General features: G+C 61.3%; 51 protein-coding genes and 2 tRNA genes (2 of these 53 only partly in view). 18 read left to right on the top strand and 35 right to left on the bottom strand.

Annotated features, from left to right (window positions below):
- The 15 genes from BMY68_RS25800 to BMY68_RS25870 form a co-directional block, all read right to left on the bottom strand.
- Positions 1-766 carry the 5' portion of a hypothetical protein gene (locus BMY68_RS25800; protein WP_085533435.1) on the bottom strand. 29 nt of this gene lie to the left of the window's left edge, so only the first 766 of its 795 coding nucleotides appear in the window; its start codon is at positions 764-766; its stop codon lies beyond the left edge, outside the window.
- A gap of 13 nt (positions 767-779) precedes the next feature.
- Positions 780-1,607 carry an acid phosphatase gene (locus tag BMY68_RS25805; RefSeq protein ID WP_085533437.1) on the bottom strand — a complete coding sequence of 276 codons (828 nt, stop codon included), beginning with the start codon at positions 1,605-1,607 and terminating at the stop codon, positions 780-782.
- Between the two features lie 47 nt (positions 1,608-1,654).
- Positions 1,655-2,506: a MipA/OmpV family protein gene (locus BMY68_RS25810; protein ID WP_085533439.1), complete on the bottom strand. Its 852-nt coding sequence runs from the start codon at positions 2,504-2,506 to the stop codon at positions 1,655-1,657.
- A gap of 145 nt (positions 2,507-2,651) precedes the next feature.
- A complete protein-coding gene (locus tag BMY68_RS25815; protein ID WP_085533441.1) occupies positions 2,652-3,686 on the bottom strand; it encodes a DUF1254 domain-containing protein in 1,035 nt (344 codons plus the stop codon).
- 334 nt (positions 3,687-4,020) lie between these two features.
- A complete protein-coding gene (locus BMY68_RS25820; protein ID WP_085533443.1) occupies positions 4,021-5,004 on the bottom strand; it encodes a helix-turn-helix domain-containing protein in 984 nt (327 codons plus the stop codon).
- A gap of 226 nt (positions 5,005-5,230) precedes the next feature.
- Positions 5,231-5,306 (bottom strand) — tRNA-Thr (locus BMY68_RS25825).
- A 175-nt stretch (positions 5,307-5,481) separates the two neighbouring features.
- A complete protein-coding gene (locus BMY68_RS25830; protein ID WP_085533445.1) occupies positions 5,482-6,609 on the bottom strand; it encodes a type VI immunity family protein in 1,128 nt (375 codons plus the stop codon).
- Between the two features lie 16 nt (positions 6,610-6,625).
- Positions 6,626-7,339 carry a VRR-NUC domain-containing protein gene (locus BMY68_RS25835; RefSeq protein ID WP_204840080.1) on the bottom strand — a complete coding sequence of 238 codons (714 nt, stop codon included), beginning with the start codon at positions 7,337-7,339 and terminating at the stop codon, positions 6,626-6,628.
- Positions 7,336-7,845, bottom strand: a complete 510-nt coding sequence (locus BMY68_RS25840; protein WP_085533447.1) for a PAAR domain-containing protein — start codon at positions 7,843-7,845, stop codon at positions 7,336-7,338. Before BMY68_RS25840 ends, BMY68_RS25835 begins: the two co-directional genes overlap by 4 nt.
- A 357-nt stretch (positions 7,846-8,202) precedes the next feature.
- Positions 8,203-9,033 (bottom strand): FkbM family methyltransferase, encoded by an 831-nt coding sequence (locus BMY68_RS25845; protein ID WP_085533449.1) that lies wholly within the window; start codon positions 9,031-9,033, stop codon positions 8,203-8,205.
- Between the two features lie 354 nt (positions 9,034-9,387).
- Positions 9,388-10,599, bottom strand: a complete 1,212-nt coding sequence (locus BMY68_RS25850) for a methyltransferase (protein ID WP_085533451.1) — start codon at positions 10,597-10,599, stop codon at positions 9,388-9,390.
- Positions 10,600-10,684: 85 nt separating this feature from the next.
- A complete protein-coding gene (locus BMY68_RS25855; RefSeq protein WP_007922607.1) occupies positions 10,685-11,374 on the bottom strand; it encodes an ABC transporter permease in 690 nt (229 codons plus the stop codon).
- Positions 11,371-12,066: an ABC transporter permease gene (locus BMY68_RS25860; protein ID WP_007922609.1), complete on the bottom strand. Its 696-nt coding sequence runs from the start codon at positions 12,064-12,066 to the stop codon at positions 11,371-11,373. Before BMY68_RS25860 ends, BMY68_RS25855 begins: the two co-directional genes overlap by 4 nt.
- 78 nt (positions 12,067-12,144) lie before the next feature.
- On the bottom strand, positions 12,145-12,900 hold the full coding sequence (locus BMY68_RS25865; protein ID WP_009046513.1) for an ABC transporter substrate-binding protein: 756 nt from the start codon (positions 12,898-12,900) through the stop codon (positions 12,145-12,147).
- A gap of 13 nt (positions 12,901-12,913) precedes the next feature.
- On the bottom strand, positions 12,914-13,687 hold the full coding sequence (locus BMY68_RS25870; RefSeq protein ID WP_007922616.1) for an ABC transporter ATP-binding protein: 774 nt from the start codon (positions 13,685-13,687) through the stop codon (positions 12,914-12,916).
- 554 nt (positions 13,688-14,241) lie between these two features.
- Between BMY68_RS25870 and gabP the strand changes: the two genes are divergently transcribed.
- A complete protein-coding gene (gene gabP / locus BMY68_RS25875; protein WP_062823954.1) occupies positions 14,242-15,639 on the top strand; it encodes a GABA permease in 1,398 nt (465 codons plus the stop codon).
- Between the two features lie 317 nt (positions 15,640-15,956).
- Here the strand turns inward: gabP and BMY68_RS25880 are convergent, their stop codons facing one another.
- Positions 15,957-16,355 (bottom strand): hypothetical protein, encoded by a 399-nt coding sequence (locus tag BMY68_RS25880; protein WP_085533452.1) that lies wholly within the window; start codon positions 16,353-16,355, stop codon positions 15,957-15,959.
- A gap of 104 nt (positions 16,356-16,459) precedes the next feature.
- Entirely contained in the window at positions 16,460-17,428 is a 969-nt protein-coding gene (locus BMY68_RS25885) for an alpha/beta hydrolase family protein (protein ID WP_085533454.1), read from the bottom strand.
- 365 nt (positions 17,429-17,793) lie between these two features.
- Between BMY68_RS25885 and BMY68_RS25890 the strand changes: the two genes are divergently transcribed.
- Positions 17,794-18,252: a hypothetical protein gene (locus BMY68_RS25890; RefSeq protein ID WP_085533456.1), complete on the top strand. Its 459-nt coding sequence runs from the start codon at positions 17,794-17,796 to the stop codon at positions 18,250-18,252.
- 275 nt (positions 18,253-18,527) lie between these two features.
- Here the strand turns inward: BMY68_RS25890 and BMY68_RS25895 are convergent, their stop codons facing one another.
- Positions 18,528-20,282: an anti-phage dCTP deaminase gene (locus BMY68_RS25895; RefSeq protein ID WP_204840081.1), complete on the bottom strand. Its 1,755-nt coding sequence runs from the start codon at positions 20,280-20,282 to the stop codon at positions 18,528-18,530.
- Positions 20,283-20,920: 638 nt separating this feature from the next.
- On the opposite strand from BMY68_RS25895, the gene BMY68_RS25900 reads away from it, so the two are divergent.
- Positions 20,921-21,307, top strand: a complete 387-nt coding sequence (locus BMY68_RS25900) for a hypothetical protein (protein WP_239694135.1) — start codon at positions 20,921-20,923, stop codon at positions 21,305-21,307.
- Positions 21,308-21,384: 77 nt separating this feature from the next.
- Here BMY68_RS25900 and BMY68_RS25905 read toward each other — a convergent pair.
- The 5 genes from BMY68_RS25905 to BMY68_RS25925 all read right to left on the bottom strand — a co-directional run bounded on the left by BMY68_RS25905 (position 21,385) and on the right by BMY68_RS25925 (position 25,604).
- A tRNA-Phe gene (locus tag BMY68_RS25905) sits at positions 21,385-21,460 on the bottom strand.
- A gap of 103 nt (positions 21,461-21,563) precedes the next feature.
- Positions 21,564-21,836: an oxidative damage protection protein gene (locus tag BMY68_RS25910; protein WP_007921798.1), complete on the bottom strand. Its 273-nt coding sequence runs from the start codon at positions 21,834-21,836 to the stop codon at positions 21,564-21,566.
- Positions 21,833-22,900 (bottom strand): A/G-specific adenine glycosylase, encoded by a 1,068-nt coding sequence (gene mutY, locus BMY68_RS25915; protein WP_085533458.1) that lies wholly within the window; start codon positions 22,898-22,900, stop codon positions 21,833-21,835. Before mutY ends, BMY68_RS25910 begins: the two co-directional genes overlap by 4 nt.
- Positions 22,897-25,125: an AsmA family protein gene (locus BMY68_RS25920; RefSeq protein WP_085533460.1), complete on the bottom strand. Its 2,229-nt coding sequence runs from the start codon at positions 25,123-25,125 to the stop codon at positions 22,897-22,899. Before BMY68_RS25920 ends, mutY begins: the two co-directional genes overlap by 4 nt.
- 68 nt (positions 25,126-25,193) lie before the next feature.
- Positions 25,194-25,604 (bottom strand): acetyl-CoA sensor PanZ family protein, encoded by a 411-nt coding sequence (locus BMY68_RS25925; RefSeq protein ID WP_085533461.1) that lies wholly within the window; start codon positions 25,602-25,604, stop codon positions 25,194-25,196.
- Between the two features lie 326 nt (positions 25,605-25,930).
- Here BMY68_RS25925 and BMY68_RS25930 point away from each other — a divergent pair, with 326 nt between their 5' ends.
- The 7 genes from BMY68_RS25930 to BMY68_RS25960 all read left to right on the top strand — a co-directional run bounded on the left by BMY68_RS25930 (position 25,931) and on the right by BMY68_RS25960 (position 31,790).
- Positions 25,931-27,592 carry an OFA family MFS transporter gene (locus tag BMY68_RS25930; protein ID WP_009041755.1) on the top strand — a complete coding sequence of 554 codons (1,662 nt, stop codon included), beginning with the start codon at positions 25,931-25,933 and terminating at the stop codon, positions 27,590-27,592.
- Positions 27,593-27,869: 277 nt separating this feature from the next.
- Entirely contained in the window at positions 27,870-28,463 is a 594-nt protein-coding gene (hisB, locus tag BMY68_RS25935; protein ID WP_007921806.1) for an imidazoleglycerol-phosphate dehydratase HisB, read from the top strand.
- Positions 28,463-29,101 (top strand): imidazole glycerol phosphate synthase subunit HisH, encoded by a 639-nt coding sequence (gene hisH / locus BMY68_RS25940; protein ID WP_085533463.1) that lies wholly within the window; start codon positions 28,463-28,465, stop codon positions 29,099-29,101. The genes hisB and hisH overlap by 1 nt, the downstream gene beginning before the upstream one ends.
- Positions 29,102-29,359: a DUF2164 domain-containing protein gene (locus BMY68_RS25945; RefSeq protein ID WP_007921810.1), complete on the top strand. Its 258-nt coding sequence runs from the start codon at positions 29,102-29,104 to the stop codon at positions 29,357-29,359.
- Positions 29,360-29,453: 94 nt separating this feature from the next.
- Complete coding sequence (gene hisA / locus BMY68_RS25950; protein WP_009041758.1) at positions 29,454-30,191, top strand: 1-(5-phosphoribosyl)-5-[(5-phosphoribosylamino)methylideneamino]imidazole-4-carboxamide isomerase; 738 nt, start codon at positions 29,454-29,456, stop codon at positions 30,189-30,191.
- Positions 30,192-30,200: 9 nt separating this feature from the next.
- Positions 30,201-30,971, top strand: coding sequence for an imidazole glycerol phosphate synthase subunit HisF (gene hisF, locus BMY68_RS25955; RefSeq protein WP_007921812.1), 771 nt, complete (start codon positions 30,201-30,203; stop codon positions 30,969-30,971).
- A 63-nt stretch (positions 30,972-31,034) separates the two neighbouring features.
- Complete coding sequence (locus BMY68_RS25960) at positions 31,035-31,790, top strand: substrate-binding periplasmic protein (RefSeq protein WP_009041759.1); 756 nt, start codon at positions 31,035-31,037, stop codon at positions 31,788-31,790.
- A 152-nt stretch (positions 31,791-31,942) separates the two neighbouring features.
- Here the strand turns inward: BMY68_RS25960 and BMY68_RS25965 are convergent, their stop codons facing one another.
- From BMY68_RS25965 to gpmI, 4 genes are all read right to left on the bottom strand, one after another.
- A complete protein-coding gene (locus BMY68_RS25965; RefSeq protein ID WP_092160564.1) occupies positions 31,943-32,701 on the bottom strand; it encodes a divergent polysaccharide deacetylase family protein in 759 nt (252 codons plus the stop codon).
- Positions 32,702-32,867: 166 nt separating this feature from the next.
- Complete coding sequence (locus BMY68_RS25970; protein ID WP_009041761.1) at positions 32,868-34,178, bottom strand: S41 family peptidase; 1,311 nt, start codon at positions 34,176-34,178, stop codon at positions 32,868-32,870.
- Between the two features lie 31 nt (positions 34,179-34,209).
- Entirely contained in the window at positions 34,210-35,496 is a 1,287-nt protein-coding gene (locus tag BMY68_RS25975) for a murein hydrolase activator EnvC family protein (RefSeq protein ID WP_053259311.1), read from the bottom strand.
- A gap of 136 nt (positions 35,497-35,632) precedes the next feature.
- The gene (gene gpmI / locus BMY68_RS25980; protein WP_007930819.1) at positions 35,633-37,162 is read right to left on the bottom strand and encodes a 2,3-bisphosphoglycerate-independent phosphoglycerate mutase; all 1,530 of its coding nucleotides are present in this window, start codon (positions 37,160-37,162) and stop codon (positions 35,633-35,635) included.
- Between the two features lie 151 nt (positions 37,163-37,313).
- Here gpmI and BMY68_RS25985 point away from each other — a divergent pair, with 151 nt between their 5' ends.
- Genes BMY68_RS25985 through secB form a run of 3 tightly spaced genes read left to right on the top strand, consistent with a single transcriptional unit; the run spans position 37,314 to position 38,522 of the window.
- On the top strand, positions 37,314-37,727 hold the full coding sequence (locus tag BMY68_RS25985; protein WP_007930821.1) for a rhodanese-like domain-containing protein: 414 nt from the start codon (positions 37,314-37,316) through the stop codon (positions 37,725-37,727).
- Position 37,728: 1 nt separating this feature from the next.
- Positions 37,729-37,983 carry a glutaredoxin 3 gene (gene grxC / locus BMY68_RS25990; protein WP_009041764.1) on the top strand — a complete coding sequence of 85 codons (255 nt, stop codon included), beginning with the start codon at positions 37,729-37,731 and terminating at the stop codon, positions 37,981-37,983.
- 56 nt (positions 37,984-38,039) lie between these two features.
- A complete protein-coding gene (gene secB, locus BMY68_RS25995; RefSeq protein ID WP_007930826.1) occupies positions 38,040-38,522 on the top strand; it encodes a protein-export chaperone SecB in 483 nt (160 codons plus the stop codon).
- A gap of 219 nt (positions 38,523-38,741) precedes the next feature.
- On the opposite strand, the gene trmL is transcribed toward secB, so the two are convergent.
- A complete protein-coding gene (gene trmL / locus BMY68_RS26000) occupies positions 38,742-39,197 on the bottom strand; it encodes a tRNA (uridine(34)/cytosine(34)/5-carboxymethylaminomethyluridine(34)-2'-O)-methyltransferase TrmL (RefSeq protein WP_085533467.1) in 456 nt (151 codons plus the stop codon).
- On the opposite strand from trmL, the gene BMY68_RS26005 reads away from it, so the two are divergent.
- Positions 39,196-39,636: a hypothetical protein gene (locus tag BMY68_RS26005; RefSeq protein WP_085533468.1), complete on the top strand. Its 441-nt coding sequence runs from the start codon at positions 39,196-39,198 to the stop codon at positions 39,634-39,636. The genes trmL and BMY68_RS26005 overlap by 2 nt on opposite strands.
- 805 nt (positions 39,637-40,441) lie before the next feature.
- On the opposite strand, the gene ntrC is transcribed toward BMY68_RS26005, so the two are convergent.
- Both ntrC and glnL read right to left on the bottom strand, forming a co-directional pair.
- Positions 40,442-41,878: a nitrogen regulation protein NR(I) gene (ntrC, locus tag BMY68_RS26010; RefSeq protein WP_007929941.1), complete on the bottom strand. Its 1,437-nt coding sequence runs from the start codon at positions 41,876-41,878 to the stop codon at positions 40,442-40,444.
- Positions 41,875-42,960, bottom strand: coding sequence for a nitrogen regulation protein NR(II) (glnL, locus tag BMY68_RS26015; RefSeq protein ID WP_009041766.1), 1,086 nt, complete (start codon positions 42,958-42,960; stop codon positions 41,875-41,877). The genes ntrC and glnL overlap by 4 nt, the downstream gene beginning before the upstream one ends.
- A 475-nt stretch (positions 42,961-43,435) precedes the next feature.
- Here glnL and BMY68_RS26020 point away from each other — a divergent pair, with 475 nt between their 5' ends.
- Positions 43,436-44,551 (top strand): bifunctional transcriptional activator/DNA repair enzyme AdaA, encoded by a 1,116-nt coding sequence (locus BMY68_RS26020; protein WP_085533470.1) that lies wholly within the window; start codon positions 43,436-43,438, stop codon positions 44,549-44,551.
- Here BMY68_RS26020 and BMY68_RS26025 read toward each other — a convergent pair.
- The 4 genes from BMY68_RS26025 to glnA all read right to left on the bottom strand — a co-directional run bounded on the left by BMY68_RS26025 (position 44,523) and on the right by glnA (position 49,366).
- A complete protein-coding gene (locus BMY68_RS26025) occupies positions 44,523-45,038 on the bottom strand; it encodes a DUF4124 domain-containing protein (RefSeq protein WP_085533472.1) in 516 nt (171 codons plus the stop codon). The two genes, BMY68_RS26020 and BMY68_RS26025, sit on opposite strands and share 29 nt — an antisense overlap.
- Before the next feature lie 89 nt (positions 45,039-45,127).
- Positions 45,128-45,670 carry a chorismate mutase gene (locus BMY68_RS26030; protein WP_085533474.1) on the bottom strand — a complete coding sequence of 181 codons (543 nt, stop codon included), beginning with the start codon at positions 45,668-45,670 and terminating at the stop codon, positions 45,128-45,130.
- 86 nt (positions 45,671-45,756) lie between these two features.
- Positions 45,757-47,796 (bottom strand): toxin-antitoxin system YwqK family antitoxin, encoded by a 2,040-nt coding sequence (locus BMY68_RS26035; RefSeq protein ID WP_085533476.1) that lies wholly within the window; start codon positions 47,794-47,796, stop codon positions 45,757-45,759.
- Positions 47,797-47,959: 163 nt separating this feature from the next.
- Complete coding sequence (gene glnA, locus BMY68_RS26040; protein WP_007929953.1) at positions 47,960-49,366, bottom strand: glutamate--ammonia ligase; 1,407 nt, start codon at positions 49,364-49,366, stop codon at positions 47,960-47,962.
- Positions 49,367-49,696: 330 nt separating this feature from the next.
- Between glnA and thiI the strand changes: the two genes are divergently transcribed.
- Entirely contained in the window at positions 49,697-51,151 is a 1,455-nt protein-coding gene (gene thiI / locus BMY68_RS26050; protein WP_062823930.1) for a tRNA uracil 4-sulfurtransferase ThiI, read from the top strand.
- Positions 51,152-51,290: 139 nt separating this feature from the next.
- Positions 51,291-53,111 (top strand): translational GTPase TypA, encoded by a 1,821-nt coding sequence (typA, locus tag BMY68_RS26055; RefSeq protein WP_009046549.1) that lies wholly within the window; start codon positions 51,291-51,293, stop codon positions 53,109-53,111.
- Positions 53,112-53,380: 269 nt separating this feature from the next.
- Here the strand turns inward: typA and BMY68_RS26060 are convergent, their stop codons facing one another.
- Positions 53,381-53,824, bottom strand: coding sequence for a YkgJ family cysteine cluster protein (locus BMY68_RS26060; RefSeq protein ID WP_023970087.1), 444 nt, complete (start codon positions 53,822-53,824; stop codon positions 53,381-53,383).
- Positions 53,825-54,089: 265 nt separating this feature from the next.
- On the opposite strand from BMY68_RS26060, the gene BMY68_RS26065 reads away from it, so the two are divergent.
- On the top strand, positions 54,090-56,371 hold the 5' portion of the coding sequence (locus BMY68_RS26065) for a glycogen/starch/alpha-glucan phosphorylase (RefSeq protein WP_085533480.1). It continues 169 nt past the right edge of the window; the window shows 2,282 of its 2,451 coding nt (coding positions 1-2,282); it begins with the start codon at positions 54,090-54,092; its stop codon lies beyond the right edge, outside the window.

Genomic DNA, 56,371 nt, shown 5'->3' on the forward strand with positions numbered 1-56,371 from the left:
GCCCCTTCTGGACAATGTCGTAGACAAAACCGTCATGGCGATAATTCACCCCCATGGCCCGGTAACCGGCCACCGCCGAAAAGCCCGGCCAGAACTCCCAGCCCGCCAGCGCGGCCAGGTCCCAGTCTTCCCGCGACTGGCCGGCGCCCGCCATGCCCCAGGATGACAACCAGAATCGCTCATTCACGGCATAGTGCCCACGCAGCCCCGCCATGGCGTCGGCCCAGGTGGCCTTGTCGGACCCGGACAGGCCGCCAGCAGGCCCGCCGTGCAGGGTGATGGTGGTGCTGCTGTACCAGACCCGCACGCCGCCCGCGACGTCCAACCGATGATCGTCATCCCCCAACACCTGGTATCCGCCTCCCAGGAATCCCGAGGCCGTCTTGCTTTCCACCTCAAGCTTGGACGCCGGGGCGCCCGCTGGCAGACGGTTGCGGGTGTCGGTGTCGATGTACATCAGGTCGGCGAGTACGCTGTAGGGCCCGCGCCGCGCCTCGCCCATCAGCATCACCGACATATCAACGCTACGCGCGATGTCGGAGAAGTCGGATTTTATAAACTGGGTCCCGGTGCTGCGGTGGCCCACGTGCCCACGGATACCGGCGCCCCACAGGTAAGGCCCGCCGTTGAACTGCCAGCCATCAGCGTCTGCCGCCATGGCCACCATCGGCAGACTGGAGCCCGCGGTCGTCAAGGCGCTGACCAGCAGCGCCAGGCGGGCCTGATTGCACCGCAAAGGCGAGCGTGGGTTGTCACTGTGCATCATGGTGTTTCTCCGATCAGTGCTGGGTCAGCGAGAGCGCCACGCCCTCGGCCGCACAGTCCTCTGTAGGCTTCAGGCCCGCCTTTTGCGCAGCCTTGACCTCCTCCTTCGCGGCCTCCAGGTCCGCCAGGAACGCCGGATTGCCATGCAGGCTCGCCACCGTGGCGGCCCCCATGATGCGGCCTGCATCCACGTCGCTCTGCCAGTGCGCATCGCAGATGACCCGGCTCTGGCCGTATGACAGGCCACGGGTCATCAATTCGGTGGCGCGTGCCGGATTGATCTCAGCCAATACCAGGCTCCAGGCCCAGCCCGCGGCAGAGTGGCCGGACGGCCAGGAGCCATCCGTGCGCAGCAGTGGCTCCATGTCTTTGCGGCACGTGCTTTGGTTATGCACCACGAAAGGACGGGTACGGTTGTAGGCATTCTTCCCGGCGTAGGTGGAGCCGCCCGCATCGGTCAGGGTGCGCTGCATCAAGGTGTAAAGATGCGGTGTACTTTTCTCGGTGATCGGCGTGCCCAATGCACAGGAGAATGTTTTCGCCGGGCCAGGGAATGACAGCGCCGCATCCGCTGCCGCGAGTTTCTCCCGAACGGTGCCACGCAGCGCCAGCGCCGCACGCCGTGCTTCCTCATCCCGCGCCAGCGCCGCGGAGTCTGGTTTGGGCGGGGCACCGAGCAGCGCCAGGCGCACTGGCAGGTCAGCCGGGTCCAGATAGCCTGGAGCCAGCTTGAAGTGAGGGTCCGTGACCTGGGTGGCGGCATCTTCGGCGAGCAGCAGTCCCGAGCCGAATAGGCCGGCCAGGGACACGGTCATCCCCAACTGCTTAGGTAGTTTTTTCATCGATCATTCCCTTATCTGTATCGGATGGCGCCGGTGTTACCGGTTTATCAAAACCGGTATAGAGCGTTCAGATAGGCACCGGCACCGACCTTCTCACCCGTCAGCGGGCTGTCGCGGGCGTCGGCGACCAGGGCGTAGGTCTTGATGCCGCCTTCCAGTGCCAGCTGTGGCTGCCATTGCCAGGTGAGGCCCAGCTTCAAGGTCACGTCGCGCATCCCGCCACCCGGGCGGTATTCATCGAACCGGGTGCGTGCGGCTTGCTGGGCCGTGACGCCGAAGCGCGCCATCATGTCGTTCTCATTGCTCCAGGTGCCGTACAGCGTCGAGTCCAGGGTCAAGGTCGAAGACAGTGGGTATGCCGTGGCGACCCCGGCTTCCAGGTACGCCGTGCGCCCCAGGCTTTCGCCACCGTAATGACGGTTCTGGCTCGATTGCAGGCCGCGCACGAACAGGCGGCCGGCCGGCAGGATCCAGTACGCTTCCGCCCCGACCAGGGCGGTGCTGTCCAGGTTGCCCATGCCCCGCAGGTAGTCATCACGGCCGTCCAGGGTATGAATGCGTTCCTTGCGTCCCGGGTCATAACCGATCAACAAGGCCACTCCGAAAGGAGCCAGCCCCGGCAAGTCCCAACGCAGCCCGTCCGGGAAGGCCGCGGTAAAGGTGCCCCAGTCCTGGGTAGGCAAGAGCGCCTTCAGTTTCAGCGACGGGAACGCGGCGTAGTGTGAAGAGCCTTGGTACAACGGGCCAACGGCAACTCCGCCGCCTACCGTCACGGATGGAGCGCCGTTTGAATCGTCAATGGCTGCATGTGCAGGCAACACCAGCGTCAATGCGAGGGCTGCACCCATGATGAACATCTGCGGGTGTCTAGAAGAATTTGAATGGTCTTTGCTTGTCATTGTTTAGTTCCTTTGGTGTGAACTCTGTAGTGCAGAGCCATCCCTGACTTAATAAGCCATATCAAACTTGGTAATCGTGCGTTTAACGCTACTAAGGCGTCTGCCAATTGATCTAAATAACCAGTCGTTATTTGAATGATTGAACTTATAGAACGACGGGCTGCGGCTGTGGAAAACGCCATTGGCCATTTAGTATTTCGTTGCTCGGCTGATAAAGCCTGACCGTATAGTTCCAGCCAGGCATAACGGGCAGGCAATTAGTGATCTTTGCGTCACAACCACCGAACTGAATGACAATTGAGCCATCATCGCTTTTCTTGGCAGTGAGGTTATTCAACGAGTAAGTGTCATATGGGTTTTTCTGAAAGTATCCCTCTGCGTTGTAAACACTCACAGACCAGAAACTGCGGACCGGAACCTGTCCAACTTTGAGACGGTAAACGGTTTTCCCATCGTTCTGCGGCATCACACCGCCGAGGTAGATGGCGTCCTTGCTCGGATTTCCGCCCCACCCCGTCGCGGTTCCGATCAGGTGCTGGATCGGATCGACGCTACCTTTAGGGCCAAAGGACTGGTTGTAGTTGGGGATTGTCGAACCCAGGACAGCCAGGGCATCACGCATCTTTTTCTGGCTCGCCTGATCCCACTTCGGTACTACGAACTCCCCTGGCTTGGCCTGGCTGACCTGGATTGCGTCCTGCAACTCATGCACCTGCTCAAGGTCTGCGCGATCCGTGGGATCGAAGAAAATGCGCACAGCGACAAACACATAGCGTGTGCCGATATCCTCTTTCGTCAGCGTATGGCGACCGGCACCGTAAATGACGGCGGGTACGTAGTGATCTTCGTTGACCATTTGCATCGACATGAACCGCTCACCGGCCTCAGGCAATGTGATCGTGACTGGACCGGCATCGAGATCGAACACCGCTGATGAGTAGAGGGTGTCCCGATTCATTCGGACGACATTCTGAGCGTCGATAGGAACCGGTTCACGGTTATGAACAAACTGACCAAAGCCTCCACTCGTCACCGTTTTGCCCATGTACAGGTCGGACTCGGCACGAACAAAGTTATCGACACCCACCAGCGTCGCCGCGGCAGGGGATGACTGCGCGTTTGCACTGGCAAAAGTTGCCAGCGTCAGGGCGACGATGCAGGCCGTGGATGAGTAGGACATTTAAACCTCTTGATCTTATAAGAAGTGATTCCCTTCCCCGGCTTCAGGCTTTTCTTGTGCATGGATCGCTTGCTGCAGTGCTTGCTGGGGTTGGCATTACCTTTTAAAACTGTATAAGAACGCCTCGATGGAAACTTGCCATTTGATGCCAAAAGGCCAAGCCATTACTTACCGATCAGCTTGCCGGCGGCGCTCGTACAGAAATGGCTGCTCAGATCAGGACGGCAAGCCCTATCCCGGTAGTTCGAGGCTATTGGAAGGCTTAGCCCGAAGTGGGCCGAAGGGGCGGGTGGGAGAGGGAGCAAGTGGTCAGGCGAAGACGCTGTCTTGAATTTTAATAATCATGTTTCAAGGCCGAGCGGTAGCGCGACGGTGAGTTCCCGGTCCAGCGTTTGAAGGCTCGAGTAAAGTGCGCTTGATCGCTGTAACCCACCATGTAGGCAATTTCGGTCGCGGTGTATTTACCGCTGGCAATGAGTTGAAGTGCTTCGCTGCGACGCGTCTCGTCGCGTAGATCTTCGAAGTCGATGCCGCAATACTTGAGACGGCGCTGCAGCGTTCGAGAAGACAGTCCGATGTTTCTTGAGATAGCGGTAAGTTTGGATTGATCCTGATCCGATATCCGCTCCATAAGTACGCCTGCTGCTTGTGCTGTCGACCTCAAGGCTTCGGTGACTTTCCAGGCGTCATCCCGAACAGGTTGCAGGGGCGTGTCGAGCAGCTCACGGTCGAATTCGATCATGTTGTACTGCGCGTTCATTTCGAGATTCGGCCCCAGGTATTCTTCAAGCGCCTCATCGCCTCTTTCCCTCGGGTTTTGCAGATGCACGCGTATGGCGCCAGGCTCACCGGACATGAGAGGTACTTTTCTAAGCAGCGCAAGCGTGCCGAGAATGACCTGCTTCGGATCAGCCCCGTGCTGCCCGGTAAATTGGTGGATCAGTTTCGTTGTACGGCCTTCGGTGACGATTTCTACCTCTCCTCCTTGATGCAGCAAGTCGGTATAGACCGCCGCCGTTGCGCAAGCCTGAGCGAGATTGGTCGAGCCCAATATCAACTCGCCCCAGGCACCGAGTGAGCGTACTTCGATCAGATGCCCCACACAGGCACCGCCGAAGGGGTCCTGTGCGATAGCCGCCATTTCGTTGGCTATATGAAAACAGGCCGCTCGCGGTACCCAGGCATCAGGGTTTTGAAAAACATGAGGGGAAATGCCGTAACGCCGAAAGAACTCCAGCGGCGACACCCCACGCATGCTCAGGTAGGGGGCTATTTGCCGAAGAGTGCTGAGTTTGATGGATGGCGTGGCATTCGTCATAAGCGTTCGCACCTGTTTTTAAAGGCAATGCACGGGAAAACCGTCTTTGCCCGCAGGGAAACACTAGCGTAAAACTTTTGCCAAAGTCGCGTTATTGACAGCACAGCACAGGTCGATTCAGCGACAGGATTATCGCTTTTGCAGAACCCCAAAACGAAAAAACCCGCCAGAAGGCGGGTTTTTCGGGGGTTCCAGAGATTTTGAAAGCCTTCTCTGCAACCTTGTATGGTGCCGGCACCAGGAGTCGAACCCGGGACCTACTGATTACAAGTCAGTTGCTCTACCAACTGAGCTATACCGGCGTGTGGGCGACGATTATAGCGATTGGCGAGGTTCTGTAAACCCCTGAAATCTGACTATTTTTGCAGATGCTCCGGCTACCTTGGGATCGATGTTCATATGGGGGCTCTTGGAGTGGTCCCTGCGGAAAGTGGTGTAACTCTCATCGGAGTCGCGTTATACCGCCGAACTGGCCGGTCAGGGGGCGCTGCCGGGGCCGCTGCTTGTATAACCTTGAGCACGCAGCCGGTCCTTGAGCGTGTACTGGCTGCTGAGTGCGGGCTGTTCGTTGAGTTTGTGCTGATAGGCGCTTAGCTCGGACAGCGGCACATCAAAGCGTTTCAACCATTGATCCGCCGACCACCCGGTAAGACGAACTTCGCCATCATGAGAGCCACCATGAAGGTCGCCCACTGTTTCGTAGCGCAGTTCCTTGAGCTCATGGTTCAGCAGCACGTAGGCGGGAGGCCGTGGGAAGTCGGCATCGCCTATCACGGCCGGTTCGTTTCCGGCCTGGATGATCACGCCGGCACCGTAGTCATAAAAAGCGAAATGGCTGTCGGGCAGCCTGGCCTGCAGTGGTTTCAAACCTCCTGCGCTTTCCAGGCGTGGCTTGTTGAGTACGGTCAGCCAGCTCACGGTTTTGATTTTGTTCTTCTGGAACTCGGGCCGGTTGGCCAAGAGTGGTGCCAGGCCTGCATCCAGCCCGGGCATGCTTTCGCTCATGTAGGCTTCTGTTGCTTCGTTACCGTCTCTTTTGGTTACGGACAGGTTTAGCGCATAACCTGCATAGCCCTGCTCCGCTTTCAGGCGGGCTGCACAATCGAGGAACAAGCGCAGGAAGTCGAGACGGTGCTTCTCGAAGAAGAGGATCGGGACTGAAAACTCCAGCACGCTGAGGTCATCCCCCATTTTGGCTTCCCAGCCACGCTGGCCGAATAACTCGAAAAACCAGGGACTGGCGTCGACCGCTTCACGGCCCCCGGTGTAGTAGAAACTCAGGTGATCGTTTTCCTTCATGGTGGCCAGCATCTCGGTCAGGGATCTGGCCTTGTTGTAAGGGGTCAATGCTGAACCTTCAGGTGGTTCTTCCCGCCATAGCCATCTCAACTCCGGCTCTGCCAGGCGCTTGTAGTCGTTGAAGCATCGACCCAGTTCTTCGCGTACCGGAATGGTATGGGCATCCTTGAAATACAAGGTGCCTCGGATGCAGAGCGCTGCTCCAATGTAGTCTTGCCGCCCCCCCTTCATCAGCAAATGGCCCGGTATCTCCAGGGCGAAAGGCATTTTTTCCAGCTCGGCGGCTAAGTCGAAAGGCTCACTCATGATCGGTTCCTTTAAATCACATGGCGCCGGCGGGTACCGGGAATCTCGGGGCGGGCGTCTTGCCACGGCTCAGTAGCCACGCAGCGGCGGCGGCAATCGCTGCGGCCCATCCCAGCTCTTCAGACGGAACTTTGGACGTTTGCTCTTCCTGGGTGCAGTCGCACTCTCTGGCATCGAGGGTAACGACCTTATTGCTGCCCCCTGCAATTTTCGCGTATTCAGCAGCCTGTTTCGTGTTTGGAGAATCGGGTGGAAATTTCATTTCCACAACCTGTTTGATGTTGTCCTGGGTCGGGGGTTTTCTTGGGTCATTCACGATGACGACGTCCGGACGGCGAATCATGCCCGTACCTGCTTCGAACGGTGGGTGATCTGGGTCCTGATCCCAGTATTTCTTGATCCAGCCAGGGATCCAGCTATGAGGGTTATCGCCACTCTGACTGTCCATGATCGGAACGGGCGGTTTTTTGGTCATGTCGTAGCTGACTTCCGGCCTCAGCGTGCTTCGCCCCATAAGGAGTTTGTCCAGCCCGTTCAGGCGCGCGGCGACGCACTGCTGTTTCAGGTTTTTACCGTCCACTGCTACGTTAGGTGTCGCCTGGCAGTAACAGGCCGCCGAACAGAGAACTTTTTTGTCTCCAGGGGAGAGCCTGGGTTTTGTCAGGCCTACATCCGTTGTCTGCCCTGGTGCTGACATGCCGCCGGTCGACAAGGGGTTATCACCGCTCATTGATCATCTCCATAGATCAGGTCGAACTTCAGTGTTTCCGGCTGTTCGTTGTTCACCCAGGATGTGTAGCCTTCGGCATCGGTACTTTGTATCGACTCCCCACTGCTGGAGCTGATACGCACTCGTTGGCCTGCGATGGCCTTGCCGGTTTCTCTGTCGAATACCCGGAAGCGGCCCTTGAATGGACTTGTGCTCATGCCCTGGATTGGTGCCATGGGGCTGGGGACGAAGGTATCGCCAATGATGATTGTCCCGGAGCCACCGATCACTACGTTGCCATGGGTGCCGAGGCTATCGACCGTTGCAGCGTTTTTCCCGTTTATGAATACCGTTGCCGAGAGGTTGCCGGACAGCTTTCCTCCACATGCTGAAGGGTCATCCAGGCGAGCGGCCGGTAGTCCGTCGAACAGCACATCGGGGGAGCCTGAGGTGATTGGATTGGTACCGTGGCCGGGTAGTGGGCAGGCGGTAGGGTCGGTAACGCGAGCTGCAGGTTTTCCGCTCATATCGGGCTCCGTGCCAGGTCGGGCAGAAGAGATTGAATACGTGGCAGGCAGGTGTTTGGTCTGCGCGAAGCAGGGAGCGTAGCGAGGAGAGCTGGTGCCTTGGGATGACGCACGCTGTTCAGATGGCGCGATAGACGCCCAACCTGAGGGCCATGCCGCGTTTGTGGGCAAAAAGAAGTCATGGTCGTCTCGTCCTTGTGACCGTGTGTGTCTGATAACACCTCGCTGAAACATATCCCTGTCTGAGCTGAGGTAGTCGGAAATACTCTGTCGTCGGGACTGTTTTTGCAAGTCTGCCGGGAAAGTGCGAGTCAAGCAGTCACAGCGCAGCACGAGGTTATTGCTTGATTGACGCTCTCAGCGACGTCCGCCGCGGACCAGCACTTTCTTGAGTTTTTCGAGGGCGCGCCACGAGCGGCTGTTGCGCAGGGCGTGGAGTGCAGCTTCGGCGCGGTCGGCGCGTTGGCGTTCGGTGATCAGGGCCTGTTCCAGGTCGGTGGCGGGGGCGACGAAGCGGTGGCCGGGGTTGAACTGGAACTCGTCGAGGTTGCATGGCGGGATGTCGAAGGCGCCCTTGAGGTTCAGGTGTTCTTCGGCCAGGTAGAAGGTGTTGATGCCGTCGAACACCACCGGGTGGTAGCCCGCGCCAGTGACCAGGGTTTCCCAGGCCTGGTCGCGGTTCCACGGGGTTTCGATCAGCAGGATCCACGGCCGCCAGCGGTTGAAGTCCATGCTGCGCAGCACGGTTTCTTCGTGGCCTTCGACGTCGATCTTGAGGAAATGGATGGGGCCGCCGACGTGGGCCTCGCAGATGTCGCTCAGGGTGCGTGAGCTGACGATCTGGGTCTGCACCTGCATGCCGGCGTCCTTGTGTTGTTGGGCGATGGCGGGGTCGAGGGTGGACAGGCCAGTGTCGGCAATGCCATAGAAAGTCAGGGCCTCGGCGTTGTCGCCGGCAGCGCATTGCAGGTTGGTGTCCCTGGGGCGCTCCTGGCACAGGGCATGGTAATAGCTCGGCACCGGTTCGACGTTGATGCCGCGCCAGCCGCGATCGTAGAAGGCGCGGGTCACCGAGTCGGCAGTGGGGTGGTTGGCGCCGACGTCGATGTAGAAGCCGTTTTCAACGTGTTTTAGCGCGCGCCACAGGCGGATGTCTTCGAAATTTTGTGCATAAGAAATGAACGTCACTGTCTTTTCCCGTCAATCACAAAGGTTCTGGATCGGACGCGCCCGCGAGCGCCTGCATCTGTATAACAAGCGTCGCCGACCGGCGCAATTTGCCTCTCCCGTGGTGCCGGTTTTCGGCTGTTATGTCCTTTGGCATTGACGCTTATGCACAATCGATGGCTATCGCGCGGCTGTTTTCGCTGATTTTGTGGATCCGTTCTCAACTCGCCGCAACTGGCTGTTTTTTCGCTGATTTATTTTTATGAACAAAAAATGACCAGCTCTGTATTGAGGCTGTAGCAGGCGCTTTCAGTGGCTTTGGCGGGATTTCATCAACAGAGTTATCCACAGGCTGGATAGGATGATGGATCCAACTTATCCACGTTCCGCCAGCAGCATCAGATTGCGTGGGGTGAGCGGTGCCGGGCAGAACAGGCCCAGTTGTACGCGGTAACCCTGTTCCTGCAAAAACAGCCCGCGATCGAGCACCAGCCACAGCTCCAAAGGCCGGCGAAACAGGCCGCGCAGCAGCTCCAGGTTGCGGACCTGGGCCAGGCGCTGCCAGCCGGCGGCTTCCAGCGTCGGCCAGTCCTGCGAACCGACGGTGGGTAAGTCCTTGAGGGCCGCCAGATCGCGGCAGTAGTCGGCGAAGGGTTTGTCCAGCCAGCTGGCGGGCAGCGACGGGGTGGGCAGGTATTCGTCGACCCCCCGCAGCCGGCGTTGCAGCAGGTCGAAGGCCAGGCGGCGGGCCATGGAGCTGTCGCGTTGGCGACGCACACGGGCGCCGGCGGTGACGGTCTCGCTCAGGGGCAGGCCCAGGTCGTCGAGGGACAGTTGCAGCGCCGAGCCCTTGGCCGGGCCGGAGAGCGGCTGGTACTCGGTATGGCTGATGCGGTTGTAGCAGCAGGGTGCGATAGCCAGCTGGCGGCAGCCGCGTTCGCTGGCCAGTTGCATCAGGCGTACATGCAGGTCGCCACAGGCGTGCAGGGCCACCGGGGTGTGTTCGGCGCTCAGGCGGGCAGCGGCGTCGACGGCGAGTACGTCCTGCTGCAGGTGGCTGACCGCTAGCCGATGGTGTTCGCTCAGTTGCCTGCCGCTGGCGACCAGTGCCGGGTCGTATTCCAGGCAAGTCAGCTGTTGCCCGGGTTGCAGCAGTCGACGGCCGAGATGGCCCTTGCCCGAGCACCAGTCCAGCCAGTGGCCGGGTGCCTGGGTGAACTCCAGGCAGGCGGCGAAGGCTTCGATCTGCTGCCATTTGCGCCCGGGCACATCGACATTGAGGCGCTGGCGGGCGGCTGGCACCTCGTGCATCGGCAGCTCGGCCACGGCACCGAGCGCGGCGGCGGTCCGTGCCAGATCGGGGAAGGGCGCGGGAGCATCGAGCCGTTCTGGGTGGTTATGGCTGGCCTCGGCATCGTCCAGGCTGCGCTGGCGCAGCCACTGGGCGAGTTCATGGTGCTGGGCTTCCCAGGGCAGCTGCGGCTCGGTGAAGGGGCGTGGGCGCCAGAGCGGTTGATGGTCCAGCAGGAAGCGGTCCAGGGCCTGGAAGCGGCTGATGAGTTCGGGGCCTTGAAGGATGGAGGGCATGCTGGGCTCGGCGGTGTCTGGGGAGGGCGATCGCGAGCAAGGCTCGCTCCTACAGGTTAGCGGGGCGCCGGTAGGAGCGAACGGTTCAGCGGCCTTGGCACTGCTCGACGCGCAGCCAGCGTTCCAGCAGCTTGAAGCCTTGCACCAGCACATAGGACATCAGCAGGTAGAACACCCCGGCGGCGAAGAAAATCTCCACCGGCAGGTAGGTGCGGGCAATGATGGTGCGGGCCATGCCGGTCAGTTCCAGCAGGGTCACGGTGCTGGCCAGGGCGCTGGCCTTGAGCATCAGGATCACTTCGTTGCTGTAGGCCGGCAGACCGATGCGCGCCGCCCGGGGCAGGATGATGTAGAACAGCGCCTTGGGCTTGGACATGCCCAGCGCCCGCGCCGCTTCGATCTCGCCCGGCGGGATGGCCTGGATCGCCCCGCGCAGGATCTCGGCGATATAGGCCGCGGTGTGCAGGGTCATGGTGGCGGTGGCGCACCAGAACGGATCGCGCAGGTACGGCCACATCGCGCTGTTACGCACTGCGTCGAACTGCGCCAGGCCGTAGTAGACCAGGAACAGCTGCACCAGCAGCGGCGTGCCGCGGAAGAAGAAAATATAGGCATAGGGCAGGGCGCGCACGTACCACAGGCGCGACGAGCGGGCGATGCCCAGCGGAATGGCCAGCAGCAGCCCGGCGATGACCGCGATGGCCACCAGCTCCAGGGTCAGCGTGGCGCCCTGGGCCAGCTTGGGCAGCCACTTGATGATCACTTCCCAGTTCATTGGGCGCTCCTCGCGAAGCCGCGAGCGGCGCGTTTTTCCAGGAAGTGCATGCCGGTCATGGCCAGCACGGTCAGGCCCAGGTACATGAAGGCCGCCACCATATAGAAGGTGAAAGGTTGCTTGGACACGGTCACGGCGATCTGCGAGTGACGCATGATTTCTTCCAGGCCGATCACCGACACCAGCGCGGTGTCCTTCATCAGGATCATGAACAGGTTGCCCAGGCCCGGCAGGGCGATGCGCCACATCTGCGGCATGATCAGCCTGGTGAAGATCCGCCATTTCGACAGGCCCAGGGCCACGCCGGCCTCACGATGGCCCTTGGGAATGGCGAGGATCGCGCCACGGAACACTTCGGTGGCGTAGGCGCCGAAGCACAGGCCGAGGGCGATGACCCCGGCGGCGAAGGCATTGAGTTCCAGCTCCGGGTTGCCGAAGAACTCACCCAGGGCGCGCATCAGGTTGACGGTGCCGAAGTAGATCAGCAGCACCCAGAGCAGTTCGGGAACGCCGCGCACCAGGGTCGAATAGGTGCCGCCAAGCCATTGCAGCGGCTTGTACGGGGAAGTCTTGGCCAAGGCGCCGAGCAGGCCGAGCACCAGCCCCAGGCACAGCGCCGAAAGAGCCAGCTTGACGGTCATCAGCGCGCCAGCGGCGAGCGCCGGGCCGAATCCGTAGAGATCGATATTCATGGATGGTTATTCAAGTCGCGGCAGGCTTTGCTAAGGACCGGCGCCCTCGGGGAAGGGCGCCGGGCAGGCCAGTCAGTATCAGTAGATGCTGAACGGGAAGTACTTGTCGTTGATCTTCTTGTAGGTGCCGTCGGCCACGATTTCCTTCAGGGCGGCGTTGAGCTTCTCGCGGATCGGATCGTTCTTGCGCACGGCGATGCCGATCTTGTCGCTTTCTTCAACCGGGTCGCCCTTGAACTCGTAAGGCTTGCCCGCTTCGCTTTTGAGCCACTCGTAGTTGACGTACTTGTCGGCCAGGATCGCGTCCAGGCGGCCGGACGTCAGGTCGAGGAAGGCGTTTTCCTGGGTGTCGTAGAGCTTGATGGTGATGTCGTCGCCCAGGTTGTCTTCCAGCCAGGTGCCGGCCAGGGTGGCGCGCTGCGCACCGATGATCTTGCCCTTGAGGGAAGCCTTGTCGGTCTTGAAGTCGGCCTTGTCTTTAGGCGCGATGAACTGCAGCTTGTTGGAGTAGTACGGGTCGGTGAAGTCCACCGCCTGCTTGCGCTCGTCGGTGATCGACATCGAGGAGATCAGGAAGTCGAACTTCTTCGCGTTCAGGGCTGGGATGATGCCGTCCCAGTCGGAGGTGACCACTTCGCACTCGACTTTCATCTTGGCGCACAGGGCGTCGCCGATGTCTTTGTCGAAACCGACGACCTGGCCGCTGGCATCCTTGTTGTTGAACGGTGGGTAGGCCGCTTCGATGCCCATCTTCAGTTTGTCGGCGGCCATCGCATTGGCCGAGAACACCAGAGTGGCGGCAGCGGCCAGGAGGAATTTCTTATAGCTCTGCATGCGTGTTGCTCCGTTAGCGGTTGCTGGACATGAATTGTTTGCAGCGTGCCGAAAGCGGGTTCTCGAACACCTGCTGTGGCGATCCTTGCTCTTCCACCAGGCCCTGGTGCAGGAACACCACTTCACTGGAGACCTGACGGGCAAAGCCCATTTCGTGGGTGACCAGCAGCATGGTCCGGCCTTCTTCGGCCAGGGCGCGGATCACGTTGAGCACTTCCTGGACCATTTCCGGGTCCAGTGCCGAGGTCGGCTCGTCGAACAGGATGACTTTGGGCTGCATCGCCAGGGTGCGGGCGATGGCGGCGCGTTGCTGCTGGCCGCCGGAGAGCTGGGCCGGGTAGGCGTGGCGCTTGTCGGCGATGCCGACCTTGGCCAGCAGCGCTTCGGCCACTTCGATGGCTTCGGCCTTGCTCTGGCCGAGCACCCGGCGCGGCGCCTCGATGATGTTGTCGAGCACGCTCATGTGCGGCCAGAGGTTGAAGTTCTGGAACACGAAGCCGATTTCGCTGCGCAGGCGGTTGATCTGCTTGCCGTCGGCGGCAACCAGTTCGCCGTTCTTGGCGGCCTTGAGCTTGAGTTCTTCGCCGGCCACCAGGATCTGGCCCTGGTGCGGGTTTTCCAGAAGGTTGATGCAGCGCAGGAAGGTGGACTTGCCGGAACCGGAGGAACCCAGGATCGAGATCACATCGCCGTCGCGTGCGGTCAGCGAGACACCCTTGAGTACCTCCAGCGAGCCGTACCGTTTGTGCAAGTTGCGGATTTCAAGCGCGGGCGTGGCCTCAGCCATGTGCGGTCCTCATGAGTTCATTGCGCTCCTGCTGGTAGCGGCTTTTCTGGCGAGGCGCCAACCTAGCATAGCGTTCGAATGACAGCCAACAGCGCTTCAGGGTGTAAGCAGACGGCGTGTGACAGGTTGTCGCATCGGCACAGCAGACTGTCGCCCCGTCAACAACCGAACGCCCGTTTGAACCCTGTTCCCAGCGGGTGTCGCGTAAAAAAAGGCGCGATGGTGCCAGCTTTGGCCAGGTGTTGGAAGGGTAAAACGGCCAAAGGTTGCGTATCCGCCCTCTATTTGTGCGCCGCACACTTTTTGTGTGTGTTTCTGGTGCGCTGCTTCGTTCTACAAATGGGTGGTGCGGTAACGTTCTGGCGCAAGGCCATTAATCTCAAGGACTTGCGCTCATCCGTCGGTCGCCTTTGCAGCCCGCGCCCGCTGGGAGCCTGTAACATTTTGGCGCAAATCTTGCGTAAGAAATAAAGAACGCCCTGTTGGATTCTTTTTACGAGAAAGAATATCCAGGCCGGGTGGACGCTTTCGCTTTCTTCGCAAAGGTAGTTTCAATGAGCAGTACGCAGACCTCCAATGACCTCGAACAGGGGCTCAAACCGCGGCATGTCACCATGCTGTCGATCGCCGGGGTAATCGGCGCCGGGCTGTTCGTCGGTTCCGGCCACGCCATCGCCGAAGCCGGCCCTGCCGTGCTGCTGGCCTATGCGGCCGCGGGCACCCTGGTGGTGCTGGTGATGCGCATGCTGGCCGAAATGGCCGTCGCCTCGCCGGACACGGGCTCCTTCTCGACTTATGCCGACCGCGCCATCGGCCACTGGGCCGGTTTCACCATCGGCTGGCTGTACTGGTGGTTCTGGGTGCTGGTGATTCCGCTGGAGGCCAACGCCGCCGCGACCATCCTGCATGCCTGGTTCCCTGATATAGCGATCTGGGCCTTTACCCTGGTCATCACCTTGCTGCTGACCGCGACCAACCTGTTCAGCGTGAAGAACTACGGTGAGTTCGAGTTCTGGTTCGCCCTGATCAAGGTCGTGGCGATCATCGGCTTCGTGGTGCTCGGCCTGCTGGCGATCTTCGGCCTGCTGCCGACCAGCAATGTCAGCGGCGTCTCGCACCTGTTCGATACCCAGGGTTTTTTGCCCAACGGCATGGGCGCGGTACTCGCCGCCATGCTGACCACCATGTTCTCGTTCATGGGCACCGAGATCGTCACCATCGCCGCCGCCGAATCGAAGAACCCGGGCCAGCAGATCAGCAAGGCCACCAACTCGGTGATCTGGCGGATCGGCCTGTTCTACCTGGTATCGATCTTCATCGTCGTGGCCCTGGTGCCATGGAATGACCCGAGCCTGGCCCAGGTCGGTTCCTACCAGACCGTGCTCGACCGCATGGGCATCCCCAACGCCAAGCTGATCGTCGATCTGGTGGTGCTGGTGGCGGTGACCAGCTGCCTGAACTCGGCGCTCTACACCGCCTCGCGCATGCTGTTCTCCCTGGGCAAGCGTGGCGATGCCCCGGCCGCGGCCAAGCGCACCAACACTAGCGGCACGCCTTACTGGGCGGTGATCCTGTCCACCGCGGCCGCCTTCCTCGCGGTATTCGCCAACTACGTGGCACCCGCCGCGGTGTTCGAATTCCTGTTGGCCAGTTCCGGCGCCATCGCCTTGCTGGTGTACCTGGTGATCGCGGTATCGCAGCTGCGCATGCGCCAGAAACGCACAGCGGCCGGCGAGAAGATCGCCTTCCGCATGTGGCTGTTCCCGGGCCTGACCTACGCGGTGATCGTGTTCATCGTCGGGGTGCTGACCATCATGCTGTTCCAGGAAGGGCACCGCATGGAGATCGTCGCCACCGGCCTGCTGAGCATGGTCGTGATCGCGGCGGGCCTGCTGGTTGCGCGTCGGCGCAAGCTGGAGAAGCAGGCGGCCGGTGTATTGAGCCGCGCCTGAGTTTTTCCCGCTAACGAAAAAGGCCGCTGTCAGTGCTGACAGCGGCCTTTTTTATGGCCTGTACCGGCGCTTTCGCGGGCAAGCCTCGCTCCTGCAGATGAAGGTGATCCTTGCTCGCGATGGCGATTGAATATTCAACACGGCAGTGAGGGCCATGCATGACGCGCTGTAGCCGCTGCCGAAGGCTGCGATCGGCCGGGCACCGGCCGCAACCCCGGCAAACGGGTAACGGCTGACCCACCGCAGACGGCTGCTTCGTCGGAGCGCCACCCAAGCTGATCGCAGGCTGCGCCAGCGGCTACAGATCGTGTTGAAGCTTATTTCTGCATCAGTGCTTCCGAAGCGGCCAGGTAGGCGGCCTGGAATTCCGGACTTTCGATCCAGGCCAGGGCGCCGGCCTCGTCGGTCTCGGTGGACCACTGGCGGTACTCGATCAGGGCGGCGAGGATGAAGTCCATGGAGCCTTCCTCGCCTTCCTGCTCGTAGACGATCTCCAGCAGCGGGTCTTCCAGGAACGCCGCGCACATCGCCTGCTGGCTGGTCTTCTCGGCGTCGATCATCTTCTTGAACAGCTCGGTCAGGTCCACCGACTCGAAGTCGATGCGGTCGTCGTTCGGGTCCAGTTCCACTGGCGCGGCGTTGCGCTGGGTGCGGTTCTGCTTGGCCTTGGTTTTCGCCCGCTGGGCTCTTTTGTGTTGCTTGTTCGCAGATGCCATGGGCGTCGTACCTTTTGCGCAAAGAGGAGGGCCAGGCATGGATACAGTGTCCGGCCTGGCTTTCAGGCGGCAGAGGATGCCAGTAAATGCGCTGCCTGGCACTCTCAACGGCTACCGCTGATCAGGCGTCCCGGGGTGTCGCTGGGCAATGTGGCGTGTTGCAGCCAGGCCAGGGCGATCGGCCATAGGCGGTCCTGGTAATGGCTGCGGAAAAACGCGAAGTGCCCGACTTCCTGCTCGCCGATGTCCTCGGGTTCGATGCGCCAATGGCTGCGCTGGCTGGCGGTGAAGTAGCCCAGCAGGCGCTCGATGGCTGGCACGGTGCCGTAAGGGTCGTCGCTGATGCTGATGGCCAGCAGCTGCGCCTTGACCCGGGCGAAGGGTAGCGCCGGATCCCGGCGCGCCAGGTGGCGCCCGCTGGGCCGCCGTTGATAGTGCGCGGTGGGCGTGGCCCAGTCGCGCACCACGCCGGCGGGGGTGTCCTCCAGCCAGCCCAGGCGCTTGCCGGGGAAGTAGCCGTAAATCGCCGTCAGCAGCGGCATCACGACATGCCATTTGCCCAGCATGCGCCAGCGGCTTTCCGGGGCGTAATCGCGCCAGTAGGCGAACTGCGCGCCCACTGTCACCACGCGGCGGATCAACTGCCCGGATGCGCCCAGCCCCGCCGCGCAGCCGCCGAAGCTGTGCCCGACCACGTCGATGGGCTGGCCGGGGAATTCCCGCTGCGCGCGTTGCAGCATGGCTTCGAAGTCCAGGCTGCCCCAGTCCGACCAGGACGCCTTCAGCTTGCGCATCGAGGCCGGCCGCGACTCGCCGATGCCGCGGTAGTCGTAGGTGATGACGTCGAAGCCATGGCTGAACAGGTAATCGGCGAACCGTGAATAGTGCCGACAACGCACGGAGGTGGCTGCATTGATGACCACCACTGGGCGTGCGGGGTCCGGTTCGGCATGGCGCCAGGTGAAACCGCCCAGGATAAAGCCATCGGCGGCGGGCTCGCGGAACGCCGTGCCGGGGCTGCTGGTCGCGGTGCTGGCCGGGTGCAGGGGCGAGGGCGGGGATTGCACGGTCATCGGCGCGTATTCCTTTGCGGGCGAAAAGGCGTGTCGGCTCTTTTTAGGTGCAAGCATTAATAACCGCCTTGTCCGCGCCGTGGCAACCGTCGGGATTGGCGCCGCTGCTAGGTACTTTTGGTTAAAAGCCTCACACCGAATCGATCTAAACGGCCCGGCATCGGGGCGTACACTGAATATCAGGGCCTGGGGGCGATCACGGATGCATGACGCTCACGGGCTGTTCATTCGAGCATCGTTTGCCTGAGGCGTAGCTGGACCATTCAAGATGAAAAGGGGAGACCCGGACGCCGCCGTTCTGGGGCTGGGCTCTTGGCGGTGGCGTTCCCATTCAGTGGTTCGAGACGAACCCGGGAGTGCTCATCATGAAGTCCTTTTACTTGTGTGTCGTAACAGGCGTTCTCGCGGCGTTCCTGTCACTCGCGCCGTTCAGCGTACAGTCCGCCACCCCCAGCAACGAACCCATCGACCCGGCGGGCGTGCAGCTGGAACCTCAACAGCAGAACGGCATTACCTATCTGTCCGGCGGTATCGGCCTGGACGAATCGCGGGCGCTCTTGCAGACCAAGGGGTACAACCTGCACATGACCTTTTCCGTCGGCCCGGAAAACAAATACACCTCGGATGTCGACCTGGCGATCCAGAACCCGCAAGGGCAGCCGGTCCTGACCCTGAATCAGGTGGGCCCCATCGTCTTTGTGCAACTGCCGGCCGGCAAGTACCAGGTTATCGCCACCCGTGGCGGACATACCGAACGCAGCGCGGTGGATATGAAAGTGGCGGGTATTCGCGACCTCAACCTGCACTGGAATGACAGTTATTGAGTGAAGGCTGCAATGCTGAAAACAGGCGCATCAAATCGCAGGCAATAAAAAACCCCTGAATCTTTCGATTCAGGGGGGGGGGCGGTGTTGGTGGTGCCAGAGACAAAGTTATTTATCTCTCATTCGAGCAGGGAGCACGATCTCGGGGAGGGGGCGATGTGCGTGGGTTACCTTGGGCAGCCTTTAAGGACTCTTGTTTCCAGGTCGGCCACTGGTCTACGACGCGGCGTGATTCATTAAGATGATTGATGAATTCTTGCTTATTGCTGTTCATGTTAGATTTCCTCTATGTACCTTGATAGCAGAGCTGCAGCTATGGTTTCACGTTCCATGTACGAACAAGGCAACATCTGGGTGCGCAATTTAGCATCTGTCTCTCTCCAGTCAATGATTTCACCTTGGTCGGTTTTGCGTGCGACTGGATACCCGCTACCGAGGTTTGTGGAGAATAGGTTAAAAAAACTTCTAGGTCCAACACCAATAAAAGGTTCAAAAACTACATTTTTACTATTTTTGTCTAAAGATATTGAGTCTGAGTGGAACTCTAAGGCTTTGCTTTTTGGATATGGCTCAACATATATAACTCTTTTGATTCCCGCTGCGACTATATGCTTGGCACAGTTGTGGCAGGGGAATGTGGTGCAATATAAGTGGCTTTCTGTGGTGCTTATACCCGATCTTGCACTAGAAAGAAGGGCTTCCATTTCGGCATGTACAACTCGTCCGTACTCAGTAATATCTTTAATTTTGCTATTTTTTATAATTGGGGTCAGCTCCTCTCTGTATTCTTGTGGAACCGACTCTATAATTCCTTCGATAATTAACCTCTTTTGAATGGCATTGGAGTCTTCTCCTTTCATATAGTCTCGGCCATCTACGCTATCAGATATTTCTTGAGTCTTTTCATCTATGTCTGGCCAATATAGTCCGCCATGGGCTTTCGGGACATCATTTGCTCCAGTTGAGATTATGCAGCGGTTTTTAGTAAGTACTGCACCCACTTGACGTGATAGGTCTGCTGACCTTAAGGAGGCAGAAAATGCCATAAACATTGCATATTCATCAAAGGTCGGTGTGATGTACGGCTTTCCAAAAAGCAGATCTAGTATTCTCCAGATTTGTTTCTTTAGAGAGTCGGAATTTCCGTTGTAGTCGATGAAAAAGTCTGAGAGGTGATATGTGTCGCGAGTATGTTGCCCGTATTCTTCACGCTCATCGGCATCACGCTCAATAAGTCTTGAAGCTTGCTCCTCTGACATCGATTTGTCTTTTGTTAAGTATTCATATCTTCTTGTGTGATCGGCGTGAACCCCTATCAGGAAAAAACCATCGGAATAGATTCTTCTTAATTTTTGAACCTCGGCAGGGCTTTTTAGTGAGTTTATTATGAAGGCATTTCGACGTAGGGGTTCTTGTGCACCTCTTGATTTGTTTATTTGTGCTGCGGCACCTAGAGCTAGAATTGAATTGTCTTGACTTTCCTTGCGAAGCCTATTGCCCTCCTCCATATAAGAGCTGATTCGATCAAACTCATGAGAGCTTTGTGTCGGGTTGCCAATGTTGGAAATGATGTCGGTGGAAATTTTTATGCTGCGGGTTTCATATTTAAATATTTTTAATCTGTCCGTTATTAGCTTTGATACCTCTGGAAGGTCTGTTCCGATTGTTCCGACAAGGCCTATAATTAGCTCTGAGTCGGAATAGGTGTCGTTGATGAAGTATGTGCTTTCGGATGTGTCTTCCGTAGAAAGTTCTTCAACTATTCTTTTGGTACCATCGGGAAGCGCATGTGGCTCTGATTTGCTATGGGTTTCAGTGTTTAAAAGTGGTTCTACTAGTTTCTTAAGTTTCTCGGCTGAATAGGGTTTTCCTTGGAATAAGATTCCGCCTGTTGAGGGGTACCAATTCAGTATTCCTTTACTTTTTGTTTTGAATTGATATTGGTTTTTATTTATTTCCTTCCATTCGCCCGCTGACGCTATCGGCTCAAGTTTTTTCTTGAGTTCTTCTATGCTCCCATCAAAACGCATGCTAATTCCCTTTTGAGCAGATAATCATTTATGAGTGGCTATGGTGTTTATAGGATGAAGCAGACTTATTCAAGATAGCCTCTAAATCTTTCACTGGCTAGGAGGTGTGCGAGAGGAGTCCTATGTGAGACAAGTCGTATGAAGTGTTTCTTTTTTTCTTATGGAAGTTAGGAATATTCTGGCTTCTTCGGGCTTTATCAGACCGCTCCAACTGCTTACGCATTACGCAAATTGGGTATTGGTAACCTGTTGAGTACATCCTGAGGGAGGGGGTGTATTAGCTAACCTTGACGTGGTCCTTGGACTGAGGTGGCGTATCTCTTTGGTCGAGGTGCCTACCAATCTCGCGTTGTCACATGCACTTACTGTGTGGAGTTTTGCACTCGTTGTGACCTATTTACTCTGCGCCGGTCGCTGCCAAATCAGCGGCCGGGTGTAGGAGCCCGAGAGTCGCACCGTGCACGAGCGCCCAGCTTTTTCTGGGTGCTTTTTTGCTGCCCTGTGTTTTATGACGGCTGTGCGCGGGCACGCTTCGGCGTGGCCGGGTCGTGCGTCCGGTCTCCTACCCCGCGTACAGCTGCCATCCAACTTGTAGGAGAGTCTGGTGGTAGCCCAATTTTACGCACGGAGCTACATCAATGAGCGGATACGTCCCGCTTCACAGCACTCCCACTGATCATCCCGTCCTGCTTATCGACTCCAGCGCCTCACTGGTGGATTTATTGGTCTGCGCCGACCAGCGCATTCGGGTCATCTACAAACTGATGAGCAGCCTGTCTTGCATGACCGCTCGTACGGCTGACGAAAGTGATTTATTCCAAATAGCGGATATTGCCTCGCTGCTGCTGAGCGATGGCGTGGCGTTGTTGGATGTTGCGCAGGGTAAGGCTATGCAAGGATGTTGGCGGCTAAATCGTCTCCAGGCGCCGCATGGGAGCTGTAACGTTGCTTTGCAGCTCTTTCGCCTGGAGTTGGCCGATGACTCGCTCAAACAGCCTGGGCGGCAGAATGAAGGCGATCTCTGAGGAGTGAAAATAATCTACGTCAAATCGCAGGCAATAAAAAACCCCTGAATCTTGCGATTCAGGGGTTTCGGTATTAGTGGTGCCCAGAGACGGAATCGAACCGCCGACACGGGGATTTTCAATCCCCTGCTCTACCGACTGAGCTATCTGGGCAACGGGGCGCATTAAACGGGTTTTTCGGGGGGGCGTCAAGCAAGTTTTGAAAAAAAGTTTAATTATTACCGCCGCTTACGTTCCCGCCCCGATTTGAGCGCAATTACTCGGACGGCGGCACATAGCCGTCGGCCTTGGCGTATTCCTCTCCGGAGAAGAACTTGTCCATCTCGCCCTGCAGGTATTTGCGGTCTTCGGCGTTCATCATGTTCAGGCGTTTTTCGTTGATCAGCAGGGTCTGGTGTTTCTGCCAGTCGGCCCAGGCCTTGGCGGACACGTGCTCGAAAATCTCCTGGCCCTTGGCACCTGGGTACGGAGGACGCTCCAGGCCCGGCAATTGTTCTTTGTACTTGCGGCACATTACGGTGCGGGTCATTGCAACTCTCCTGCGTTCAATACGTCGGCCGCGCGTTTGAGCAGCTTTTTCACCGGGGCGGCAAGGCCCAGGCGCGGCGGGGTGGCGAGGTTATACCAGAGCCAGTCGGCCTCGGCCACGTGATGGGTGGATGCCTGGACCTGCACCAGCCAGGGCTCGATGGCCAGCTGGAAGTGACTGAAGGTGTGCACCAGGCCGGGCATTTCCTGTTGCTTGCCCAGCTCTAGCGAGTGCTGCGCAGCCAGGTGTTCCAGATCCGCCAGATCGTCCAGCTCCGGCAGGCTCCACAAGCCGCCCCACAGGCCGCTGGAGGGCCGGCGGTACAGCAGAATGGCGCCTTCGTGGTTGGCCAGCATCGGCATCAGCGTGCGTTTCTGCGGGACCGTCTTGCGTGGCTTGGGAATCGGGTAGCGGGTTTCCAGGCCCAGCATGTGCGCTTCGCAGCCTCTTTCCAGGGGGCACAGCAGGCAGCTGGGCTTGCTCCGGGTGCAGAGGGTGGCGCCCAGGTCCATCATCGCCTGGGTGTAATGGTTCACCCGGGTCTGCGGGGTGAAGCGCTCGGCCGCGGCCCATAGCTGCTTGGCCACCTTGGGTTCGCCCGGGTAGCCCTCCTGCGCGGTAAAGCGCGCCAGCACCCGCTTGACGTTACCGTCGAGGATCGGCGCGCGCAGGCCCATGCTGATGCTGGCGATGGCGCCGGCGGTGGACAGGCCGATGCCCGGCAGCCCGGTGAGTTTTTCCACGTCGCGGGGAAACTCGCCGCCGTACTCGGCGACCACGATTTTCGCGGTCTTTTGCAGGTTGCGCGCGCGGGTGTAGTAACCCAGGCCGGTCCACAGGTGCAGCACTTCGTCTTCCGGCGCGGCGGCCAGGGCCTGGACCGTCGGCAGCGAGGCCATGAACCGGTCGAAGTAGTTGAGCACGGTGCTGACCTGGGTCTGCTGCAACATGATTTCCGAGACCCATACCCGGTATGGGTTGATCTCCTGCTGCCAGGGCAGGTCATGGCGGCCATGGCGGTCGTACCAGTCCAGTACCGCCGGTGCGAACTGCTCGGCCCTCATCGTTTGAACAGCCCTTTGAGTGCGTTTTTCAGTTCTGGGCTGACCTTGTCGCCCAGCTTCTCATCGAGTTTTTCGCTGAGGCGATCGCCGGCCAGCCTGGCCGCGACCTGGCCGAGGCCGTCGCGGTCCAGGCGGCAGGCCTTGGCGCCCAGTTCCAGCGGGCCGCGGCAGCGCAGCGGCAGTTCGATGCCGACAAAACGTTCGCCGACCTGGCAGGCCGGGTCCGGCATGTCGCTCTTGTCGCCTTCGACGACGATGCCGACACGGTAATCCATGCCCAGTACGCGCAGGTCGATGTCGCCATTGCCTTTGACGCTCATGCCCGGGATGCGCACTTTCAGGTCCGGGTTGCTGGCCACGCCGTTGCGCAGGGTCAGGTTGCCCTTGAGTTCCTGGAAGGGTGTGTCCTTGCCCCGCGGCTCGCTGCTCAAGGTCTTGCGGTTCAGCGTGGCGATGCCCTGGCACACTTGCTGTTCGAGGTTGGCATTGAGCAGCACGCCGTTGTTGACGACAAAGCTGGCGTTGCCGTTGAGGCCGTCGACCAGCGCCTTCTGGCTGTTGCCGCTGCTGGTCAGGTTGCTGTCGAGGGTCACCAGGCCCTTGACCGGCGGGGTCTGCCCCTGGCTTTCCAGGATGCGTTCCACCGGTACCCGGTTGATCCTGGTCTGCAGGCTCAACTGCGGTGTTGGCTGGCGCACGTCGAGGTTGCCGTTGGCTTCGAAGCTGCCGTTGTACAGCTCGCCGCGCAGGCCCTCGAGTTTCAGCAGGCCGCCCTGGCCGTTGGCCTTGAGCGTGGCGTTCTGGATCGGCAGCTTGTCCAGGGTCAACTGGCCGAAGCTCAGGTCGGCGTCCACATCCAGCTTGCTCAGGCGTTCCACCGGCAGCAGGCGCTCGGTGCTCCAGGCGCCCTTGGTCGGCGCGTCCGGCAGCGGCGAGTTGCCGGCCCCGGCGACGGCGCTGGCTTCGCTGCTCTGCACTTCGGCCTTGCGCGCGACCGCAGCGCTGTTGGCTTCGGCGGATTTCGGCGGCAGGTAGCGGTCGACGTCGAAGGTGTCGGCCTTGAGCTGGGCGCGCAGCGATTGCTTGGCCAGGTCTTCGACCGCCAGGCGGCCGCTGAAGCTGCTGTCGTCGAGTTTCAGGTTGATGTTTTCCAGGGCGATGCTGTTCGGCGTGGCGGACAGGCGGCTGACCAGCTCGACCTTGCTCAGGCTGCCTTCGGCCATGGCCGGCAGGGTCTGGCCGATGCTGTCGACGAACTTGGCCAGGTCGAACTGGGCGATGGAAATGCCGCCGTTGAGCTGCGGGGTCTTGTCCAGGTCGTTGACCTTGAGCTCGCCGATGGCGCGCAGCTGGTTGAGCGAGAGCTTCAGGCTGTTCCATTCGGCGACGTTGGCGGCCTTGTCCAGCAGCAGCTGGCCCTGGGCGGCGAAGGTCAGGGTCTTGCCTTGCAGCGGATCGCCGGCGGCTTCGCCGGACAGCTTCATGTCTTCGAACTGGTAGCGCTTGAGGACGCGGTCGAAGCGCAGCTCGCCCTTCAACTCGGTGCGCACGCGCACGGCCGGCTGGGTGCTGGCGAGGAAGGCGGTGAGCTTGACCGGGGTATTGGTCGCTTCGTGGATCGGGCCGGTGCTCAGTTGGATGCTTTCGGCGGTGAACTGCTTGCCGCTCTGCTCGTCGTTGTATTCCACCCGGGCGTTGTTCACGGTCAGGCTGTCGATATCCAGGCGGATCGGCTGCGCCGGTTTTTCCGTGGTGGCCGGGGTCGTGGTTGTGGTTTCGCCGGTGCTGGTGGCCGGGGTTGCGGCCTGCTTGTCGGCGGGGGCGACCTTGCCGATGTCTTCCCAGTTGCCGTGGCCATCCTTGTTGCGGGTCAGGCGCAGGTTCAGGCCTTCGACACGCACATCGCTCATCTGCACTTCGCGGCGCAGCAGCGGCAGCACGCGGACCGACAAACCGAGCATCTGCAGATCGGCGAACGGCTGGGTCGGGTTGGCCAGGGTGGCGACGCCGGCCTCATGCAGTTCGAGGCCGAGCCAGGGGAACAGGCTCCAGCCGATATCGCCATTGAGCGTCAGCTCGATGTGGGCCTTGTCGCGGGCTATCTGGCGGATTTCTTCTTTGTAGTCGTTGGGATCAAACAGGTGAGTCAGGGCGAAGCCGAGAGCCACGATGATCAGCAACAGCCCGAGAAGTACCAGACCCAGGATTTTGCCGAACGCTTTCATGGGCGAGTCCTTGTAGTGTCGAATTCGAATTTAGCCGGGGAGTATAACGCCCCGGACCTGGCCACTGGTCACTGATCGTTTTGCAGCACATCCAGCGGTATCTGCAGCTTGGCCGCCAGGGCCTGGGCTTCGAGGTGCCCGGCGGGGGCCAGCAGGCGCAAGGTGGCGCCGTGCCGGGCGGCCATTGTCCGGGCTTCGCTCACCAGTCGCTCGGCCACGCCGCGACGCCGGGTGATCTTGCGCACACACATTTGGGACAGGTGCCAGACGCCTTGGTGCCGTTGCAGGCGGGCGGCGCCCAGCAGGCGGTCGTTGAAGCGCCCGGCGATCAGGCTGCCGTCGCCCAGGGCGGCCTCGATCAGTTCCATATCGTCGCGCTGCGGCGCGAACAGCCAGGGCGGGGCGTCGCGGTAGATCTTCTGCAGGTCCTGCTGATCCTGATAGCTGATTTCTTTCAGCGACTCGACAACGATGGGCATGGGGAATCCTGTGCAGAGCGAAGGAATGGCTGGCCATTATCGACAGCAGCGCATGGGCTGGCGAGGGGGCACGCGTCGTCGGCGGGGCCGCGCGCTTCTGTAGGAGCGCGCTATTGCCGTCTTCCGGTACAGATGACGCAGAAAAGGTGATGGCAGTTTGCTTTTTCTGTCACGAGCAAATGGTAATCTTTCGCCGTTCATCTGCCCTTCCGCGACCAAAAGTCGCACTCTATGGAGCTTCACTCGATAAAACGACCACGTCTGCGTGCAAAGGTCGTGAGTGAAGAGTGGCCGGCGAATAATTCCAATAATTGGGGGAAACACTCATGAGCACTAGCACCGAGGCGGGCGCGATTGCCGTCCAGCCGGCGTTCTTGTCCAAAGAACGCATCATCGCCAAGCCCGGTTTCAACCGTTGGCTGGTTCCACCGGCCGCTCTGGCCATCCACCTGTGCATCGGCATGGCCTACGGCTTCTCGGTGTTCTGGTTGCCGCTGTCCAAGGCCCTGGGCGTGACCGCTCCGGTGGCCTGCGCCCCGGACATGGGGTTTATCGCTCAGGTCTTTTCGTCCCAGTGCGACTGGCCGATCTCGATGCTCGGCTGGATCTACACCCTGTTCTTCATCTTCCTCGGCTGCTCCGCGGCGATCTGGGGCGGCTGGCTGGAGCACGCCGGCCCGCGCAAGGCCGGTGTGGTATCGGCGCTGTGCTGGTGCGGCGGCCTGCTGATTTCGGCGCTGGGGATCTATACCCACCAGATCTGGCTGATGTGGCTCGGCTCCGGCGTGATCGGCGGTATCGGCCTGGGCCTGGGTTACATCTCGCCGGTGTCGACCCTGATCAAATGGTTCCCGGACAAGCGCGGCATGGCCACCGGCATGGCGATCATGGGCTTCGGCGGTGGTGCGATGGTCGGTGCGCCGCTGGCGGCGGCACTGATGAGTCACTTCGCTTCGCCAACCGGTGTCGGCGTCTGGCAGAGCTTCCTGGTGATGGCGGCGATCTACTTCGTGTTCATGATCGGTGGCGCGCTGTCGTACCGCGTACCACCGACCGGCTGGAAGCCTGAGGGTTGGACCCCGCCGGCGAAAAAAGCCGCGAACGCGATGATCACCCACCGTCACGTGCATGTGAACGTGGCCTGGAAAACTCCGCAGTTCCGCCTGGTATGGCTGGTGCTGTGCCTGAACGTTTCCGCGGGTATCGGCATCCTCGGCATGGCTTCGCCGCTGTTGCAGGAAGTCTTCGCCGGCAAGCTGCTGGGCAATGAACTGGCCTTCGGTCAGCTGGATGCCTCGCAACTGGCGTCGATCGCCGCGATCGCCGCCGGCTTCACCGGTCTGCTGAGCCTGTTCAATATCGGTGGTCGTTTCTTCTGGGCGTCGTTCTCCGACTACCTGGGACGCAAGAACACCTACTTCGTGTTCTTCGCCCTGGGTTTTGCCCTGTATGCGCTGATCCCGAACCTCGGGCATCTGGGCAACGTCGCGCTGTTCGTGGCGGCGTTCTGCATCATCCTGTCGATGTACGGCGGCGGTTTCGCCACGGTTCCGGCCTACCTGGCGGACCTGTTCGGCACCCAGATGGTGGGCGCGATCCACGGTCGTCTGCTGACTGCCTGGGCGGCGGCAGGCGTGCTTGGCCCGGTACTGGTGAACTACCTGCGTGAATACCAGCTGAGCATCGGCGTCGAGCGTGCCGCGGCCTACGACATCACCCTGTACATCCTCGCCGGTCTGCTGGTGCTGGGTTTCCTGTGCAACCTGCTGGTGCGTCCGGTGGCCGACAAGTACTTCATGACCGACGCCGAGCTGGCCGCCGAACAGGCGCTGGGCCATGATAAGGGCGCGGACAGCACCACCGTGCTGGAGTGGAAAGCCTCGTCCGGCAGCGTGCCGCTGGCGGTCGCCGCCTGGCTGGTGGTGGGTATTCCGCTGGCGTGGGGCGTGTGGGTCACCCTGCAGAAGACCGCGGTGTTGTTCCACTAAGGCTTCGCTGGCAAGGATGTAGCCGCTGCCGAAGGCTGCGATAAGGTCCGCAGGCCCTTCAGCGATTTCAGAATCGCTACGGCCGTTCTCCGAACGCGGCCCGGGCCGATCGCAGCCCGCGGCAGCGGCTACAGGTTGCATATTGCTTGTCATGACAGGTACAGCCCCGGCTTTATTGGGTTGCGCCCGTCAGGATCTTGTCCTACGTGTTCCTGTTTAGCCGCCGTCCGGCCTATAATGTTCGCCTTTTTCGCCCAATGATTTTGCGGAGCTGGTGATGGCCGAACGTAAGGCGTCCGTCGAGCGCGACACTCTGGAAACCCAGATCAAAGCCTCGATCAACCTGGATGGCACCGGAAAGGCCCGATTCGATATCGGGGTTCCCTTCCTTGAGCACATGCTGGACCAGATCGCCCGTCACGGGCTGATCGACCTGGATATCGAAAGCAAAGGCGACTTGCATATCGACGACCACCACACCGTGGAGGACGTCGGTATCACCCTGGGTCAGGCCTTCACCAAAGCCATCGGCGACAAGAAGGGCATCCGTCGCTACGGCCACGCCTACGTGCCGCTCGATGAAGCGCTGTCGCGCGTGGTGATCGACTTCTCCGGCCGCCCTGGCCTGCAGATGCATGTGCCTTACACCCGCGCCACCGTGGGCGGCTTCGATGTCGACCTGTTCCAGGAATTCTTCCAGGGCTTCGTCAACCACGCCAACGTCACCCTGCACATCGACAACCTGCGCGGGCACAACACCCACCACCAGATCGAAACCGTGTTCAAGGCTTTCGGCCGTGCGCTGCGCATGGCCGTGGAGCTGGATGACCGCATGGCCGGGCAGATGCCTTCGACCAAGGGCGTGCTGTAATGCAGACGGTCGCGGTTATCGATTACAGCATGGGCAACCTGCACTCGGTGGCCAAGGCCCTCGAGCACGTTGGCGCCGGCAAGGTGCTGATCACCAGCGATGCCGATGTGATTCGCGAAGCCGACCGGGTGGTATTCCCCGGCGTCGGCGCGATTCGCGACTGCATGGCGGAGATCCGTCGCCTGGGCTTCGACACGCTGGTGCGTGAAGTCAGCCAGGACCGTCCGTTCCTCGGCATCTGCGTGGGCATGCAAGCCTTGCTCGACCGCAGCGAAGAGAACGACGGCGTCGACTGCATCGGCCTGTTCCCCGGCCAGGTGAAGTTCTTCGGCAAGGGCCTGCATGAGGACGGCGAGCACCTGAAAGTCCCGCACATGGGCTGGAACGAAGTGAAACAGGCGGTGAGCCACCCGCTGTGGCACAACATCCCGGACCTGGCGCGCTTCTACTTCGTGCACAGCTACTACATCGCCGCCGGCAACGCGCGGCAGGTGGTCGGTAGCGGCCACTACGGCGTCGATTTCGCCGCGGCACTGGCCGAGGGCTCGCGCTTCGCCGTGCAGTTCCACCCGGAGAAAAGCCATACCCATGGCCTGCAATTGCTGCAGAACTTCGCGGCGTGGGACGGTCGCTGGTAAATGGCGGTCAAGAAGAAGGCGCCGATCCTGACCCTCACGCCCGAGCAGGAGAGTGAGGCCAATCACAAGATCCAGCGCTTCATGGAAGATCGCTTCGAGCTCGACCTGGGCTCGTTCGAGGCGGCCGAGATTCTTGAACTGTTTACCCGCGAAATTGCTCCGCACTATTACAACAGGGCGATTTTCGATGTGCAGGCCCAGCTCAAAGAGCGGTTCGAAAGCATCGAAAGCGACCTGTGGGCGCTCGAAAAAAATTAGGAGCAGCTGCAAGCCGCAAGCTGCAAGAATTGGTACACCGCATGCTTGCAGCTTGTCGCTTGCAGCTTGCCGCTCTTTTGACGAAGGAAAAAGCATGCTGATTATCCCCGCTATCGATCTTAAAGACGGTGCCTGTGTACGTCTGCGCCAGGGCCGCATGGAAGATTCCACGGTGTTCTCCGATGACCCGGTGAGCATGGCTGCCAAGTGGGTGGAGGGCGGCTGCCGCCGTCTGCATCTGGTCGACCTGAACGGCGCCTTCGAAGGCCAGCCGGTCAACGGCGAGGTGGTCACCGCCATCGCCAAGCGCTACCCGAATCTGCCAATCCAGATCGGTGGCGGCATCCGCTCGCTGGAAACCATCGAGCACTACGTCAAGGCCGGCGTGAGCTACGTGATCATCGGCACCAAGGCGGTGAAAGAGCCGGAGTTCGTTGCGCAAGCCTGCCGCGCCTTCCCGGGCAAGGTGATCGTCGGCCTGGACGCCAAGGACGGTTTCGTCGCCACCGACGGCTGGGCCGAGGTCAGCAGCGTGCAGGTCATCGACCTGGCCAAGCGCTTCGAAGCCGACGGCGTGTCCGCCATCGTTTATACCGACATCGCCAAAGACGGCATGATGCAGGGCTGCAACGTACCCTTCACCGCAGCCCTGGCCGCTGCCACCAGGATCCCGGTGATCGCTTCCGGCGGTATCCACAACCTGGGCGACATCAAGGCCCTGCTGGATGCCAAGGCTCCGGGGATCATCGGCGCCATCACCGGCCGCGCGATCTACGAAGGCACCCTCGACGTCGCCGAGGCGCAAGCCTTCTGCGATTCGTACCAAGGCTGAGGACTCACCATGGCGCTGGCTAAACGCATCATCCCTTGCCTGGACGTGGACAACGGCCGGGTGGTCAAGGGCGTCAAGTTCGAGAACATCCGCGATGCCGGCGATCCGGTGGAAATCGCCCGTCGCTACGACGAGCAGGGCGCGGACGAGATTACCTTTCTCGACATCACCGCCAGCGTCGATGGCCGCGACACCACGCTGCACACCGTCGAGCGCATGGCCAGCCAGGTGTTCATCCCGCTGACCGTGGGCGGTGGCGTGCGCACCGTGCAGGACATCCGCAACCTGCTCAACGCCGGGGCGGATAAGGTCTCGATCAACACCGCGGCGGTGTTCAACCCCGAGTTCGTCGGCGAAGCGGCGCAGCATTTCGGCTCGCAGTGCATCGTCGTCGCCATCGATGCGAAGAAGGTGTCCGGGCCGGGCGAAACCCCGCGCTGGGAGATATTTACCCACGGCGGGCGCAAACCCACCGGGCTGGACGCGGTGGAGTGGGCGAAGAAGATGGAAGGCCTGGGCGCCGGCGAAATCCTGCTGACCAGCATGGACCAGGACGGCATGAAAAACGGCTTCGACCTGGGTGTGACCCGCGCCATCAGCGATGCCCTGGGCATTCCGGTGATCGCCTCGGGCGGGGTCGGCAACCTGCAGCATCTGGCCGATGGCATCCTCGAAGGCCACGCCAGCGCGGTGCTGGCGGCAAGTATCTTCCACTTCGGCGAATACACGGTTCCGGAAGCCAAGGCTTATATGGCGCACCGCGGCATCGTCGTGCGGTAGCCACTGGACAGCATGGCGGGCTCGCGGCACTCTTGGGCACGCCATGGATTCCGGTAGCCCGTCATGTTCAAACGTCTTCTTCTTGTTCTTGCCAGCGCTTCGGTCCTCTTCGCCGCAGGCGCTTGCGCAGCGCAAACGCCAGGCACCTCCCTGGTGCTGCTGACGGAAAACTTCCCCCCCTACAACATGGCCAAGAACGGCAAGAACTTCGCCCAGGGCGAGAATATCAACGGCATCGCCGTGGATATCGTCCGCGAAATGTTCAAGCGTGCCGGGATCAATTACAGCCTGACCCTGCGTTTTCCCTGGGAGCGCATCTACAAGCTCGCCCTGGAGCAGCCGGGGTACGGCGTGTTTGTCATGGCGCGGTTGCCGGACCGGGAGCCGCTGTTCAAATGGGTCGGCCCCATCGGCCCGGATGACTGGATCATGCTGGCCCGGGGCGATAGCAAGATCGCCCTGCAATCCCTGGAGCAGGCACGCAAATACCGGATTGGTGCCTACAAGGGCGACGCCATTGCCGAGACCCTGGCCAAGCAAGGACTCAAGCCGCTGGTGGTGCTGAGGGACCAGGACAACGCCAGGAAGCTGGTCGGCGGCCAGATCGACCTATGGGCCACTGGCGATCCCGCCGGGCGCTATCTGGCCAGGCAGGAAGGCGTGACCGGGCTCAAGACCGTGCTGCGCTTCCACAGCGCCCAGCTGTACCTGGCGCTGAACAAAGAAGTGCCGGACGAGACCGTCGCCCGGCTGCAGGCCGCGCTGGATCAACTGCGCGAGGAAGGCGTGGTGGAAGAGATCATGGGGCGCTATCTCTGATTGCTCCCCTGTAGCCGCTGCCGCAGGCTGCGATCGACGGCGTAGCCGTCGCCAACGATATTCCACGCCACCCAGGATTATGTGCTGGCCGCATTAGCGGCCGCTGCGCGCCCGATCGCAGCCTGCGGCAGCGGCTACAGGGCATGTTGGTGTCAGCGGTAAACCCCATCCTTGCCGTGCCCGGCCATGGCCTTGTTGCTGCGCACGCTGATCATCAACTTGATATCGATCCAGTCGATGCCCTGGGCCTTGAGCCTGGGCAGTTCGCGTTCAAGCACCGCCAGGGTCTGCGGGTAGGGATGGCCGATCACCACCGCCGAACCCTGCTTGCGCGCCAGGTTGATCGCGGTCTGCAGCTGGGTGCCAATCGCCGCTTCGGTGCGTTCGTCGTCGAGGAACACATCGCGGGACACGCTGGCCAGGCCGATCTTCTGCGCCTCGGCGGCGGCCACGGTCTTGGCGCTGGTGCGGCTGTCGACAAAGAATTTGTGGCGGCGCTGCAACTCGGCCATCAGCCAGGCCATGGCCTGGGGCTGGGAGGTCATGCGGCTGCCCATGTGGTTGTTGATGCCGCTGGTGTAGGGCACGGCCTTGAAGGCGGCGTTGAGGCGCTTTTCCAGCTCTTCGATGGGCAGCTCGGGGTGCCAGGCGAAGGGGCCGGTAGCCGGGTCCATGGGCATGTGCAGGATGACGATCTTGCCGGCGCGATGGGCTTCGCGGGCGAACTCGGCGGCGTGGGGCGTGTCGGGCATGATCGCCGTGGTCACCGGGCCGGGCAGGGCGAGTACGCGGCGATCGCGGGGCAGGTTCTGCCCGAGGTCGTCGATGATCAGGCTCAGGTAGGCCTTGCGCGGGGCGGGCTCGGCGGCCTGGAGCGAGGTGAAGGCGAGGAGGCACAGAAGCCCGATCATGAGCCTCCACGACAACCGTGGGAGGGGTTGGCGGTGAGTGATCATGGAAGTTTGAAGCATAGGGTTCGGGTAAAGCCTTGGCAGGGTGTGGCGGTCATCAGGGCGCCATCGCGAGCAAGCTTCGCTCCTGCAGAGGAGGCGGCGGGCTTGCTCGCGATGGGCTCCATCACTTGCTGCGGGTGATGCTCAGGCCCTTGAGCAGGCTGAGGGCCTGGGCCAGCTGGTAGTCGTCGTCCTGCGGCATCGGCTTGGGCTTGCTGCCGGAAGCGGTCGGCTTGTCGGCGCCGCCGTTGCCATTGCCCAGGTGGCCTTGCAGGTCGGCTTCCTTGAAGTACTCGTTGTCCTGCGCTTCGCTGGTGATCTTGGCGCGGCGCACCTCGATGTCCGGCACGATGCCCTGGGCCTGGATCGAACGGCCGTTCGGCGTGAAGTACAGCGCAGTGGTGATCTTCAGCGCACGGTCGTTGTTCAGTGGCAGCACGGTTTGCACCGAGCCCTTGCCGAAGCTGGTGGTGCCCATCAGCACCGCGCGTTTCTGGTCCTGCAGGGCGCCGGCGACGATTTCCGAAGCCGAGGCGCTGCCACCGTTGATCAGCACCACCATCGGCACCGCTTCGCTTTCGTCCTTGCCGGTGGCGGAGAAGCGCAGCTCGGAGTTGGCGATGCGGCCCTTGGTGTAGACGATCAGGCCCTTGGTGATGAAGTGGTCGACCACTTCCACCGCCGATTGCAGCACGCCGCCCGGGTTGTTGCGCAAGTCGAGGATGATGCCGTTGAGCTTCTTGCCGTTGTCCTTGCGCAGCTTGGCCAGGGCCTTGGAGACTTCCTCGCCGGTCTTGACCTGGAACTGGGTGATGCGGATATAGCCGTAGCCCGACTCCAGCAGCTGGCTCTTCACGCTCTTCACCTGGATGGTGGCGCGGGCCAGGGTCACGTCGAACGGCGCACCGCCGTCGCGTACCAGGGTCAGGGTGATCTTCTGGCCGATCTTGCCGCGCATCTTGTCCACGGCTTCGGTCATGCTCTGGCCGCGGGTCGGCTGGCCGTTGATCTTGACGATCAGGTCGCCGGCCTGGATGCCGGCCTTGGACGCCGGGGTGTCGTCGATCGGCGACACCACTTTGATGATGCCGTCCTCGGCGCCGACTTCGATGCCCAGGCCGCCGAACTCGCCGCTGGTGCTTTCCTGCAGCTCGGCGAAGTCTTCAGGGCCCAGGTAGGCCGAGTGCGGGTCAAGGTTGCTGAGCATGCCCTTGATGGCGTTTTCCAGCAGGGTCTTGTCATCGACGGGTTCGACATAGGCGGCCTTGATCCGATCCATGACCTCGGCGAAGGTGCGCAGCTCTTCGAGCGGCAATGGCGCCTTGGTGGTCGTGGCGGCTGCCGACTGAGCGGTTTCGGCGGCGAACGCCAGGGGCGCACCGATCACCAGAGCGATCGTCAGGGCCAGCGAGGTGAGGCGGGACAAATGCAGCATGTCGAACGAACTCCTGAATGAGATGGCGCGCTTATCCTTGCGCGCGGCACCATTGTGCCGGGTCGCTTGGGCGACCCTGCTGGCGAATAGCGAAGTACAGTGCAGGCGCGCCCTGTCCACCACTGCTACCGACAGTGGAGATGGACTCGCCGGCCTTGACGATATCGCCCGCTTCTTTAAGCAGCGTCTGGTTGTGTCCGTAGAGGCTCAAGTAGCCGTTGCCGTGGTCGAGGATCACCAGCAGGCCGGCGCCGCGCAACCAGTCGGCGAACACTACACGGCCGCCATGGACGGCATGCACCTGGCTGCCGGCCGAGGCGCTGATCATCACCCCGTCCCACTTGGTCCGGGCATCGTCGCCGCGGCTTTCGCCGAAGCGCGCCAGCAGTCGACCATCAACCGGCCATGGAAGTTTTCCACGGGATGAAGCAAACGGGCCTCCATAGGAGGCGCCTGCGCTGGAAACCAAGGGGCCGGGCGTCGCTCGGGGCGGCTTGCTCGGGCTCTCGTCGGCACTGGCCTGGGCCTCACGCAAACGCTTTTTTTCGGCTTCCTGCTGGGCGATCAGCGCTTTCTGTCGCGCTTCTTCCGCCTCTCGGGCCTGGCGGGCCAGGGTTTCCTCGATGGTTTTCAGGACCTTGCCCAAATCGGCCTGGTCCTGTTCGCGGGCCTTGAGCTTGTCGCCACGGGCCTTCACGTCGTCATTGAGCTTGGCCAGGGCCACCTGGCGTTCCTTGCGGACCTTGTCGAGTTCTTCACGCTGGGTGTCGAGGCTGCTTTTCTGCACCAGCAGCTGGGCTTGCTGCAGGGAGATTTCCTTTTCGACATTGGCCAGCTGGCGCAGGGTCTCGTTGAAATTCTTCAGCTGCTCCAGGCGGGCCTGGCTCAGGTAGTCGTAATAGGTGAGTGTGCGGGCGAATTTTTCCGGGTTCTGCTGGTTGAGCAGCAGCTTGAGGTACTCCTGGCGACCATTCTGGTAGGCCGCGCGGGCCTGAATGGCGATCAGTCGTTGCTGTTCAATGCGCGCGCTCTGGAGTTTTTTTTTCTCCTCATCGAGTCGCTGCAGCTCGGATTCGCTTTTCTTCAGCTCTTTCTGCAGGGCATCGACCTGCTTTTCCAGCTTGCCCATCTCGGTTTCGGTGCCGCGCAGGTCTTTCTGCACGCCGGACTTTTCTTCCTGCAGCTTGCCCAGCAGCTTTTTCAGCTCGGCAATATCCTGACGCGTGGCGTCCAACTGCTGTTGGGTTTGCGCGCGCTCGTCGGCGAAGGCCGGTTGGAGCAGGCAGATCAGAGCAAGGGTAATCAGGGCGCGAAGCATAGAGGCGGGCGACACCAGGGAAAGGGACGGCCTAGTATGCCCGCCCCTCGCTGCAAAAAAAACGCCTCAAAGCCAACTGCTTTGAGGCGTTCGTCATAAAAAGCCGTTTGCGGCCCATTATTTGGTCTTTTTGATATCAGACCAGTATCGAAGTGCCAGTCATTTCCGCGGGCTGCGGCAGGCCCAGCAGTTTCAGCATGGTCGGCGCCACGTCGGCCAGGACTCCGCCTTCACGGACTTTCAGGTCGCGCTTGCCCACATAGATGAACGGCACCGGCTCGCTGGTGTGGGCGGTGTGGGCCTGGCCGGTGGAAGCGTCGGACATCTGCTCGACGTTGCCGTGGTCGGCGGTGATCAGGGCTTCGCCGCCGACCTTTTCCAGGGCATCGACGATACGGCCGACGCACAGGTCCAGGCACTCGACGGCCTTGACCGCCGCGTCGAACACGCCGCTGTGGCCGACCATGTCGCCGTTGGCGTAGTTGACCACGATCACGTCGTAGCGCTGGTTTTCGATGGCGTCGACGATCCGGTCGGTGACTTCCGGTGCGCTCATTTCCGGTTGCAGGTCGTAGGTGGCGACTTTCGGCGACGGGATCAGGATGCGCTCTTCGCCCGGGAACGGCTCTTCGCGGCCGCCGGAGAAGAAGAAGGTCACGTGGGCGTATTTTTCGGTTTCGGCGATGCGCAGCTGGGTCTTGCCGTTTTTCGCCAGGTAATCGCCCAGCACGTTTTCCAGGCTGCCCGGGGCAAAGGCCGAAGGGGCTGGAATGCTTGCCGCGTACTGGGTCAGCATGACGAAACCGGCCAGTTTCGGCTGGCGGGCGCGCTCGAATTCCTTGAAACCGTCCTCGACGAATACCCGGCTCAGCTCGCGGGCGCGGTCGGCGCGGAAGTTCATGAACACCACGGCGTCGCCGTCCTCGACTTTCACTGGCTCGCCGAGGGTGGTGGCCTTGACGAACTCGTCGCTTTCGCCACGCTCGTAGGCGGCCTGCAGGCCTTCCTGGGCGGTGGCGGCGTTGAATTCGCCCTTGCCGTCGACGATCAGGTTGTAGGCCTGGGCCACGCGGTCCCAGCGGTTGTCGCGGTCCATGGCGAAGTAGCGGCCGATCAGGCTGGCGATGCGGCCCTTGCCCAGGGTCTTGAAGGTTTCATCCAGCAGTTCGATCGACGAGGTGGCGCTTTTCGGCGGGGTGTCGCGGCCGTCGAGGAAGGCGTGCAGGTAGATCTTCTCGGCGCCACGCTTGAAGGCCAGTTCGGCCATGGCTACCAGATGGTCCTGGTGGCTGTGCACGCCGCCATCGGACAGCAGGCCGAGGATATGCACGGCCTTGCCGGCGGCCACGGCTTTATCCACGGCGGCGCAAATGGTCGGATTCTCGAAGAATTCGCCATCGCGGATGGCCTTGGTGACACGGGTGAAATCCTGGTACACCACGCGGCCGGCGCCGAGGTTCATGTGACCGACTTCGGAGTTGCCCATCTGGCCGTCCGGCAGGCCGACATCCATGCCCGAACCCGAGATCAGGCCGTTCGGCACGCTGGCGCACAGGCGGTCGAGGACCGGCTTCTTGGCTGCATAGATAGCGTTGGATTCGTGGCTCTCGCTGTGACCGAAGCCATCCAGAATCATCAGGACCAAAGGTTTAGGCGTGGTAGTCATAGATTCCACTCGTGGCTGGATTGGGAGAATGTTGGAAAAAGGGAGTGGCAGTTTAAAGCGAAGTTCCGGTGGCGTCACCGCCGGGCGGGGTTTGGCCGACCCGGAGGGCTGTGTATACTGGCCGACATTTTAACGCCCTGGAACCTCCTTGATGGTTGCTCACCTGATTCAATTCGCCACTGAACACTACTTGCTCGTCGGCGCCTTCGTCATCTTGCTGGCTCTGTTGATCGCTCACGAGTTGAGCCGCGGCGGCCGCAGCCTCAGCACCCGTGAACTGACCGCGCTGGTGAACAGCGAGCAGGGCGTGGTGATCGATATCCGTCCGACCAAGGACTTCGCCGCGGGCCATATCGTCGGCGCGTTGAACATCCCTCAAGACAAACTGGCCGCCCGCGTGGGCGAGCTGGAAAAGCACAAGGCCAAGACCATCATTCTGGTCGACGCCCTGGGTCAGCACGCCGGCACCCACGCTCGCGAGCTGATGAAGTCCGGCTTCACCGCCGCCAAGCTGTCCGGCGGCGTTGGCAGCTGGAAAGCCGACAACCTGCCGCTGGTGAAGTGATATGGCTACTGTCGTCGTCTATTCCAGCGATTACTGCCCCTACTGCTCGCGGGCCAAGTACCTGCTCGAGAACAAAGGCGTAGCCTTCGAAGAGATCAAGGTCGACGGCAAGCCGCAGGTTCGCGCCGAAATGGCCCAGAAGGCCGGGCGCACGTCCGTGCCGCAGATCTGGATCGGCAGCACCCATGTGGGCGGTTGTGACGATCTGTTCGCCCTGGAGCGCGCCGGCAAGCTCGACGCGCTGCTCGCGGCCTGACTGACCACCCAAGTTCAGCAAACCCTACATGACCCCGAGATCAAGAAGGATCTGAGATGACTGACCAACAGAACACCGCTGCGACCGAAGACGAATCCGCACCGCAATTCTCGCTGCAGCGTATCTATGTGCGTGACCTGTCTTTCGAAGCTCCGAAAAGCCCGGCGATCTTCCGCCAGCAGTGGGAGCCGAGCGTCGGCCTGGACCTGAACACCCGTCAGAAGGCGCTGGAAGAGGGTTTCCACGAAGTCGTGCTGACCCTGTCGGTCACCGTGAAGAACGGCGACGAAGTGGCGTTCATCGCCGAAGTGCAACAGGCCGGTATCTTCCTGATCAAGAACCTGGACGACGCTTCGATGAGCCACACCCTGGGCGCGTTCTGCCCGAACATCCTGTTCCCGTACGCTCGCGAAGCGCTGGACAGCCTGGTGACCCGCGGTTCGTTCCCGGCCCTGATGCTGGCTCCGGTGAACTTCGACGCGCTGTACGCGCAAGAGCTGCAACGCCTGCAGGCGGCCGGTGAAGGCACCGTTCAATAAGCTGCCGGGTTCCATGAAAAAAGCGCCGTTTCAGGCGCTTTTTTCATGTTCGGGCCCAAGGTTTCGAGACTGATGCCGATAGCCGGCGCCAAACCTGTAGCCGCTGCCGAAGGCTGCGATCGCCTCCGAAGGAGGCGCCAGGTCTTGAGCACGCTGAAGGCCTTCGGCCTTATCGCAGCCTGCGGCAGCGGCTACAAGGAGTCGTGCATAGGTGGGGGCTTATTTGAAGCCCAGCTGGCGCCAGGCTTCGTAGACAGCCACCGCCACGGTGTTGGACAGGTTCAGGCTGCGGCAGCCTTCGCGCATGGGCAGGCGCAGGCGTTGCTCGGCGGGCAGGGCGTCCAGTACCTCGGCGGGCAAGCCACGGCTTTCCGGGCCGAACACGAAGGCATCGCCCTCGGCGAAGCTGGCGTCGTGGAAAGGTCGCGAGCCCTTGGTGGTGAAGGCGAACAGGCGCGGATGGCCTAGGCTTTCAAGACAGCTGGCGAGGTCGGCATGGCGCTGCAGGGTGGCGTACTCGTGGTAGTCGAGGCCGGCCCGGCGCAGGCGCTTGTCGTCCATTTCGAAACCCAGCGGCTCGATCAAATGCAGGTGGCAGCCGCTATTGGCGCACAGCCTGATTACATTGCCGGTATTCGGCGGAATTTCTGGTTGAAAAAGGATGACGTGAAACATGCACGGCTCCGAAGAAAAAGACAGGCCGCATTCTACGCCTGAAGCGGACGTCCGGCCGAAGCTAATGCTGCGGGTATTCGGCTCGCTGGCGATCTTTGGCGTGATGGTCGGGCTGATGATTGGTCGCCTCACCACCCCGGACCCCACCGAGTTGCAGGAGGTGCAGGTCCAGCCCAATGCCCTGGTGGTGTGGTTCAACAACGAGCCCAAGGTTCATGGCGAGCACATCGACGGGGCTGTGGCGCTGTTGTTCGAGGCCGAGGGGCGGGCGCAAAAGGGCCAGTTGAAGATCAACGACAAGGATGCCAACTGGCGGGTGCGGGCGGCTGAGGAAGGGTTGCTGCTGAACGTGGTCGCAGCAAGAGCGCTGCACGCCGAATGGTCGGGCAGCGAGGTCGACGGGCGCTGGCGCCTGGAGATCCAGCTGCGCGAGAAATAAAAGAGGGGATTCCCGGCCTGCCTGTACCAAGGTCCCCAAAAGCGTGAGGGCGGGGCGCTGATTGCGCCGGGCCCGGTGTAAAGAGGGGAAGCCCCGGCCTGCCTGTACCAAGGTTCCCAAAAGCGTGAGGGCCGCGCTGATTGCGCTGGGCCCGATGTAAAGAGGGAATCCCCGGCCTGCCTGTACCAAGGTTCCCGAAACGGGTGGGGCTCGTCGCTGTGAGCGTGATGAGCCCGGGTGTTAAAGAGGGAATCCCTGGCCTGCCTGTACCAGGGTTCCCCAAACCGGCTGGAACCCGTCGCTGCGAGCGGTATGGGTTCCGGGTGTAAAGAAGGGGATTCTCGGCCTGCCTGTACCAAGGTCCCCAAAACGGGTGAGTGACTGCACTCGTGATCTTGTCTTTGCAGGGGGCGTGCCAATTCTGGCTTAAACGGTTAAGCGAATTTTCAAGGAAAGCTGAAAGCCCCGGTTTACGGGGCTTTCGCCGTTTTGTGGATATGTTCTTGCGAGAAAAATCGAGATCGCCCACGGGGAAATCCCACGCCCAGCTGCGCATTCGGGCAGTGCAGGCTCACCATTGCGGTGCACAAAAAGCATCGCGGGCAAGCCCCGCTCCCACGACCGCATCTGTAGGAGCGAGGCTTGCCCGCGATTGGATCTGTCATTCGGCACAACACGAATGCCTTGCCCTGTAGCCGCTGCCGAAGGCTGCGCTCGCGACCGAAGGGCGCGCAGGATCTCAAGATCGCTGAAGGCCTTCGGCCTTATCGCAGCCTGCGGCAGCGGCTACAGGGGATTACCTGGCTCAGCCCTCGTCGCTGTCGTCGTCATCCCCGCCGTCGACCTTCATCCCCAACTCCTTGATCTTGCGCGTCAGGGTGTTGCGGCCCCAGCCCAGCAGCACGGCGGCGTCGCGTCGGCGGCCGGCGGTGTGCTTGAGGGCGGTCTCGATCATGATCCGCTCGAAGCTCGGCACCGCGCTGTCCAGCAGGCTCGACTGGCCGCGTGCCAGGGCCTGGTCGGCCCACTGGCGCAGGGCCTGTTCCCAGTTGGTCACCGGCGCCGAATCCTGCGGCAGGCTCAGCAGTTCCGGCGGCAGGTCGCTGATATGCACCTCGCGACCCGAAGCCATCACAGTGATCCAGCGGCAGGTGTTCTCCAACTGGCGCACGTTGCCGGGCCACGGCAGGTTCTTCAGGTATTCCTCGGTCTCGCTTTTCAGCAGCTTGGGCTCGACGGCCAGCTCCTGGGCGGCGCGGCTGAGGAAGTGCTTGGCCAGGGTCGGAATGTCTTCGCGACGGTCCGACAGGCGCGGGATATGGATGCGGATCACGTTCAGGCGATGGAACAGGTCCTCGCGGAACTTGCCGGCGTGCACCAGGGTTTCCAGGTTCTGGTGGGTCGCGGCGATGATGCGCACATCGACCTTGACCGGCGTATGCCCGCCGACCCGGTAGAACTCGCCGTCGGCCAGCACCCGCAGCAGTCGGGTCTGGGTGTCGGCCGGCATGTCGCCGATCTCGTCGAGGAACAGCGTGCCGCCGTCGGCCTGTTCGAAGCGCCCGCGCCGCAGGTTGGCCGCGCCGGTGAAGGCGCCTTTTTCATGGCCGAACAGCTCGGATTCCATCAGGTCCTTGGGGATCGCCGCCATGTTCAGCGCGATGAACGGCGAAGCCGCCCGCGGGCTGTGGCGGTGCAGGGCGTGAGCCACCAGCTCTTTACCGGTACCGGACTCACCGTTGATCAGCACGGTGATGTTGGAATGGCTGAGGCGACCGATGGCGCGGAACACCTCCTGCATCGCCGGCGCTTCACCGATGATTTCCGGGGTGCGGGCCAGCGCCGGGATCACTTCCAGGCCCTGCTGCTCCTGGGCGTGCTGGTTGGCGCGCTTGACCAGGGACACCGCTTCGTCGACATCGAACGGCTTGGGCAGGTACTCGAAGGCGCCGCCCTGATAGGAGGCGACAGCGCTGTCCAGGTCCGAATGCGCGGTCATGATGATCACCGGCAGGCGCGGGTGCTGCTCGCGGATCCGCGCCAGCAGGTCCAGGCCACTGGCGCCGGGCATGCGGATGTCGGAGATGATCACGTCCGGTTGCTGGCGGGCCAGGCGACTCATCACACCATCGGCGCTATCGAAGCTCTGGGTGGTCATGCCTTCCTGTTGCAAGGCTTTCTCCAGAACCCAACGGATAGAACGGTCGTCATCGACGATCCACACGGTTTCACTACGGCTCATGTCGATGGGGCTCCTTGTTCCAGTGGCAGAAAGATCGAGAACGTGGTGTGGCCGGGATGGCTGTCACACTCGATCAGGCCCTGGTGCTGGCTGATGATGTTCTGGGTAATGGCCAGGCCCAGCCCGGTACCGTCCGGACGGCCGCTGACCATGGGGAAGAAGATGGTTTCCTGGAGTTCCGCGGGGATCCCCGGGCCGTTGTCGATGATCTCGATCTTGGTCACCAGGCGGTGGCGCACGTGGCCGATGGTGAACTGGCGCATGGTGCGGGTGCGCAGGCTGATGCGGCCCAGGCGCAGCTCGTTCTGGCTGCTGATGGCCTGCATCGCGTTGCGCACGATGTTCAGCACCGCCTGGATCATCTGCTCGCGGTCGATCAGCACATCGGGAATGCTCGGGTCGTAGTCGCGCACCAGGGTGATGCAGCCCTGGCTTTCGGCTTCCACCAGGCTGCTCACGCGCTCCAGCACTTCGTGCACGTTGCACATGGCCAGCGACGGCAGCTTGTTGGAGCCGAGCATGCGGTCCACCAGGTTCCGCAGGCGGTCGGCCTCTTCGATGATGACGTTGGTGTAGTCCTTGAGGTTCTCGTCCGGCAGTTCGCGGGCCAGCAACTGGGCGGCGCCGCGAATCCCGCCGAGGGGGTTCTTGATCTCGTGGGCCAGGCCGCGCACCAGCATCTTGCTGGTTTCCTGCTTGGACAGCTGGGCCTCTTCCTTGGTGATCCGCAGCAGGCGGTCACGGGGGTGGACTTCCAGCAACAGCAGGGTGTCGCCATTGCTCAGGATCGGCGTCACCGCGTAGTCCACGGTCAGGGTCTGGCCGGTCAGCGCGGTGAGCATGGCTTCGCGCTTGGTGAACGGGTGCGCCTGTTCCACCGCCTGGCGCAGGGAGCTCAGGGCTTCGGCCGACTCGGTGAACAGTTCGCTGATGAATTGCCCATGGCTGCGCTGGCCACTGATGGCCAACAACATCTCCGCCGCCGGGTTCATGTACTCAAGGCGCAGGTCGGCGTTGAGCAGGATGGTCGCGGTGGTCAGGTTGTCGAGTAGCAAGCGGTGCAGTTGATCGCTGATGGTCATGGGTAAATGTTGACCTCTTTTGAAACAAGGCAATCCCGGGCCGGCCCAGGATTGCGCGCGCGAATAAGGCGCTGGTATCGAGAAAATGCAAAAACCAAACCAAGGCTCCGAAAAGAAGCGCTCGAGCCCTGAAACGGACGTTTAAAGTTCTGTTTCGCAGCGTTTTGCCGGCTGCGCTGGGTACTTTCGAACCAAAATGGGCTGTGGATAGATGCGGGGGCAGTTTGGCGCACCAATATAGTGCGATTCGTTCCGGGCTGCGCTAGAGAATAGCCGGCTACCCGCAGGCCAGAATCTGCAACCTGCCTTGGCCTGGATTATCGATGCGGAATGACGGCAGGTCCTTTGGCCATGCTTTTTAGCGTGGCGTGGGGCTTAGGGGCTCGCTGGCGAATCAACGCCTGATTTGCGGCGGCATCCGTTGCGGCGCTGCTCTACAGTGCACAGACATTTCCCTCTGGTGCTGGAGACGGCCATGGACAACGCCCCCTTGCTGTTCCAACTGCCCGATGACGACACCCTGTACCGCGCCTTGCTCGAGCGCGACCCGGCCTATGACGGGTTCGCTTTCGTCGGGGTCAAGAGCACGGGCGTGTTCTGTCGGCTGACCTGCGCGGCGCGCAAGCCCAAGCGCGAAAACACGGTGTTCTTCAGTTCGATCAAGGCCTGCGTCGAGGCTGGTTTTCGCGCCTGCCTGCGCTGCCGCCCGCTGGAGCAGACAGGCGCCCAGGAACCTCTGGTCAAACAGCTGTTGGCCTTGCTGGAAAACAATGCCGACAAACGCTGGTATGAAGGCGACCTGATCGAGCTCGGCTTCGACCCTTCCACGGTGCGCCGGGCCTTCAAGCGCCACTTTGGCGTGACCTTCCTGGAAATGGCCCGGCTGCGGCGGATCGGCGAGGGCATGCAGCAACTGGCGGGTGGCGCCAGCGTGATCGATGCGCAGATCAGCGCCAGTTTCGATTCCGATAGCGGCTTTCGCAGTGCCTTCACCCGGTTGCTCGGCCAGCCACCGTCGAACCTGCGCGGTCGCGAACTGCTCAAAGCCGACTGGCTACAAACCCCGATCGGCGTGATGCTGGCGGTGGCCGATGCGCAGGCCCTGCATCTGCTGGAGTTCTTCGACCGTCCGGCCCTGGCCACTGAGCTGAAGCGCTTGCAAGAGCACACCGGCTCGACCATCGGTTTCGGGCGTTTTGCCCCCATCGACCAGATCGAAAGCGAATTGCGGCGATTTTTCGCCGGGGAGTCGGCGAGCTTTGCCACGCCGCTGGCGCTGAATGCTTCGGCCTTTAACCGCACGGTCTGGCAGGCCCTCAGGGCGATACCTCCAGGCGTTACCCGCAGTTATGCCGAGGTGGCGAGCGGCATCGGTTCGGCCTCCGCCGTGCGGGCCATGGCCCGGGCCAATGGCGCCAATCAGATCGCCATCGTGATTGCCTGTCACCGGGTGATAGGTTCCGACGGTTCGCTCACCGGTTATGGCGGCGGGCTCTGGCGCAAACGCTGGTTACTTGAGCATGAGCGGCGTCTGTATTCGCAGATTCAGGCGCGACAACACCTCAGGGCCGATGAACCCGTTGCAGGGTGAAGATCAGCACCGGGCTTTGCTGGATCACCCGCTCGCCATCGAGCACCTGCACCGCCAGGCGGTGCTCGCCGCGATCGATATTCAGCAGTTGCAGGCTTGGCTGGTTGCCGGGCTGGCCATAGGGTTGGTCGTCCAGCAGCAGGCGCAGGCGATGCTCGTTGTGCAGGGACGGTTGCAGACGGACCTCGATATTGAAGGTGCCGTTGTTGGCGCGGATCACGCCGCCGTTTGGTACGCCGCTCAGCTCCAGGGTGGTGTAGGCCGGTGCGTTGGAGGGTGTCGTCTGTTCAGGCTCGACGCCGGGCGGTGTGAGCGGCCGGGGTGCCTCGATGCGATTCAGCGGCGCGAGCTCGACGGCCTGACCGGACACGCCGGCCGGCGGCTGGTCGCTGTAGGCGGTATTGCCGTGGGCGTCGGTGTAGCGGTAGATCTGCGCGGCGGCCGGCAGGGCGGCCAGCAACAGCAGATAAAGGCAGTGCGCACGCATGGCGGCTTTCCTGGGGGGCTTGGGTCGGCGGCTGCAAAGATGAAACTGCCTCCAGCATAGAGCCGCGAACCGGGCCCAGGTTCGTCACTTCAACCTTTGGACACACAAAGCTCGGCGGTGGCGCGGACCAGCGCCAGTTGGCGCAGCGCCGGGCGGTCGCCGCCGTGGGTGGCCTGGGCCAGCCATTGCGGGCACTGCGGGTCGTTGCGGTAGGGGCTGAAATCTGCCAGTTGCTGCAGCAGGCGTTTTTGTAACCGGTCGAGTTGCGGGCGGATCTGCCCCACCAGGTCCGGGCGCGGCGTGTCCGGCGCCTGGCCTTGCAAGGTCCATTCGGACAGATGGGCGTACTGCACCAGCTTGTTGGCCTCGATCTGCGCGGCGAAGAACTGTTCCACCGCCGCGCCGTCGAGTTTGTAGGCCGGCGCCTGGGCCACCGCGCCGGCAATCACCTCACGCTCGCGCGGGCGGTCTTCCACCGGTTTGTGGCTGTCCCATTTGCTCAGGGCCACCTGGTCGGCGATGGCCAGGCGTTCTTCGATGCTGGCCAACAGCGGGCCGAGGGTGGCAGGGGCGGCGCAGGCATTGCCGGTCAGCAACAGGGTCAACAGGGCAAGGCAGAATCGTGAAGTCATGGGCGGTCTCGGCTTCTTGGGGACAAGTCGGCGGCCATGATGCACGCAAAAACGCAGTGCCTGGCAAGCGCCGGGTGCAAGGTGGTTCATTGGCCGGCCGCGGCGGTCGCGGGCGCCCCGCAATTGGTCGGGCTGGAAGACAGTCGCTGGCCGCTTTCGTCATAGACGATCCGGCAGGCGCTCAAGCCGTTGTCGATCAGCTCGCGGCTCTTGATCGCGCCGTTGCGGTGATAGCACAGCTGTTCGCCGGTCAGCTTGGCCTGGCCATGGTTCTTGAGCCGCTGTTGGTTGACGGTCATCCACTCGAAGCCGACCTTGTTCACCTGGCAATCGATCTGGCCGTTGTCGTAGTAGGTGATTTCGCTGACCTTGTCGTCCGCGCCTATGACGCGCTCACGGATCTTGCGCCCGGTCTGGGCATCGTATTCGCGGTATTCCTGCAACTCGCCGAACAGGTAGTCGCGCTCACTGGTGACCCGGCCTTGCCTGAACTCACGGGCCATGCCGCAGTTCTGCACTTCGCTCCTGTAGCTTTCGAAGCGGCAGCGGGGTGTGGCGGAGAATATCTGCCCATGCTCGTCCAGCTGGGTCATCAGGCCGATGAAATCGCTGCCTTCGACCCGGCCGATGGTGGCGGGCGAACCGTCGGCGAGGAAGGTCAGGTAGGGCCCTTGCTTGTTGCCATTGTGATAACTCATGTCCGACAGCAGCACCTTGCCATCGGCGCTGTAGATCAGCGAACGGCCCTCGCGCTGGCCGTTCTCGTAGTTGTAGGAGTACATCAACTGGCCGGCGTCGTTGTAGCCCTCCTGGGTGCCCCAGAGAATGCCGCCGCGATAGTGCTCGATCACCCGCAATACCCCCTTGGTGTCGGTATCGCGCAGTTCGCCTTCCATTTTGTCGGCGACAAACCCGACGCTGTGGGTATGGCCTTCGGCGGCCTTGAGTTGCCATGGGCCGCTACGCAAGCCCTGGTCGAAATTGCCGGTGCCTTCCCTGGTTAGCCAGGGGCCCTGGCGCAGGTCGTCGAGGTAGTCGCCGCGTTCGACCACCACGCCGTCTTCACGCTCTTCGCTGGGACCATTGCGCAGGTCCCGGGCAAAAGTGACAAAACCACCGTTCTCGGGTATTTCGGACTCCGCCAGGTTGATGGCCCAGCGGCCTTCGCGCAGGTCGTCACGATATTCGCCGGTCATGAAGTAGCCTTCGCTCTCATTGGCCAGGCTCCACTGGCCCTGGCGTTTGCCATCGATATAGCGACCCTGGGACCAGATGTTGTGCGGTCCGGCAATACCCCACTCGCCAGTGCGTCGGCCCTTGGCGTAAGCCCCCTGGGCGGCAACGGCCCCGGAATTGGAGTAGGCCACGGAAGGCCCGTCCTCGCTGCCAGTGAAACGCCGCGGTTCGGTTTCCCAGGCGATGCGGCTGGCCCGGTAGTTGTACAGCAGGGGCTCGCCCTCCAGCGCAGGCGTTTCGCCGCGCCAGTAGGTGGCGGTGAGAAAGCGCCCGTCCTTTTCGGCGAAGGTTTTTTTATAGCTGTACTGGTCAGCTCCGGGCGGACTGGCGGTGATGGGCTGCCCGTTCTGGTCGAAGTAACCCACCAGGGTGCCGGCCGAATGGTCGATCTGGTTGAACTCGTCGAAACCCGAGTCTTCATAGAAGACGCTGTAGTTCAGCGGTGTCAGCTGGCGCAGGGCCTGTTTCACCGTCGGGGCATCGAGTTTCTTACGGTCTTTGGCGATGCGCTCCAAGGCGGGCTGCAGTTTCTCCAGGCGCCGATAGAGGTGGTCGTTTTCGTCATAGCGATAGGCATGCAGGCGGTACTGGCCGCGCTGTTTGAACAGCACCAGGCGGGTCAGGGACTCATCGTCCAGGGCGATGTTGAACACCGACTCGATGGTTGCATCGCCGAAGTCGTCCAGCAGCTGCGGCTGGCTCTCGTCCGGGTCGACCGAGTAATAACCTTTGACGCCGCCACCCTGCTTGATAAAGGCCAGGGTCGCCGAGCTTTCCGCCAGGCCGGTGATCAGCGGGTGGGCCAGGGATTTATCAGCATAGAAAGGAGTGGCCTGGGTGCTGCCGAACGCCAGGCAGGCGATCAGGCCGAGAGAGCGAGTCCACTGCATACGAATCCCTTCGTCGAGGCGCCTGATAGAGGGCGCGAGAGGCGCGGATTATCCATGGATGAATAGCCCGGGGGAATGCTCCGGGGCTATGGGCGGGCAATAAAAAAGGCCTCCTGAGGGAGGCCTTTTTTATTGTCACGCCGCGTGGGGCGGCGCTACCGGATCAGCAGCTGTAGTACAGCTCGTATTCCAGTGGGTGTACGAAGGTACGGACCTTGATTTCTTCTTCGCTTTTCAGGGCGATGTAAGCGTCGATGAAGTCGTCGCTGAAAACGCCGCCTTTGGTCAGGAACGCACGACCTTTGTCCAGCTCTTCCAGGGCTTCTTTCAGGCTGCCGCAAACTTGTGGGATCTCTTTCGCCTCTTCAGGCGGCAGGTCGTACAGGTTTTTGTCGGCCGCGTCGCCAGGGTGGATCTTGTTCTGGATACCGTCCAGGCCGGCCATCAGCAGGGCAGCGAAGGCCAGGTATGGGTTGGCAGCCGGATCCGGGAAGCGTGCTTCGATACGGCGGGCTTTAGGGCTCGACACGTAAGGGATACGGATCGAAGCGGAACGGTTGCGAGCCGAGTAGGCCAGCATGACCGGAGCTTCGAAGCCTGGGACCAGACGCTTGTAGGAGTTGGTCGAAGGGTTGGTGAAACCGTTCAGGGCCTTACCGTGTTTGATGATGCCGCCGATGAAGTACAGGGCGGTGTCGGACAGGCCGGCATAACCTTCGCCAGCGAAGGTGTTCTTGCCATCTTTGGAGATGGACATGTGCACGTGCATACCCGAGCCGTTGTCGCCGTACAGAGGCTTAGGCATGAAGGTCGCGGTGCGGCCGTAGGCATCGGCCACGTTGTGTACGCAGTACTTCAGGGTCTGAACTTCGTCGCCCTTGTTGACCAGGGTGTTGAACTTCACGCCGATTTCGTTCTGGCCGGCAGTCGCCACTTCGTGGTGGTGAACTTCGATGACCAGGCCCATTTCTTCCATGGCATTACACATGGAGGTACGGATCTCGTGGTCGTGGTCGAACGGAGGAACCGGGAAGTAGCCGCCCTTGACGCCTGGACGGTGGCCTTTGTTGCCGCCTTCCACGTCCTGGTCGGACATCCACGAGCCTTGCTCGGAGAAGATCTTGAACATGGAGCCGGAGATGTCGGACTTGAACTTCACTTCGTCGAAGATGAAGAACTCAGGCTCAGGACCTACGAATACGGTGTCGCCGATACCGGTGGACTTCAGGTACTCCTCGGCACGCTTGGCGATGGCGCGTGGGTCGCGATCGTAGCCCTGCATGGTCGAAGGTTCGATGATGTCGCAGACCAGGATCAGGGTCGGCTCTTCGGTGAACGGGTCCAGGACGGCGGTTTCGTCAACCGGCATCAGGATCATGTCGGAGGCTTCGATGCCTTTCCAGCCAGCGATGGAGGAACCGTCGAACATTTTGCCGATTTCGAAGAAATCGTCATCCAGCGCATCACGGGCCGGCATGGTCACGTGGTGCTGAGTGCCTTTGGTGTCAGTGAAGCGCAGATCAATCCATTTGACGTCATGATCTTTGATGAGTTGAACCGACTTCGACATAGTGTCCTCCGGGTGGCTTCGGGCGAGTGTTGGTGTGCCCTTAGAATGTGGGTGATGCCGGCGCAGATACTCTGCCATGGCAACCTGCCTCACAAGGGAGCAAATTGCATGCCAGTGCCCTGAGTTGGGTTTTATGCCCCAAACTCACGCATTCCGGGCGCTATTTGGGCCAGATTGGCAAATCGACGCACCGCAATGTTGCGTTTTTATCTGGCGATGACCTGTTTTGGTGCATGAAAAACCGAGTGCACATTAATTGGTTAAACCTTGAGCAATTTCCGCTATAATCCGCGCCCCCCTTTTTCGGCTGGCCCAGCGCGCGCTGTTTTCATGAAACTAATCGTTAAAGTTTTCCCGGAAATCACCATCAAGAGCCGCCCGGTACGGACGCGTTTCATCCGTCAGCTGGCCAAGAACATCCGTGCCGTGCTCCGCGATCTGGACCCGGCTGTGGTGGTCAATGGTGTGTGGGACAACCTCGAGCTGGAAACCGCCGTCAGCGAGCCGAAAGCCTTGAAGGAGATGACCGAGCGCCTGAGTTGCATGCCGGGCATCGCGCATTTCCTGCAGGTCGATGAGTATCCGTTGGGCGACTTCGACGACATCGTCGCCAAGTGCAAGCAGCACTTTGGCGAGGCGCTGGCGGGGAAAGTTTTCGCCGTGCGCTGCAAGCGTGCCGGCAAGCATGAATTCAGCTCCATGGATGTGGAAAAATACGTCGGCAGCCAGCTGCGTCGGCAGTGCGGCGCCGCCGGGATTTCCCTGAAAGAGCCGGAAATCGAAGTGCGGATGGAAATTCGCGACCAACGGTTGTTCGTGATCCACAGCCAGCACAACAGCATCGGCGGCTACCCGCTGGGCGCCCTGGAACAGACCCTGGTTTTGATGTCCGGCGGTTTCGATTCCACGGTGGCGGCCTACCAGATCATGCGTCGCGGCCTGATGAGCCACTTCTGCTTCTTCAACCTGGGCGGGCGTGCCCACGAATTGGGCGTGATGGAAGTCGCGCACTATATCTGGAAGAAGTACGGCAGCTCCCAGCGCGTGCTGTTCGTCAGCGTGCCGTTCGAGGAAGTGCTCGGCGAAATCCTCGGCAAAGTCGACAACAGTCATATGGGCGTCATTTTGAAGCGTATGATGTTGCGTGCCGCGTCGAGCATCGCCGACCGCCTGCACATCGACGCGCTGGTCACCGGCGAGGCGATTTCCCAGGTGTCGAGCCAGACCCTGCCGAACCTCTCGGTCATCGACTGCGTGACCGACAAGCTGGTGCTGCGCCCGCTGATCGCCAGCCACAAGCAGGACATCATCGACCTGGCCAACGAAATCGGCACCGCTGATTTCGCCAAGCACATGCCGGAGTACTGCGGGGTCATCTCGGTGAACCCCAAGACCCACGCCAAGCGCCATCGCGTGGAGCATGAAGAGAAAGAATTCGACATGGCGGTGCTCGAGCGTGCGATCGAGCGGGCCAAACTGGTGCCGATCGATCGGGTGATCGACGAACTGGGCCAGGATTTGCAGATCGAAGAAGTCAGCGAGGCGCTGGCGGGCCAGATCGTGATCGACATCCGGCATCCGGATGCTCAGGAAGACGACCCGCTGACACTTTCTGGCATCGAGATAAAAGCGCTGCCGTTCTATGCATTGAATGCACGCTTCAAGGAACTGGACCCTACTCGCCAGTACCTGCTGTATTGCGACAAAGGCGTCATGAGTCGCCTGCATGCTCACCATCTGCTCAGTGAGGGACATGCCAATGTGCGCGTTTATAGACCGAGCTAAGTGCCCGGGGCTGTTTGCCTGTGGCTTGCGTCACCGGCCCCCCGACGCCACCGTCAAGCTGTAACGGCCTTGCCGGACTCTATTGTTAATCGCTGCCAGCAGTTGTCAGCACACCGAATCCTCTGATCGAGATACACAAGTGATCGAAAATCTACGCAACATCGCCATCATTGCTCACGTTGACCACGGTAAAACCACCCTGGTAGACAAACTCCTGCGTCAATCCGGCACCCTGGAGCGCAACGAGCTCAACGACGAGCGCGTGATGGACTCCAACGACCAGGAAAAAGAGCGCGGTATTACCATCCTGGCGAAAAACACCGCCATCAACTGGAACGGCTACCACATCAACATCGTGGACACCCCGGGCCACGCCGACTTCGGCGGCGAAGTTGAACGCGTAATGTCGATGGTCGACTCCGTTCTGCTGCTGGTCGACGCTCAAGACGGCCCTATGCCGCAAACCCGCTTCGTGACCAAGAAGGCGTTCGAAGCCGGCCTGCGTCCGATCGTGGTCATCAACAAGGTCGACCGTCCAGGCGCGCGTCCTGACTGGGTTCTGGACCAGATCTTCGATCTGTTCGACAACCTGGGCGCCACCGAAGAACAGCTGGACTTCAAAGTCGTCTACGCCTCGGCCCTGAACGGCATTGCCGGTCTGGACCACACCGACATGGCCGAAGACATGACCCCGCTGTACCAGTCGATCGTCGACAACGTTCCGGCTCCGGCCGTTGACCGTGACGGTCCGTTCCAGATGCAGATCTCCGCTCTGGACTACAACAGCTTCCTGGGTGTGATCGGCGTTGGCCGTATCGCTCGTGGTCGCGTCAAGCCGAACACTCCGGTCGTCGCTATCGACACCGAAGGCAAGAAGCGCAACGGCCGTATCCTGAAGCTGATGGGTCACCACGGTCTGCACCGTGTGGACGTTGAAGAAGCGGCTGCCGGCGACATCGTCTGCATCAGCGGTTTCGACGAGCTGTTCATCTCCGACACCCTGTGCGATCCGACCGCTGTCGAAGCGATGAAGCCACTGACCGTCGACGAGCCGACCGTTTCCATGACCTTCCAGGTCAACGACTCGCCATTCTGCGGTAAAGAAGGCAAGTTCGTGACCAGCCGTAACATCAAGGAACGTCTGGACAAAGAGCTGCTGTACAACGTTGCACTGCGCGTTGAAGAAGGCGACTCGGCCGACAAGTTCAAGGTTTCCGGCCGTGGTGAGCTGCACCTGTCGGTACTGATCGAAACCATGCGTCGCGAAGGTTTCGAAATGGGCGTTGGCCGTCCTGAAGTGATCATCCGTGAAGTCGACGGCGTGAAGCAGGAACCGTTCGAAAACGTCACCATCGACATCCCTGAAGAATCCCAGGGCAAGGTCATGGAAGAAATGGGTCTGCGTAAGGGCGACCTGAGCAACATGGTTCCGGATGGCAAGGGCCGTGTACGCCTGGAATACAACATTCCAGCCCGTGGTCTGATCGGTTTCCGTAACCAGTTCCTGACCCTGACCAACGGTGCAGGCATCCTGACCTCGATCTTCGATCGCTACGCTCCGATGAAGTCCGGCCACATGTCCGGTCGTCAGAACGGCGTACTGGTTTCGGTCGAGACCGGCAAGGCCCTGACCTACTCCCTGGAAACCCTGCAGGCGCGCGGCAAGCTGTTCGTCGAGCACGGCCAGGAAATCTACAACGGTCAGATCGTTGGTCTGAACAGCCGTGACAACGACCTGGGCGTGAACCCAACCAAAGGCAAGAAGCTCGACAACATGCGTGCTTCGGGCAAGGACGAAACCATCGCCCTGGTTCCGCCGGTTCGTTTCACCCTGGAACAGGCTCTGGAATTCATCCAGGACGACGAGCTGTGCGAAGTGACTCCTAAGTCCATCCGTCTTCGCAAGAAGATCCTGGACGAAGGCGAGCGTACCCGCGCTGCCAAGAAAGCCAAGAACTGATTTTTTAGTTCAGGCTGAATAAAAACGCCCCCGGTCGAAAGGCCGGGGGCGTTTTTTTTGATCTGTGAAAAAGCTCGGGTCCTGTAGCCGCTGCCGAGCCCGCGAGGCTGCGATCGACCGCGTAGCGGTCGTAAAACGGTGTATCTGAAACTCTGCGGTGGCCCGTACTGCGGCTGCTTTGCAGCCGTTCGCAGCCTCGCCAAGGCTCGGCAGCGGCTACAGGGCGGCAGGGTTACGTGGGGAACGGAGTTGCAGGCACAGGCCGGGGCTCAGAAACGTTCCAGGGTCCGGCTGCTGGTGTTGGTCGGGCGTTCCACCGGCTTGGGCTTGTACGCGCAATAGCCCGGGCGCGGGCCGATCTTCGGGTGGTTGCGGCAGGTGTCCGGGCGCTTGTCATAAATGGTGCACAGGCGGCTCTTACGATCCAGATACAGGCAGTCGTTGTTACTCATGCGCTGCAGGGTGAAGATCTCGGACTTCTGGTTGTAGCGCTCGACGATGCCTTCCTTCTGCAGGCGCTTGGCGATGTTCTTCGCCGGCTCGCCGCGCTCGAATTCGTCGACGATGCCGATGCGGATCAGATCCTTGATCTTGACCTCCACCGGCAGGGTGCAGCAGCTGGACATGCAGGAGCCGCACATGGGCGCGGAATACTTGGCCCAGGTATCGAGTCGGTCGATTTCCGCGGCGGCGATCAGGTTGGACTTCATCAGGCTTGTTTCCAGCGTGTGTATCAGGGCGCGCGATCATACCGGTACTGGTGGATTTTTGAACAACCATTTAACGGAATTTACGCCTGCCCAAGGGGAGTGCGAGGGTAGGCACGGCATCTGCATCATTTTTGCCAGCTGCCGCGGGAGACGCCGCCTCTGCTCGGGCAATCGCAAGACGCACCGAACCAGAGTCTTTGGCTCCTGTCAGACCGACTAGGCTCAGACAATTCCATGCTCACTGTCTATCTCGCTCGAGGTCGTATTCATGACTCAGGAACTGCAAGTTCGTGACGCTGAGGTGGCCGCTTTTCGCGATGCCGTCCTGACCAAACTCACCTACGCGGTGGGCAAAGACCCGGACCACGCCTTCGACCATGACTGGTTCGAAGCCATCGCCCTGGCGGCGCGCGATCACATGGTCGAGCATTGGATGGACCATACGCGGCAGATCTACCGCAAAGGCCAGAAACGCGTTTATTACCTGTCCCTGGAATTCCTCATCGGCCGCCTGCTCTACGACAGCCTGAGCAACCTCGGGCTGCTGGACGTGGCGCGCGATGCGCTGAACGAGCTGGGCGTCGATATGGAACGCATCCGCCTGCTGGAGCCGGATGCGGCGCTGGGCAACGGTGGCCTCGGCCGGCTGGCGGCGTGCTTCATGGAAAGCATGTCGACCCTGGGCATCGCCGGCCACGGCTACGGCATTCGTTATGAACACGGATTGTTCCGCCAGGCCATCGTCGATGGCTGGCAGCAGGAGCAGACCGAGCACTGGCTGGACTTCGGCAACCCCTGGGAGTTCGAGCGCCCCGAAGTGATCTATTCGATCGGCTTCGGCGGCAGCGTCGAGACCGTCACCGACGAGGCCGGCCATACCCGGCAGGTCTGGTGGCCGGCGGAAACCGTGCGCGCGGTGGCCTACGACACCCCGGTGGTCGGCTGGCGCGGCGCCAGCGTCAACACCTTGCGCCTGTGGCGCGCGAGGGCCATGGAAGACCTGCACCTGGAACGCTTCAACGCCGGCGACCACCTGGGCGCGGTGGCCGAGGTGGCCCGCGCCGAAAGCATTTCCCGGGTGCTCTACCCGGCGGACAGCACCGAAGCCGGGCAGGAACTGCGCCTGCGCCAAGAGTACTTTTTCGTCTCCGCGTCCCTGCAGGACCTGCTGCGCCGGCACAAGAACATGCACGACTCGGTGCTCAGCCTCGGCGAGCATGCGGCGATCCAGCTCAACGATACGCACCCGTCGATCGCCGTGGCCGAACTGATGCGCCAGCTGGTGGACCTGCACGGCATCGCCTGGGAAGCGGCCTGGCAGATCACCGTCGAGACCCTGGCCTACACCAACCACACGCTGCTGCCCGAAGCCCTGGAAACCTGGCCGGTGGGCCTGATGGAACGCATGCTGCCGCGGCACATGCAGATCATTTACCTGATCAATGCCCAGCACATCGATTCGCTGCGGGCCAAGGGCATCCACGACTTCGACGTGCTGCGCGCGGTGTCGCTGATCGAAGAAGACAACGGCCGCCGGGTGCGCATGGGCAACCTGGCGTTTCTCGGTTCCCATAGCGTCAACGGCGTGTCCGGCCTGCACACCCAGCTGATGCGCAGCACGGTGTTTTCCGAGCTGCACAAGCTGTACCCGGAGCGGATCAACAACAAGACCAACGGCATCACCTTTCGCCGCTGGCTGTACCAGGCCAACCCCAAGCTGACGGCGATGCTGGTCGAAGCCGTCGGCCCGGAGCTGCTGGACAACCCCGAGGAGCTGTTGCTCAAGCTCGAACCCTTCGCCGAGAAGTCGGCCTTTCGCAAGCAGTTCGCCGAGCAACGCCTGCACAGCAAGCGCGCGCTGGCGGCGATCATCCATGAACGCCTGGGCATCGCGGTCAATCCGGCAGCGCTGTTCGACGTCCAGGTCAAACGGATCCATGAGTACAAGCGCCAACTGCTCAACCTGATGCACACGGTGGCGCTGTACCAGGCGATCCGCGCCGAGCCGGAAATCGACTGGGTGCCGCGGGTGAAGATCTTCGCCGGCAAGGCCGCGGCCAGTTACCACCAGGCCAAACTGATCATCAAACTGAGCAATGACATCGCCCGTACGGTGAACAACGACCCGACCGTGCGTGGCCTGCTCAAGGTGGTGTTCCTGCCCAACTACAACGTCAGCCTGGCCGAAAGCATCATCCCGGCGGCGGACCTGTCGGAGCAGATCTCCACCGCCGGCTTCGAGGCCTCGGGCACCAGCAATATGAAGTTCGGCCTCAATGGCGCGCTGACCATCGGCACCCTGGACGGCGCCAACGTCGAGATGTGCGAGCGGGTCGGCGCCGAGCACATGTTCATCTTCGGCCTCAGCGCCCAGCAGGTGGAGGCACGCAAACGCAATGGCGAATTCAGCGCGGTGCCGGACATCGCCGCCTCCCATCGTCTCAACGATGTGCTGCAGGCGATTCGTGGCGGAGTATTTTCGCCGGACGATCCGGCCCGCTACACCGGGCTGATCGATTCACTGGTCGACTATGACCGCTTCCACGTGTG

This window comes from Pseudomonas sp. NFACC41-3, from assembly GCF_900109505.1.
Classification (GTDB): Bacteria; Pseudomonadota; Gammaproteobacteria; order Pseudomonadales; family Pseudomonadaceae; genus Aquipseudomonas; species Aquipseudomonas chlororaphis.

Coding starts and splice junctions, on each gene's coding strand:
- grxC (WP_009041764.1), top strand. CDS start 37,729: ATGGCTACTGTCGTCGTCTATTCCAGCGATTACTGCCCCTACTGCTCG.
- BMY68_RS25820 (WP_085533443.1), bottom strand. CDS start 5,004: ATGACGAATGCCACGCCATCCATCAAACTCAGCACTCTTCGGCAAATA.
- BMY68_RS25910 (WP_007921798.1), bottom strand. CDS start 21,836: ATGACCCGCACCGTAATGTGCCGCAAGTACAAAGAACAATTGCCGGGC.
- hisF (WP_007921812.1), top strand. CDS start 30,201: ATGGCGCTGGCTAAACGCATCATCCCTTGCCTGGACGTGGACAACGGC.
- BMY68_RS25835 (WP_204840080.1), bottom strand. CDS start 7,339: ATGAGCGGTGATAACCCCTTGTCGACCGGCGGCATGTCAGCACCAGGG.
- BMY68_RS26005 (WP_085533468.1), top strand. CDS start 39,196: ATGCACGGCTCCGAAGAAAAAGACAGGCCGCATTCTACGCCTGAAGCG.
- BMY68_RS25860 (WP_007922609.1), bottom strand. CDS start 12,066: ATGAATATCGATCTCTACGGATTCGGCCCGGCGCTCGCCGCTGGCGCG.
- gpmI (WP_007930819.1), bottom strand. CDS start 37,162: ATGACTACCACGCCTAAACCTTTGGTCCTGATGATTCTGGATGGCTTC.
- BMY68_RS25985 (WP_007930821.1), top strand. CDS start 37,314: ATGGTTGCTCACCTGATTCAATTCGCCACTGAACACTACTTGCTCGTC.
- BMY68_RS25870 (WP_007922616.1), bottom strand. CDS start 13,687: ATGGCTGAGGCCACGCCCGCGCTTGAAATCCGCAACTTGCACAAACGG.
- BMY68_RS25895 (WP_204840081.1), bottom strand. CDS start 20,282: ATGCGTTTTGATGGGAGCATAGAAGAACTCAAGAAAAAACTTGAGCCG.
- BMY68_RS25890 (WP_085533456.1), top strand. CDS start 17,794: ATGAAGTCCTTTTACTTGTGTGTCGTAACAGGCGTTCTCGCGGCGTTC.
- secB (WP_007930826.1), top strand. CDS start 38,040: ATGACTGACCAACAGAACACCGCTGCGACCGAAGACGAATCCGCACCG.
- BMY68_RS25885 (WP_085533454.1), bottom strand. CDS start 17,428: ATGACCGTGCAATCCCCGCCCTCGCCCCTGCACCCGGCCAGCACCGCG.
- BMY68_RS25880 (WP_085533452.1), bottom strand. CDS start 16,355: ATGGCATCTGCGAACAAGCAACACAAAAGAGCCCAGCGGGCGAAAACC.
- BMY68_RS25805 (WP_085533437.1), bottom strand. CDS start 1,607: ATGAAAAAACTACCTAAGCAGTTGGGGATGACCGTGTCCCTGGCCGGC.
- BMY68_RS25840 (WP_085533447.1), bottom strand. CDS start 7,845: ATGAGCGGAAAACCTGCAGCTCGCGTTACCGACCCTACCGCCTGCCCA.
- BMY68_RS25925 (WP_085533461.1), bottom strand. CDS start 25,604: ATGCCCATCGTTGTCGAGTCGCTGAAAGAAATCAGCTATCAGGATCAG.
- BMY68_RS25960 (WP_009041759.1), top strand. CDS start 31,035: ATGTTCAAACGTCTTCTTCTTGTTCTTGCCAGCGCTTCGGTCCTCTTC.
- BMY68_RS25815 (WP_085533441.1), bottom strand. CDS start 3,686: ATGTCCTACTCATCCACGGCCTGCATCGTCGCCCTGACGCTGGCAACT.
- hisB (WP_007921806.1), top strand. CDS start 27,870: ATGGCCGAACGTAAGGCGTCCGTCGAGCGCGACACTCTGGAAACCCAG.
- BMY68_RS25900 (WP_239694135.1), top strand. CDS start 20,921: ATGAGCGGATACGTCCCGCTTCACAGCACTCCCACTGATCATCCCGTC.
- BMY68_RS26035 (WP_085533476.1), bottom strand. CDS start 47,796: ATGCAGTGGACTCGCTCTCTCGGCCTGATCGCCTGCCTGGCGTTCGGC.
- mutY (WP_085533458.1), bottom strand. CDS start 22,900: ATGAGGGCCGAGCAGTTCGCACCGGCGGTACTGGACTGGTACGACCGC.
- glnL (WP_009041766.1), bottom strand. CDS start 42,960: ATGACCATCAGCGATCAACTGCACCGCTTGCTACTCGACAACCTGACC.
- trmL (WP_085533467.1), bottom strand. CDS start 39,197: ATGTTTCACGTCATCCTTTTTCAACCAGAAATTCCGCCGAATACCGGC.
- BMY68_RS25865 (WP_009046513.1), bottom strand. CDS start 12,900: ATGCAGAGCTATAAGAAATTCCTCCTGGCCGCTGCCGCCACTCTGGTG.
- gabP (WP_062823954.1), top strand. CDS start 14,242: ATGAGCAGTACGCAGACCTCCAATGACCTCGAACAGGGGCTCAAACCG.
- thiI (WP_062823930.1), top strand. CDS start 49,697: ATGAAACTAATCGTTAAAGTTTTCCCGGAAATCACCATCAAGAGCCGC.
- BMY68_RS25930 (WP_009041755.1), top strand. CDS start 25,931: ATGAGCACTAGCACCGAGGCGGGCGCGATTGCCGTCCAGCCGGCGTTC.
- BMY68_RS25810 (WP_085533439.1), bottom strand. CDS start 2,506: ATGACAAGCAAAGACCATTCAAATTCTTCTAGACACCCGCAGATGTTC.
- BMY68_RS25855 (WP_007922607.1), bottom strand. CDS start 11,374: ATGAACTGGGAAGTGATCATCAAGTGGCTGCCCAAGCTGGCCCAGGGC.
- BMY68_RS26030 (WP_085533474.1), bottom strand. CDS start 45,670: ATGACTTCACGATTCTGCCTTGCCCTGTTGACCCTGTTGCTGACCGGC.
- BMY68_RS25965 (WP_092160564.1), bottom strand. CDS start 32,701: ATGATCGGGCTTCTGTGCCTCCTCGCCTTCACCTCGCTCCAGGCCGCC.
- BMY68_RS25830 (WP_085533445.1), bottom strand. CDS start 6,609: ATGAGTGAGCCTTTCGACTTAGCCGCCGAGCTGGAAAAAATGCCTTTC.
- BMY68_RS25970 (WP_009041761.1), bottom strand. CDS start 34,178: ATGCTGCATTTGTCCCGCCTCACCTCGCTGGCCCTGACGATCGCTCTG.
- BMY68_RS26025 (WP_085533472.1), bottom strand. CDS start 45,038: ATGCGTGCGCACTGCCTTTATCTGCTGTTGCTGGCCGCCCTGCCGGCC.
- BMY68_RS25975 (WP_053259311.1), bottom strand. CDS start 35,496: ATGCTTCGCGCCCTGATTACCCTTGCTCTGATCTGCCTGCTCCAACCG.
- BMY68_RS25945 (WP_007921810.1), top strand. CDS start 29,102: ATGGCGGTCAAGAAGAAGGCGCCGATCCTGACCCTCACGCCCGAGCAG.
- BMY68_RS25920 (WP_085533460.1), bottom strand. CDS start 25,125: ATGAAAGCGTTCGGCAAAATCCTGGGTCTGGTACTTCTCGGGCTGTTG.
- ntrC (WP_007929941.1), bottom strand. CDS start 41,878: ATGAGCCGTAGTGAAACCGTGTGGATCGTCGATGACGACCGTTCTATC.
- hisA (WP_009041758.1), top strand. CDS start 29,454: ATGCTGATTATCCCCGCTATCGATCTTAAAGACGGTGCCTGTGTACGT.
- hisH (WP_085533463.1), top strand. CDS start 28,463: ATGCAGACGGTCGCGGTTATCGATTACAGCATGGGCAACCTGCACTCG.
- BMY68_RS25850 (WP_085533451.1), bottom strand. CDS start 10,599: ATGCCCTCCATCCTTCAAGGCCCCGAACTCATCAGCCGCTTCCAGGCC.
- BMY68_RS26020 (WP_085533470.1), top strand. CDS start 43,436: ATGGACAACGCCCCCTTGCTGTTCCAACTGCCCGATGACGACACCCTG.
- glnA (WP_007929953.1), bottom strand. CDS start 49,366: ATGTCGAAGTCGGTTCAACTCATCAAAGATCATGACGTCAAATGGATT.